The 57,671-nt window shown below is 41.7% G+C and carries 56 protein-coding genes and 1 pseudogene (1 of these 57 running past the window's edge); 33 read left to right on the top strand and 24 right to left on the bottom strand.

Annotated features, from left to right (window positions below):
* Positions 1-2,385 carry the 5' portion of a Fe/S-dependent 2-methylisocitrate dehydratase AcnD gene (gene acnD, locus HYI04_RS10960; RefSeq protein ID WP_010327425.1) on the bottom strand. The gene continues 222 nt to the left of window position 1, outside the view, so only the first 2,385 of its 2,607 coding nucleotides appear in the window; the start codon lies at positions 2,383-2,385; its stop codon lies beyond the left edge, outside the window.
* Positions 2,386-2,646: 261 nt separating this feature from the next.
* On the opposite strand from acnD, the gene HYI04_RS10955 reads away from it, so the two are divergent.
* Positions 2,647-3,369: a folate-binding protein YgfZ gene (locus tag HYI04_RS10955; RefSeq protein WP_178896157.1), complete on the top strand. Its 723-nt coding sequence runs from the start codon at positions 2,647-2,649 to the stop codon at positions 3,367-3,369.
* Between the two features lie 73 nt (positions 3,370-3,442).
* Here the strand turns inward: HYI04_RS10955 and HYI04_RS10950 are convergent.
* Positions 3,443-4,632, bottom strand: a pseudogene (locus HYI04_RS10950) (sorbosone dehydrogenase family protein).
* Between the two features lie 337 nt (positions 4,633-4,969).
* Positions 4,970-5,215, bottom strand: a complete 246-nt coding sequence (locus HYI04_RS10945) for a hypothetical protein (protein ID WP_004695190.1) — start codon at positions 5,213-5,215, stop codon at positions 4,970-4,972.
* Positions 5,216-5,507: 292 nt separating this feature from the next.
* Between HYI04_RS10945 and HYI04_RS10940 the strand changes: the two genes are divergently transcribed.
* Positions 5,508-6,317, top strand: coding sequence for a tetratricopeptide repeat protein (locus tag HYI04_RS10940; protein ID WP_010327429.1), 810 nt, complete (start codon positions 5,508-5,510; stop codon positions 6,315-6,317).
* Positions 6,318-6,357: 40 nt separating this feature from the next.
* Here the strand turns inward: HYI04_RS10940 and HYI04_RS10935 are convergent, their stop codons facing one another.
* From HYI04_RS10935 to HYI04_RS10925, 3 genes are all read right to left on the bottom strand, one after another.
* Positions 6,358-7,281, bottom strand: coding sequence for an AEC family transporter (locus HYI04_RS10935; protein WP_010327430.1), 924 nt, complete (start codon positions 7,279-7,281; stop codon positions 6,358-6,360).
* A gap of 109 nt (positions 7,282-7,390) precedes the next feature.
* Complete coding sequence (locus HYI04_RS10930; RefSeq protein ID WP_010327431.1) at positions 7,391-8,506, bottom strand: NADH:flavin oxidoreductase/NADH oxidase; 1,116 nt, start codon at positions 8,504-8,506, stop codon at positions 7,391-7,393.
* Positions 8,507-8,614: 108 nt separating this feature from the next.
* Complete coding sequence (locus tag HYI04_RS10925) at positions 8,615-9,895, bottom strand: carbohydrate porin (RefSeq protein WP_010327432.1); 1,281 nt, start codon at positions 9,893-9,895, stop codon at positions 8,615-8,617.
* Between the two features lie 353 nt (positions 9,896-10,248).
* Between HYI04_RS10925 and mutM the strand changes: the two genes are divergently transcribed.
* Both mutM and HYI04_RS10915 read left to right on the top strand, forming a co-directional pair.
* Positions 10,249-11,103: a bifunctional DNA-formamidopyrimidine glycosylase/DNA-(apurinic or apyrimidinic site) lyase gene (mutM, locus tag HYI04_RS10920; RefSeq protein ID WP_010327433.1), complete on the top strand. Its 855-nt coding sequence runs from the start codon at positions 10,249-10,251 to the stop codon at positions 11,101-11,103.
* Complete coding sequence (locus tag HYI04_RS10915; RefSeq protein ID WP_004695176.1) at positions 11,100-11,384, top strand: peptidylprolyl isomerase; 285 nt, start codon at positions 11,100-11,102, stop codon at positions 11,382-11,384. The genes mutM and HYI04_RS10915 overlap by 4 nt, the downstream gene beginning before the upstream one ends.
* A gap of 39 nt (positions 11,385-11,423) precedes the next feature.
* Here HYI04_RS10915 and HYI04_RS10910 read toward each other — a convergent pair whose 3' ends face one another.
* From HYI04_RS10910 to typA, 3 genes are all read right to left on the bottom strand, one after another.
* A complete protein-coding gene (locus HYI04_RS10910) occupies positions 11,424-11,768 on the bottom strand; it encodes a gamma-glutamylcyclotransferase family protein (RefSeq protein ID WP_010327434.1) in 345 nt (114 codons plus the stop codon).
* Between the two features lie 126 nt (positions 11,769-11,894).
* Positions 11,895-12,329 carry a large conductance mechanosensitive channel protein MscL gene (mscL, locus tag HYI04_RS10905; RefSeq protein WP_004695171.1) on the bottom strand — a complete coding sequence of 145 codons (435 nt, stop codon included), beginning with the start codon at positions 12,327-12,329 and terminating at the stop codon, positions 11,895-11,897.
* A 201-nt stretch (positions 12,330-12,530) separates the two neighbouring features.
* The gene (gene typA, locus HYI04_RS10900) at positions 12,531-14,369 is read right to left on the bottom strand and encodes a translational GTPase TypA (RefSeq protein WP_010327435.1); all 1,839 of its coding nucleotides are present in this window, start codon (positions 14,367-14,369) and stop codon (positions 12,531-12,533) included.
* Between the two features lie 171 nt (positions 14,370-14,540).
* Here typA and HYI04_RS10895 point away from each other — a divergent pair, with 171 nt between their 5' ends.
* The 3 genes from HYI04_RS10895 (at position 14,541) to HYI04_RS10885 (ending at position 18,477) form a co-directional block, all read left to right on the top strand.
* Positions 14,541-15,911 (top strand): uracil-xanthine permease family protein, encoded by a 1,371-nt coding sequence (locus HYI04_RS10895; RefSeq protein WP_178896156.1) that lies wholly within the window; start codon positions 14,541-14,543, stop codon positions 15,909-15,911.
* 67 nt (positions 15,912-15,978) lie between these two features.
* Positions 15,979-17,004, top strand: a complete 1,026-nt coding sequence (locus HYI04_RS10890) for a class I SAM-dependent methyltransferase (protein ID WP_178896155.1) — start codon at positions 15,979-15,981, stop codon at positions 17,002-17,004.
* Between the two features lie 9 nt (positions 17,005-17,013).
* A complete protein-coding gene (locus HYI04_RS10885) occupies positions 17,014-18,477 on the top strand; it encodes an amino acid permease (protein ID WP_176538222.1) in 1,464 nt (487 codons plus the stop codon).
* 647 nt (positions 18,478-19,124) lie between these two features.
* On the opposite strand, the gene omp38 is transcribed toward HYI04_RS10885, so the two are convergent.
* A complete protein-coding gene (omp38, locus tag HYI04_RS10880) occupies positions 19,125-20,135 on the bottom strand; it encodes an outer membrane protein Omp38 (protein ID WP_178896154.1) in 1,011 nt (336 codons plus the stop codon).
* Between the two features lie 373 nt (positions 20,136-20,508).
* Between omp38 and HYI04_RS10875 the strand changes: the two genes are divergently transcribed.
* The 3 genes from HYI04_RS10875 (at position 20,509) to HYI04_RS10865 (ending at position 22,945) form a co-directional block, all read left to right on the top strand.
* Positions 20,509-21,033, top strand: a complete 525-nt coding sequence (locus HYI04_RS10875; protein WP_178896153.1) for a GspH/FimT family protein — start codon at positions 20,509-20,511, stop codon at positions 21,031-21,033.
* Positions 21,034-21,133: 100 nt separating this feature from the next.
* Positions 21,134-22,309 (top strand): acetyl-CoA C-acyltransferase, encoded by a 1,176-nt coding sequence (locus HYI04_RS10870; RefSeq protein ID WP_004983123.1) that lies wholly within the window; start codon positions 21,134-21,136, stop codon positions 22,307-22,309.
* A 183-nt stretch (positions 22,310-22,492) separates the two neighbouring features.
* The gene (locus tag HYI04_RS10865) at positions 22,493-22,945 is read left to right on the top strand and encodes a VOC family protein (protein ID WP_178896152.1); all 453 of its coding nucleotides are present in this window, start codon (positions 22,493-22,495) and stop codon (positions 22,943-22,945) included.
* Positions 22,946-22,959: 14 nt separating this feature from the next.
* Here the strand turns inward: HYI04_RS10865 and HYI04_RS10860 are convergent, their stop codons facing one another.
* From HYI04_RS10860 to HYI04_RS10835, 6 genes are all read right to left on the bottom strand, one after another.
* Positions 22,960-23,313 carry a multidrug efflux SMR transporter gene (locus HYI04_RS10860; RefSeq protein WP_010327442.1) on the bottom strand — a complete coding sequence of 118 codons (354 nt, stop codon included), beginning with the start codon at positions 23,311-23,313 and terminating at the stop codon, positions 22,960-22,962.
* A gap of 103 nt (positions 23,314-23,416) precedes the next feature.
* Complete coding sequence (locus HYI04_RS10855) at positions 23,417-23,902, bottom strand: DUF934 domain-containing protein (protein WP_010327443.1); 486 nt, start codon at positions 23,900-23,902, stop codon at positions 23,417-23,419.
* A complete protein-coding gene (locus HYI04_RS10850) occupies positions 23,895-25,538 on the bottom strand; it encodes a nitrite/sulfite reductase (protein ID WP_004695142.1) in 1,644 nt (547 codons plus the stop codon). Before HYI04_RS10850 ends, HYI04_RS10855 begins: the two co-directional genes overlap by 8 nt.
* A 380-nt stretch (positions 25,539-25,918) precedes the next feature.
* Positions 25,919-28,321 carry a glucose/quinate/shikimate family membrane-bound PQQ-dependent dehydrogenase gene (locus tag HYI04_RS10845; protein ID WP_010327444.1) on the bottom strand — a complete coding sequence of 801 codons (2,403 nt, stop codon included), beginning with the start codon at positions 28,319-28,321 and terminating at the stop codon, positions 25,919-25,921.
* A gap of 184 nt (positions 28,322-28,505) precedes the next feature.
* Positions 28,506-29,780: a carbohydrate porin gene (locus HYI04_RS10840; RefSeq protein WP_010327445.1), complete on the bottom strand. Its 1,275-nt coding sequence runs from the start codon at positions 29,778-29,780 to the stop codon at positions 28,506-28,508.
* Between the two features lie 119 nt (positions 29,781-29,899).
* On the bottom strand, positions 29,900-31,018 hold the full coding sequence (locus HYI04_RS10835; protein ID WP_010327446.1) for a CaiB/BaiF CoA-transferase family protein: 1,119 nt from the start codon (positions 31,016-31,018) through the stop codon (positions 29,900-29,902).
* A 209-nt stretch (positions 31,019-31,227) separates the two neighbouring features.
* Between HYI04_RS10835 and HYI04_RS10830 the strand changes: the two genes are divergently transcribed.
* The 4 genes from HYI04_RS10830 (at position 31,228) to HYI04_RS10815 (ending at position 36,308) form a co-directional block, all read left to right on the top strand.
* Positions 31,228-32,238 (top strand): AraC family transcriptional regulator, encoded by a 1,011-nt coding sequence (locus HYI04_RS10830; RefSeq protein ID WP_004695134.1) that lies wholly within the window; start codon positions 31,228-31,230, stop codon positions 32,236-32,238.
* A 190-nt stretch (positions 32,239-32,428) separates the two neighbouring features.
* Positions 32,429-33,634, top strand: a complete 1,206-nt coding sequence (locus tag HYI04_RS10825) for an acetyl-CoA C-acetyltransferase (protein WP_010327447.1) — start codon at positions 32,429-32,431, stop codon at positions 33,632-33,634.
* An 11-nt stretch (positions 33,635-33,645) separates the two neighbouring features.
* Positions 33,646-35,778: a 3-hydroxyacyl-CoA dehydrogenase NAD-binding domain-containing protein gene (locus tag HYI04_RS10820; protein WP_010327448.1), complete on the top strand. Its 2,133-nt coding sequence runs from the start codon at positions 33,646-33,648 to the stop codon at positions 35,776-35,778.
* 188 nt (positions 35,779-35,966) lie between these two features.
* Positions 35,967-36,308, top strand: a complete 342-nt coding sequence (locus HYI04_RS10815; protein ID WP_010327449.1) for a hypothetical protein — start codon at positions 35,967-35,969, stop codon at positions 36,306-36,308.
* 32 nt (positions 36,309-36,340) lie between these two features.
* On the opposite strand, the gene HYI04_RS10810 is transcribed toward HYI04_RS10815, so the two are convergent.
* Positions 36,341-36,775, bottom strand: a complete 435-nt coding sequence (locus HYI04_RS10810; protein WP_010327450.1) for a GNAT family N-acetyltransferase — start codon at positions 36,773-36,775, stop codon at positions 36,341-36,343.
* Positions 36,776-36,834: 59 nt separating this feature from the next.
* The gene (locus HYI04_RS10805) at positions 36,835-38,049 is read right to left on the bottom strand and encodes an SAM-dependent methyltransferase (protein ID WP_010327451.1); all 1,215 of its coding nucleotides are present in this window, start codon (positions 38,047-38,049) and stop codon (positions 36,835-36,837) included.
* Between the two features lie 106 nt (positions 38,050-38,155).
* On the opposite strand from HYI04_RS10805, the gene HYI04_RS10800 reads away from it, so the two are divergent.
* The 3 genes from HYI04_RS10800 to HYI04_RS10790 all read left to right on the top strand — a co-directional run bounded on the left by HYI04_RS10800 (position 38,156) and on the right by HYI04_RS10790 (position 40,819).
* Complete coding sequence (locus HYI04_RS10800) at positions 38,156-38,797, top strand: hemolysin III family protein (protein WP_010327452.1); 642 nt, start codon at positions 38,156-38,158, stop codon at positions 38,795-38,797.
* A gap of 143 nt (positions 38,798-38,940) precedes the next feature.
* Positions 38,941-40,254 (top strand): MFS transporter, encoded by a 1,314-nt coding sequence (locus HYI04_RS10795; RefSeq protein ID WP_010327453.1) that lies wholly within the window; start codon positions 38,941-38,943, stop codon positions 40,252-40,254.
* 142 nt (positions 40,255-40,396) lie between these two features.
* A complete protein-coding gene (locus HYI04_RS10790; RefSeq protein ID WP_010327454.1) occupies positions 40,397-40,819 on the top strand; it encodes a hypothetical protein in 423 nt (140 codons plus the stop codon).
* A gap of 7 nt (positions 40,820-40,826) precedes the next feature.
* Here HYI04_RS10790 and HYI04_RS10785 read toward each other — a convergent pair whose 3' ends face one another.
* Positions 40,827-41,837 carry a metallophosphoesterase gene (locus HYI04_RS10785; RefSeq protein ID WP_010327455.1) on the bottom strand — a complete coding sequence of 337 codons (1,011 nt, stop codon included), beginning with the start codon at positions 41,835-41,837 and terminating at the stop codon, positions 40,827-40,829.
* A gap of 101 nt (positions 41,838-41,938) precedes the next feature.
* On the opposite strand from HYI04_RS10785, the gene HYI04_RS10780 reads away from it, so the two are divergent.
* Entirely contained in the window at positions 41,939-43,567 is a 1,629-nt protein-coding gene (locus HYI04_RS10780) for a phospholipase D family protein (RefSeq protein WP_010327456.1), read from the top strand.
* Between the two features lie 4 nt (positions 43,568-43,571).
* On the opposite strand, the gene HYI04_RS10775 is transcribed toward HYI04_RS10780, so the two are convergent.
* Positions 43,572-44,396 (bottom strand): 1-acyl-sn-glycerol-3-phosphate acyltransferase, encoded by an 825-nt coding sequence (locus HYI04_RS10775; RefSeq protein WP_029575103.1) that lies wholly within the window; start codon positions 44,394-44,396, stop codon positions 43,572-43,574.
* Positions 44,397-44,783: 387 nt separating this feature from the next.
* On the opposite strand from HYI04_RS10775, the gene hflX reads away from it, so the two are divergent.
* From hflX to HYI04_RS10750, 5 genes are all read left to right on the top strand, one after another.
* Complete coding sequence (gene hflX, locus HYI04_RS10770; protein WP_058951672.1) at positions 44,784-46,115, top strand: ribosome rescue GTPase HflX; 1,332 nt, start codon at positions 44,784-44,786, stop codon at positions 46,113-46,115.
* Positions 46,116-46,158: 43 nt separating this feature from the next.
* Positions 46,159-46,530 carry a hypothetical protein gene (locus tag HYI04_RS10765; protein ID WP_004695106.1) on the top strand — a complete coding sequence of 124 codons (372 nt, stop codon included), beginning with the start codon at positions 46,159-46,161 and terminating at the stop codon, positions 46,528-46,530.
* 10 nt (positions 46,531-46,540) lie between these two features.
* Complete coding sequence (locus HYI04_RS10760; protein ID WP_004695104.1) at positions 46,541-47,215, top strand: LrgB family protein; 675 nt, start codon at positions 46,541-46,543, stop codon at positions 47,213-47,215.
* A gap of 87 nt (positions 47,216-47,302) precedes the next feature.
* Positions 47,303-47,746 carry a DUF2147 domain-containing protein gene (locus HYI04_RS10755; protein ID WP_010327459.1) on the top strand — a complete coding sequence of 148 codons (444 nt, stop codon included), beginning with the start codon at positions 47,303-47,305 and terminating at the stop codon, positions 47,744-47,746.
* Positions 47,747-48,026: 280 nt separating this feature from the next.
* Complete coding sequence (locus tag HYI04_RS10750) at positions 48,027-48,476, top strand: DUF2147 domain-containing protein (protein ID WP_004695101.1); 450 nt, start codon at positions 48,027-48,029, stop codon at positions 48,474-48,476.
* Between the two features lie 43 nt (positions 48,477-48,519).
* Here HYI04_RS10750 and HYI04_RS10745 read toward each other — a convergent pair whose 3' ends face one another.
* Genes HYI04_RS10745 through pdxA form a run of 3 tightly spaced genes read right to left on the bottom strand, consistent with a single transcriptional unit; the run spans position 48,520 to position 51,183 of the window.
* The gene (locus HYI04_RS10745; RefSeq protein ID WP_004695099.1) at positions 48,520-49,368 is read right to left on the bottom strand and encodes a symmetrical bis(5'-nucleosyl)-tetraphosphatase; all 849 of its coding nucleotides are present in this window, start codon (positions 49,366-49,368) and stop codon (positions 48,520-48,522) included.
* A 1-nt stretch (position 49,369) separates the two neighbouring features.
* Positions 49,370-50,182 (bottom strand): 16S rRNA (adenine(1518)-N(6)/adenine(1519)-N(6))-dimethyltransferase RsmA, encoded by an 813-nt coding sequence (gene rsmA / locus HYI04_RS10740; RefSeq protein ID WP_004695098.1) that lies wholly within the window; start codon positions 50,180-50,182, stop codon positions 49,370-49,372.
* Positions 50,183-50,214: 32 nt separating this feature from the next.
* Entirely contained in the window at positions 50,215-51,183 is a 969-nt protein-coding gene (gene pdxA, locus HYI04_RS10735; protein ID WP_010327460.1) for a 4-hydroxythreonine-4-phosphate dehydrogenase PdxA, read from the bottom strand.
* Positions 51,184-51,675: 492 nt separating this feature from the next.
* Between pdxA and rplM the strand changes: the two genes are divergently transcribed.
* On the top strand, positions 51,676-52,104 hold the full coding sequence (gene rplM, locus HYI04_RS10730; protein ID WP_004695096.1) for a 50S ribosomal protein L13: 429 nt from the start codon (positions 51,676-51,678) through the stop codon (positions 52,102-52,104).
* A 12-nt stretch (positions 52,105-52,116) separates the two neighbouring features.
* On the top strand, positions 52,117-52,503 hold the full coding sequence (gene rpsI, locus HYI04_RS10725) for a 30S ribosomal protein S9 (RefSeq protein WP_004695095.1): 387 nt from the start codon (positions 52,117-52,119) through the stop codon (positions 52,501-52,503).
* 125 nt (positions 52,504-52,628) lie between these two features.
* Here the strand turns inward: rpsI and HYI04_RS17065 are convergent, their stop codons facing one another.
* Positions 52,629-52,958: a hypothetical protein gene (locus tag HYI04_RS17065; protein WP_029575104.1), complete on the bottom strand. Its 330-nt coding sequence runs from the start codon at positions 52,956-52,958 to the stop codon at positions 52,629-52,631.
* Between the two features lie 123 nt (positions 52,959-53,081).
* On the opposite strand from HYI04_RS17065, the gene HYI04_RS10715 reads away from it, so the two are divergent.
* The 8 genes from HYI04_RS10715 to HYI04_RS10685 all read left to right on the top strand — a co-directional run bounded on the left by HYI04_RS10715 (position 53,082) and on the right by HYI04_RS10685 (position 57,438).
* Positions 53,082-53,735, top strand: a complete 654-nt coding sequence (locus tag HYI04_RS10715; RefSeq protein WP_004695093.1) for a glutathione S-transferase N-terminal domain-containing protein — start codon at positions 53,082-53,084, stop codon at positions 53,733-53,735.
* Between the two features lie 8 nt (positions 53,736-53,743).
* Positions 53,744-54,175 (top strand): ClpXP protease specificity-enhancing factor, encoded by a 432-nt coding sequence (locus tag HYI04_RS10710; protein ID WP_010327462.1) that lies wholly within the window; start codon positions 53,744-53,746, stop codon positions 54,173-54,175.
* Between the two features lie 17 nt (positions 54,176-54,192).
* A complete protein-coding gene (locus HYI04_RS10705; protein ID WP_010327463.1) occupies positions 54,193-54,852 on the top strand; it encodes a hypothetical protein in 660 nt (219 codons plus the stop codon).
* A gap of 396 nt (positions 54,853-55,248) precedes the next feature.
* Entirely contained in the window at positions 55,249-55,560 is a 312-nt protein-coding gene (locus tag HYI04_RS10700; RefSeq protein ID WP_010327464.1) for a roadblock/LC7 domain-containing protein, read from the top strand.
* The gene (locus HYI04_RS16960; protein WP_224216478.1) at positions 55,553-55,768 is read left to right on the top strand and encodes a hypothetical protein; all 216 of its coding nucleotides are present in this window, start codon (positions 55,553-55,555) and stop codon (positions 55,766-55,768) included. Before HYI04_RS10700 ends, HYI04_RS16960 begins: the two co-directional genes overlap by 8 nt.
* 191 nt (positions 55,769-55,959) lie before the next feature.
* Positions 55,960-56,517: a hypothetical protein gene (locus HYI04_RS16955; protein ID WP_228127582.1), complete on the top strand. Its 558-nt coding sequence runs from the start codon at positions 55,960-55,962 to the stop codon at positions 56,515-56,517.
* A 9-nt stretch (positions 56,518-56,526) separates the two neighbouring features.
* Complete coding sequence (locus HYI04_RS10690; RefSeq protein WP_004695077.1) at positions 56,527-57,075, top strand: ATP/GTP-binding protein; 549 nt, start codon at positions 56,527-56,529, stop codon at positions 57,073-57,075.
* 18 nt (positions 57,076-57,093) lie between these two features.
* A complete protein-coding gene (locus HYI04_RS10685) occupies positions 57,094-57,438 on the top strand; it encodes a roadblock/LC7 domain-containing protein (RefSeq protein ID WP_010327465.1) in 345 nt (114 codons plus the stop codon).
* Positions 57,439-57,671: the final 233 nt, after the last annotated feature.

The following is a 57,671-nucleotide window of genomic DNA, read 5'->3' as shown; positions in this document are numbered from 1 at the left end:
AGTTTTACGGTCAACACCCGCTTTAAACTCAAGCGGTAACACGCCCATACCGACCAAGTTAGTACGGTGAATACGCTCAAAACCTTCCGCCACAATCGCTTCAACACCAGCAAGGCGTACACCTTTTGCAGCCCAGTCACGGCTAGAACCCTGACCATAGTCCTTACCTGCAATGATGATGAGCGGTTGCTTACGATTCATATAAGTTTCAATCGCTTCCCACATACGCATCACTTCGCCTTGAGGCTCAACACGTGCTTTCGAACCTTGCTTAATGGTGCCATCCGCACGAACCACCATTTCATTAAACAGTTTCGGGTTAGCAAATGTTGCACGTTGCGCAGTCAAGTGGTCACCACGGTGCGTTGCATAGGAGTTAAAGTCTTCCTCAGGTACACCCATTTTGTGTAGGTACTCACCTGCTGCCGAATCCATCATAATTGCATTCGATGGTGACAAATGATCCGTGGTGATGTTGTCAGGCAAGATGGCAAGCGGACGCATATTTGCCAGTGTACGTGGTGCAGCTAATGCCCCTTCCCAATACGGCGGACGGCGGATATAAGTACTTTGCGGACGCCAGTCATACAAAGGACTTGCCGCTTTTTCAGTGACACCCAAATCAAACATTGGAATATACACTTTACGGAACTGTTCAGGCTTCACCGCTTCTTTGACCAGAGCATCAATTTCTTCATCCGAAGGCCAAATGTCTTTCAAATAAATTGGATGACCGTCTTTGTCGTTTCCTAATGCATCTTTTTCGATGTCAAAACGAATGGTTCCTGCAATCGCATACGCTACAACCAGCGGAGGTGATGCCAAGAACGCTTGTTTTGCATAAGGATGGATACGACCATCGAAGTTACGGTTACCCGAAAGTACCGCTGTTGCATACAAGTCACGGTCAATAATTTCTTGTTGTAGTTTAGGATCTAAAGCACCTGACATACCGTTACAGGTGGTACATGCATACGCCACGATACCAAAACCGAGTTTTTCTAAGTCGTCTAATACGCCTGCTTCTTCAAGATAAAGCGCAGCTGCTTTAGAACCCGGTGCAAATGATGATTTCACCCAAGGTTTACGGGTTAAGCCTAATTCATTGGCTTTACGTGCCAATAAACCTGCGGCAACGGTATTACGTGGGTTGGATGTATTGGTACACGAAGTAATTGCAGCGATGATGACAGCACCATCTGGCATTAAACCATCGGTGCGGTTTTCAACCACGCCTGCAATACCTTTTTCTTTTAAATCTGCTGTAGATACACGTGCATGTGGGTTTGATGGGCCTGCAATATTACGTGTTACTGTTGAAAGATCGAAACGAAGGACACGTGGATATTCCGCTTGTTTCATATCCAATGCCCAAAGACCAATTTCTTTGGCATAGTTTTCAACCAGTGCAACTTGCTCAGCTTCACGACCTGTCAGCGTTAAATAATCAATCGTGTTTTGGTCAATATAGAACATTGCCGCAGTTGCACCATATTCAGGGGTCATATTGGAAATCGTGGCACGATCCCCCACTGACATGCTGTCCGCGCCTTCGCCGAAGAACTCAAGGTACGCACCGACAACACGTTCTTTACGCAAGAATTCAGTCAGTGCTAAAACGATATCGGTTGCAGTAATACCCGCTTGACGTTGTCCAACAAATTCCACCCCGATAATGTCTGGAAGACGCATCCACGATGCACGACCGAGCATTACATTTTCAGCTTCGAGTCCACCCACACCAATCGAAATCACACCAAGCGCATCGGTATGTGGCGTGTGTGAGTCTGTACCGACACAAGTATCTGGGAATGCCACACCTTCACGACTTTGCACTACAGGAGACATTTTCTCCAAGTTGATTTGGTGCATGATGCCATTACCCGCAGGAATCACATCGACATTTTCAAAAGCAGTCTTGGTCCATTCAATGAAATGGAATCGGTCTTCATTACGACGGTCTTCAATAGCACGGTTTTTCTCAAAAGCATCTGGGTCAAAACCACCGAATTCCACAGCTAAAGAGTGATCGACAATCAACTGAGTCGGCACCACAGGATTCACTTTCGATGGGTCACCACCTTGGTCTGCAATCGCATCACGCAAACCTGCAAGGTCAACCAATGCCGTTTGTCCAAGAATGTCATGACAGACGACGCGAGCTGGATACCAAGGGAAATCGTGATCTTGTTTTGAGAAAATTAATTCTTTTAGTGACTGCTCCAAAATGGCAGGATCACAACGACGCACTAACTGTTCAGCCAATACTTTTGAGGTGTATGGAAGTTTTGCATAAGCGCCTGGCTGAATCTGTTCAACGGCTTCTCGCACATCAAAGTATTCTAGCTGGGTGCCTTGCAGTGGTTTGCGGTGATTATTGTTCATAGCGTTCCTGCCTTTGGTGTTTCATTTTTCTTCACTGTCTTTACTAGACAATTCATCTTTGTCTGCTAGGCATACTACACTGTCGAAAACCCATTTCCCAAATCGTTTATATTTCATAAACTTAGATATAAAAACAGGGATTTTTGAAATATTTAGTTACATTAACTTTTAAATATTTACTTTAAATATGATTTTTTCTGAAAAATAGCGGAAAATAGCCCTAATTCTTTAGTATTAGATTTTAAGGTAGGCGAGCAATTCATGAGCGATCTAGCTTTCTCCTCTTTCACTTTAATTGGTGTAGATGCACTCAAATTTTTACAAGGCCAAGTGACGGTCAACGTTGAAGCTTTAGCTGAAAATACAACGCAATACACCGCAATTTGTGACTTGAAAGGCCGTATCCACTTTGGTTTGTGGCTGACAAAACGCAACCCTGAGCATTTTGAAATTGTCACCACTCAAGACCAGTCGGAAGAATTTGCTAAGCACATTAAAAAGTTTGGTGCTTTCTCTAAAATGAAACTTGAACCTATGGGTTCAGTTTTCCCAACCTTTACGCAAGACCGCACCACCTTTTCTGCTGAGCCTACCGATATTGCTGCATGGCAAGTGCAAGCCATTACTCATGGTGAAGCGTTTATCGACCAAGCCATTGAGCATGTGTTTCAACCTCAAGAGCTACGTTTACACCAACGTGAAGGCGTGCACTATGACAAAGGCTGTTACTTGGGTCAGGAAGTGATTGCACGTTTATGGTTTAAAGCCAAACCAAAAGCATGGTTGCATTTAATTCAGGGTACAGGCAGTGCACCTGCACAAGCTGAACAGTTGAATAAAGGTATTCAAGTGGTGAATAGCGCTGCGATTGATGGCGGTTATGTCGCGTTAGTGGTGGCACGTCCTAAGTCTTTGAGCGAGCTTGATGTGACAGTTTTAGACTTACCAGAACACTTAAATAGTGATGTGGCACGACCTCAGTAAGACTTTAAATTTTATGCTGTTATGATAAATGAGCCTCTAAAACTTATTCTTGGTTTTGGGGGCTTTTTAAAACTTAGAGCGATGAGGACTCTTTCTTCCTCACAAAATAAACTACACCACTTCGATCATCTGAAAAATAAAAGGAATTTGCATCTATACGGTAAATATCCGCAGGTCGACCATTCACCTTATTCCCTACTAAAAAACCATCCATAAAGGTTTCAAGTTTTTGCCCTTTACGCATAATCACAATTTTATAACCATGACCAATCGTGGCATCCGTAGAACCATGTAAAGCAACTAAAAAAGAATTTTTAATGGTGTCATCCGTATTTGGATGATCAAAATAGTCAAAGCCTAGTGCAGATGAATGCGATGGGAAATAGGCATAAGGAGGCGGTACATTTTTACATCCTGTTGGACGTTTAAATTTTGGGTCTGCTAAAATTTTACCATTCGACGAATAACAAGATGGCCAACCATAATCTGCATCACGCTTGAGTGCATAAAACGTTTCATCAGGCTTATTTTTACCCAGATGGTCTGCACCTTGATTGGTGGCAAATAAAAATTTACCCACCCATTTCAAACCGACAGCATTGCGTAAACCTGTGGCATAAATCTTTTGTTCAGAACCATCGGGGTTCATTTCTAAAACTGTCGCTCTAACTTTCTCTTTCTCGGTACAAGCATTACAACTTGAGCCGACTGAAACATAAATTTTACCGTTCCCACCCACGGCAATGGTTCGTGTTAGATGCCAGCCACCATATTTATAGCTTAAACCATAATCAGGAAAAGTCGCTAAAACTTCGGTTTTGTCCGTGGGTTTAATTTCACCTTGGGTGAATTTTCGTCGGGTGAGCTGATGAGTTTCAGCCAAATATAACCAGTCTTGCCCAGAAGAGTCTGTATAAAACTGGACTGAATTTGGATTTTTCAAACCTGTCATATAAGGAATAATTTTGCCGAATTTTCCTGTCTCAGCATTCCATTCATCCAAAATATAAACGATGCCTTTTTTATTGTCGGTCAAATCGCGCATATCTGTGACAAACATTCTACCGTCAGGTGCTTTGCTAAAAAACGAACACGTTTTAAACCCTCAGCCGCAGGAATGATGTCGTAATTTGCTGGAAGGTTTAGAGAAAAGCGCTTCCCATTTTTCAAGTTGATTTGATGAGGAACAAGATTTGGCTGCCCAGCTAAAACTGCCATTGAACCAACTAAACATATGAATAAGATTGAGAATATTTTTATCATTTTAGAGACGTCTCGATTCATCTTATGAAAAGTAATCTTCTTTTTTATAGGATATAACTTGAATGATGAGTGCATAATCAAACGCTTTTGCTAGAAAAACGTATAGGCTCTTCTATACAAACTATTATTTTATATTATCTTTTAGCCTGACCACTGCAAGTATCTTTACAGTGGGTAAATCCATTCACACTCGTTCTGCGGCTATAAACAGAACATAGAAAATATTGCTTTAACTCTATAGCAAGCATCAGTCCTTGGATAAAAGGCTCATCCAAGGACTTAAACTATTTTTAGAGCCTTATTTAATAGTTCACTCATCTTCAATGAAGATTAAACATCAAAAATCATGAAACAGCTTATTCATGTCTTTGCAGAGATAGTCTTTAAATGAAAAATCTCGCGCATGTTTAGCATCAAATTTTGCAGTCACACCGTCTTTTTCAAAGATATATACACGGTCATCTTTGCTCACTAAAAACTCACCACCCAATTTCATCAATAAGGCATCAATTTTTTCGCCATCTGGAATCGACTCATCGGCCAAAACTTTTAAATAATTTCGCTTAATTGACTTAATAAACATGCTGAACTCGCTACTCATTTTCAGCGCTATTTAAACAGAATCTAAGCCAGAATTCTAATAAAACCCGAAGCCATCAGCTGCAAATACCAATAACCCATTGCACTCCTTTCCACTGTACATCACGCGGTTTGTATTGGAAAAATATATACCGATCAACACAATCAACGGAAATTTGTAAGACCAAGACACAATTCAGATATTTACATTCACACAATTCAACTTATGATGTGAAATGACTAAAAACAAATACACACATAGATGGACTTATGTGTAAGAAAAAGGTTTATAAAACATGAAGAAAATCGTACTTGCAAGCTTAATTGCACTCTCTAGCCAGCTTGCACTTGCAGCCTCCACTCAAGATACCATCAACCCCGAATTTGCCAAGATTGAGGAAATGGTTAAAGCCAACAATATGGCGGGGGCATATCAGGCTTTAGAAAAACTGGCAAAGTCTGGCAACCCACAAGCCATGTATAACTTGGCTTATTTGACTCAGACTGGCCAAGGCACAGCGAAGAATGAGAAGAAAGCCATTCAGCTCTATCAAGATGCTGCAAACAAAGGCTACCCCGTTGCGCATTATGTGCTTGCGAAAAACTATGTCACGGGTACTTTAGGCTTGCCTCAAGACATTAACAAAGCCAAACAACACTTTGAAGCCGCATCTAAACTAGGCTTTGATGATGCAACCGTTGAATATGCCGTGCTGTTATTTTCTGAAAATAAACCAGAGTCTGAAAAGTTAGCCCTTAAGAAACTTGAGCCTTTGGTGAAAAAAGGCAACTATCAAGCCATTCATGCACAAGCCCTGTACGACATCAGCACAGGCTTTAAAAACAAACAAGAAGCACCCATTCAAAAAGGTCTCAACAGCATTCAAGACTTAGCCAAAAAAGGTTACATTCCTGCCCTGATGGCCGTAGGCAATATGTTTGCCAATGGCAATATCATTCCGCAGAACTTGCCTGAAGCGAAGAAAATTTTCACCGCTTTAGCTAAAGAAAATGTACCGCAAGCCAAAGAATCTTTGGCGATGGTTGATAAAATGATTGCCGATCAAGCCAAAGCCCCTGCTGCAACAGCTGCGGTCAAAAAATAAATCTCTTCTTCAAAAAATACTCTCCTCGGAGAGTATTTTTTTACCACCAAATACCAATCAAGACACTGACCACCACAAAACTCAATAGCGTGCTGATCATCAGTGGAGTGAATGCTTTTTCATTCAAACCATACACTTGCCCAAAAATTCCAAACAAAGACGGCATCGGCAAAGCCGCAATCAAGGTCCCTGCATAAATCATCTTTGGGTCCAATTCAGTCAAATAGGTCAGCCCTAAATAAACCAAAAGTGGCATACAAATATTTTTAGACACCACCAGATAAACCGTTTGCAGGTTAAAAGACTGAATAGTGAGACCCACCATTCCCCCACCAATAATAAAGAGCGCTAAAGGTGCAGCGGTCTGACCTAACATCGCAAACACTTGGTCGATTAAATGTGGAATTTGAAGTTCAAAAATCGCACAACTCATGCCAAGCATTACCGATAAGAACAACGGATTTTTAAGTAGCGTAAGAAATGTGGTTTTTAAAATAGAGGCTAAATTGGCTTGTCTTTGTCGCCCTATTTCCGCCAGAGTGAGCATCAGCGGCACAAGAAATACACTTTCAATGATCACCACCAATGAAATATAAATCATCGCTTCACTCCCCATCAGCAGCGTCAAAATTGCTGCTCCCAATAACCCCGTATTGGACATGGATGCACCCAGTGAAAAGACTGCAGCATGGGTAAAGTGATTATTAAACAGCTTTTGACCTAAAATAAAAGCCGTAATAAATAAGCCAAAGGTCACAGCGGCATAAACATAAAAATAAGCGGGATACCAAATTTCATGCAAATCTTTTGAAGCTAAGGCGTGCAACAATAAAGCAGGTAACGCAATTTTGATGACAAAAGCACTGATTGCAGTCATTTGCTCTTTAGCGAGCAACTGGATTTTGACAGAAGCAAAACCGAGGAAGAGCAGGAAAAATACTGGAAAAATTACCGAAAAAATCATTCAAGTTGTTCCTTTTCCAGATGATGTAAGTAAAGACCTATCCTAGGATACACCTTTACTCAGTTGAAATATTTTATAAGACCAATGGCGAAGCAAAACACTTATGAGATTAGAACGCAGAAAACAAATCTTTGATCCCATGTGGCTGACACCGTAAATACTGCGGTGCGATAGAGACTTTCCCACCCAGTTCTGCAGCGGCATGCCACGGCCATCGTGGGTCATACAACATGGCACGCGCCAGACCAATTGCATCGGCTTCTTGCGCTTCTAAAATATGTTCAGCCTGCTTAGCTTCTGTAATCAAGCCCACCGCAATGACTGGAATTTTCACCGCTTGTTTCACTGCATGGGCAAAAGGCACTTGATACTTGGGCTTAATCTGAATGTCTTGTTCCACATGCAAGCCACCACTTGAAACATGAATATAAGCCGCACCGAGTTGCTCTAACGCTTTCGATAGCCCAACCGTTGAATCAATATCCCAACTTTCTGTTGCAGTCGACTCCATCCAATCAGTTGCAGATAAACGTATACCTACGGGATAATTTTCAGGAATAGCTTGTTTAATGGCTTGGAAGACCTCTAAGGTAAATCGAATACGGTTTTCAAAACTTCCACCATATTCATCGGTACGTCGGTTCGACAGCGGTGACATGAACTGATGCAACAAATAGCCATGGGCTGCATGTAGTTCGATCAGCTCAAAACCTGCATCTACTGCGCGTACTGCAGCACTGGCAAAGTCTTCGATGATGTCTTGCATCTCCGTCACACTTAAAGCATGTGGTGCATGCTCTTCGGGCTTAAAGGGGACATCACTGGCAGAAACCGTTTGCCAACCATGCGGTTCATTCGGTTTGATCTGACCTTTTCCTGACCAAGGACGATCGGTCGATGCTTTACGCCCCGCATGTGCCAGTTGAATGGCAAAAGGCATTGGTGAAAGTGTTTTGACTTTTTGAAGCAAGGCCTTCATTTGTGCACGTTGCAAATCATTCCACAGCCCTAAATCCGCAAAACTGATTCGTCCTACAGCTTGTACGGCTGTTGCCTCAACAATACACAAGCCCGCACCTGACAAAGCATAATTGGCCCATTGTTGCTCATGCCAATAGCTCAGCTCACCCGCATCATTGGCTGAGTATTGGCACATCGGCGCAATCACGATTTTATTTGTTAAGTTTAAATCCCCAAATTGAATGGGTTGAAATAATAATGGCATCACAGCTCTCCCTGTACTCACTATGATCTATAACAAATAAAGTGCCTTGCATTCAACGCTAAAAGTGCAAATCTGCTGTCAAACCTTTGCACTTTTATGGCTATCCATTTAGAAAGTAATGCGGCTTCCAAGCCCCAAGACTAATGCATTATCCACCACATGGCTTGAACCTGAGTTGATCACATACTGAATGTTGGGACGTAACATTAACCACGGCGTAGCGTTATAGCTATAGTTCAGTTCAATATTGTATTCTGCGCTCGCATCATACTGTGCTTTACCCGCAGTAAATCGCTCATTCAGATGTACACGATTCACTCCCAAACCTAAAATATCCGTCGGATGCTGCTCAAATACCCCAATATATTTCAGCCCCACTTGCTGTGAGTTGTCTACTTTATTGGTGATGCGGTCATGCCATGTAAAGTTGGCAAAACTATGCAAACCTTGGCGCCCTGCACCCGTTGAAGTCAGTTGCTGTTCGATGGCAATCCATCCTGCAAATGTCCGGTCTTCGCCAACCACACCTTTGCCATAAGCCACATCATATTGGTTATTTGGATCATCTGCGGTGTTATATATCCCACCAACCCGATAGCTCCCCGCCAAACCATTCAATAGTGCTTTCGGTGTCCAAATCACTTCTACTGGAATAGTCACACCGTCGGCATGTTCTGTGTCTAGGCTCCAACCTTGTCCCTCGGCTTTGCCATTGCCATTATCTGGATTGAATTCATAAACACCCACTTGAGTTGTCACTTCAGGGGTCAGTTGATATTTAATGCGACCGCCCCATTGTGAAACCGGCGTATTCATCCAGATATTGCCCTGCCATTTCCCCATTTGTGCGGCACAAAAGGCATTACTAACAAAATCACACGCCATCACATCAAAATCAGAACCTAAACCCAGTCGCCCAACTTTGACACTGAGCCCTTGTTCTTTAAAACGCTTTTCAATCGAAAGCTCTGACAAACGGCTGTCTTGGTTTCCACGGCCATAGGTGGCTTGTACATTGGCTAATTGCGGTGCAGAAGGATCTTGCAAATCTCGAATTGAGGTACTTTGTCCTTGACGCGCAGTCGCAACAAAACGAATGGTGACCCCTTCCCAGCCGGCTAGCTTTTCTAAATCAAATTGTGTGCCTAACCAAAACTGCGAAGCGGTACTTGGGCTTGCACCTGCATTATGCCCGCCATCCGCCAAATAGTTGGTATCTGTTAAAGCATTGGCTTCAAACTTAATGCCTTTTTGCGCCAATTCAGTTCGTTTTCCCTGCCAGTCACCAAACAAATACTGACCCTGTACATCTAACATCTGCTCCGCATGACTCACTGTCGCCCAGGCACACATTGCTGTTGCAAATAAAGAAAAAGAAAACTGTCGCATAAAACCCAAGCCCCAAACTAAAATGAAGAACAATCCATTTCATTTAAATGAAAAATTTAATGAAAAGTACATAATTTTTAAATAAAGATCTCAGCAAAATTTTTATCATTAAGTCAAAAAAAAGTTATCAATATCGCCCACAGCTATAAATAGAAGATTTGATTTGAGTGATTCATGGCAGTTTTCACTCAATTCAAGAGTGTAATTTAAGGAGGATGATTCCTGATCACAGCAGACAATCCCGCACTTTAGCTTTCTAAAAATGTGCTAAAGCCAAGCCTCTCGCTGAAATCACTTGCAATCTCGCGTGTACACCGCAATATTAGCCTCAAGTTTTATCAGCTCATGTTGCCATGCCAGAATTACCCGAAGTTGAAACCACCAAAGCCAGTTTAGCTCCGTTATTAGATCAACAAGTGCTCAGTGTTGAAGTTCGCCAGTCGAGCCTGCGCTGGCCGATTCCCGCCGATCTCAGCAAACTGGTGGGTCAGCGTTTAATTCAACTCAAACGCCGTTCTAAATACATTTTGGCCATTTTTGAACAAGACACGATGCTTTGGCATTTGGGTATGTCTGGTAGTTTCCGTATTTGTGAGGTGGGTGAAACCCTGCGTAAACACGATCATTTGATTATTCGTTTTGAAGATGTCGAGCTACGCTACCATGATCCGCGCCGCTTCGGCTGTATTTTATGGTTGGATGAATATTCGCAAACCAAGTTAATCGATACCCTTGGGCCTGAACCACTGAGTGCTGATTTTAACGCTGAATATTTAAGCCAAAAGTTAAAAAGCAAACAGGTCGGCATAAAAGTTGCAATCATGGATAACCATGTGGTGGTTGGTGTCGGAAATATCTATGCCACAGAGAGTTTGTTTAATTTGAGCATACACCCTGCGCAAGTGGCGTCTAGTTTAACACCCAGCCAAATTGAAAAATTGGTGGTCGAGATTAAACGTATTTTGCAGCAGGCCATCGATTTAGGTGGGTCTACCCTGCGGGACTATTCCAACGCAATGGGTGAAAATGGTTACTTTCAACAAACTTTATTGGCTTATGGTCGAGCAGGTGAAATGTGTGTGAACTGCGAGACTACGCTTGAAAACATCAAACTGGGACAGCGTGCTTCTGTGTTTTGTCCCGAATGCCAACCGCTGAAAAAAGTGCAACCTAAGCCCAAAGCCACAGCTCGAGGAAAAACCAAATGAAAACTGCCATTGTTCGTCATATTTTGGTCAAAGACAAAGACCTCGCTGAACAACTGAAAAAGAAAATCCACGATGGCGCCGATTTCGCCAAAATTGCTAAGCAATACTCCACCTGTAATTCAGCTAAACGCGGTGGTGAACTAGGTGAAGTCAAAAAAGGCCAATTGGTGCCTGTGATTGATAAATTGGTCTTTAGTGCTGCTGAAAAAGTACTACATGGCCCCATCAAGAGCCAATTTGGTTTTCATTTACTAGAAATTAAATTCCGTATGGATTTTTAAATAGTTACCCAGTGTGTGATGTGTTTGAGTATAAGCACATCACGAACACTGTATCTGAGCCTCTTTCATCTCATATGTCCAAGCATCAACGCGTTCGCCAGATTCCAGCGTCCCTTGTACTCTCACCCGTCGATACTGTATCCCTTCAAATTCATCCAATGCATCCCAATGTTCGGCCAATTTTTCACTGCTAAAAAAATATCCTTCAACCGCTGCTGCTTGTGGGTCTAAGACGATGGCGAATAAGCCTTTGTCGGGTCCCCAATCCAAAATATGCACCACGCCATGCACATAGCCTTTTTGCCATGTTCCACCTATGCGCTCTAAAAGATGGGCATTTTCATGATTTGGACGGAGCGTCCCATAGACAAATAATTGGTTCATTTGGCATCACCACAGCTATTCAATCAGCGCGCATCATAAAACCAAAACTGTATAAAAACCAGTCTTTGGATAAGATACAGACATAAAAAACGGCACTTAATGTGCCGTTTTATTTTAACCGTTCGATTACTGACGTTTTTTCAATTCATCACGAATTTCACGTAGTAACTCGATATCTTCTGGCGTTGCTGCTGGTTCTGGCGCTGCTTCTTCTTGTTTACGGCGCATACGATTAATCATTTTCACCATTAAGAACACCACCCATGCCAAAATGATGAAGTTAATTAAAATCGTAAGGAAGTTACCATAAGTCAGGACGTTCACCCCAGCTTTGGTCAACTCATCTAAAGACTGTAAATTATTTGGGTTGTCCCCCAAAACAAAGAATTTCTGTGTGAAATCTACACCACCACCAGTCACAACCGTGATCAATGGCATGATGATGTCTTTCACCAATGAATCGACAATTTTACCAAATGCACCACCGATGATTACACCGACAGCCAAATCAATCATGTTGCCTTTTACCGCAAATTCGCGGAATTCTTGAACAATACTCATCTAAATCTCCAGTTATTTTTTGACTTTAATTTATGTGACGAAGTATACATTAATTTTATAGCTTCATTTCCACGTAATTTACTCGGAAATCATCTGCTTTTATATATTGGTTTGCTAATTTTAAACAAAAAAATGCCATCAATAAATTGATGGCATTTTTAAATGTTGCGGCCCCGCATGGGGCAACATCATTTTTAAAACTTATTTACCAGAACGATTACGTTTACGTTCGTTTTCAGTCAAGTAGCGCTTACGGATACGGATTGACTTAGGTGTTACTTCAACTAATTCATCATCTTCAATGAATTCAAGCGCTTGTTCAAGCGTATATTCAACAGCAGGAACAAGAGTCAACGCATCATCAGTACCAGAAGCACGTACGTTTGTTAACTGTTTTGCTTTAGTTGGGTTAACTGTCATGTCATCTGAACGAGAGTTAATACCAATGATCATACCTTCGTAAACTTCTAACTGAGGTTTAGCAAATAGACGACCACGGTCTTGCAATGTGAACAATGCATAGCCAAGGCAAGTACCTTGAACCATAGAAATCAACACACCGTTTTGACGTTTCGCAACAGTACCTTGTTTCATTGGACCGTAGTGTGAGAAGCTTGAAGTCATGATTCCTGTACCAGAAGTCATGGTCAAGAATTCTGAACGGAAACCAATTAAGCCACGTGAAGGAACAGTTGCTTCAATACGGATACGGCCTTTACCGTCAACTTCCATATTCGTCATTTCGCCTTTACGGTGACCCATTTGTTCCATTACAGAACCTTGGTGCTGTTCTTCAACGTCAAATGTTACGTTTTCGTATGGCTCTTGCTTTTCGCCATCAACTTCTTTCAAGATTACTTGTGGACGTGATACGCCCATCTCGAAGCCTTCACGACGCATGTTTTCAATAAGAACTGAAAGGTGAAGTTCACCACGACCTGATACTTTAAAGCTATCAGGACTATCAGTATCTTCAACACGAAGCGCAACGTTGTGAATTAATTCGCGGTCAAGACGTTCACGGATATTACGTGAAGTAACAAATTTACCTTCTTTACCCGCAAACGGAGAGTTGTTTACTTGGAAAGTCATGGTTACTGTAGGTTCATCTACAGACAATGCTGGTAAAGCTTCAACATTTTTCGGATCACAAATGGTGTCAGAAATATGAAGTTCATCAATACCTGTGATACACACGATATCGCCTGCTTGAGCAGATTCAACATCAACACGCTCTAAACCATGGTAACCCATGATTTTTAAGATACGACCGTTACGTGTCTTACCGTCTTTATCAATCACAGTTACTGGTGTGTTTAATTTTACAGAACCACGTTGAATACGACCAACACCGATAACACCAACGAAGCTGTTATAGTCAAGTGATGAAATCTGCATTTGGAATGGACCATCAACATCGACTGCTGGTGGTTCAACAATGTCTACAATTGTTTGGAACAACGGCGTCATATCTTCCGCTAATTCTTCTGGAGATGGACCAGCAACACCACGAAGACCTGAAGCGTAAACAACTGGGAAGTCTAACTGTTCGTCAGAACCACCAAGGTTATCAAACAAATCAAATACTTGATCAATAACCCAATCTGGACGCGCGCTTGGCTTGTCGACTTTGTTGATAATTACGATTGGCTTCAAACCACGTGCGAACGCTTTTTGCGTTACGAAACGAGTTTGTGGCATTGGGCCTTCTTGAGAGTCGACAAGAAGAAGTACACAGTCAACCATCGACATTACACGTTCAACTTCACCACCGAAGTCTGCGTGTCCTGGGGTGTCGACGATGTTAATACGGTATTCTGTATTGGTACGTGCATCTAACCATTTGATTGCAGTGTTTTTTGCAAGAATGGTAATACCACGTTCACTTTCAATCGCGCCTGAATCCATGACACGCTCAATCTCGCCTGCACGATCGCCAAGTGCACCTGATTGCTGTAAAAGTTTGTCTACTAGAGTGGTTTTACCGTGGTCAACGTGCGCAATGATGGCAATGTTGCGGAGAGTTTTGATATCTGACATGTAAATTCGATACGCCTAAAGTTTGAGGGCAAATTATACAGAAAAATAATAGAATTTAGTAGTGACAGTTTATTGACAGACTCATTTTTTTTGATAAGTGGTGTGTAATTAATTTTGTAAAGCTGTGTAAAGCGATTAGAATAGCGCCACCTTGCTAACACCCTTTGACATATGTCTGATCAAAATCTCTCTCCCAATCAAACAGATCAACTCGATTTGGTCTATGGTTTAAACGACCGCCCTCGCCCAATCATTGCTTTTCTTGCTGCCTTTCAACATCTCCTTGCAATTATTGTCCCAATTGTTACTCCAGGCTTACTCATCTGCCTAGCGCTTGGTGTGTCGAAAGAAGACACTAACATGATTTTATCCATGTCTTTGGTCATCTCAGGGATTGCAACCTTCTTACAATGTAAAAAAGTTGGACCTTTTGGTGCAGGCTTATTGATTGTTCAGGGCACCAGTTTTAACTTTATCGGACCGATTATTGGAATTGGCTCTGCCATGGTTGCTGCTGGTACTCCTGTAGAATCCGTCATGGCTGCAATTTTTGGTGTGGTAATCGCAGGTTCATTTATTGAAATGGGCGTGTCACGTATTCTGCCTTGGGTGAAAATGCTCATTACCCCATTGGTCACAGGCATTGTGGTGTTATTGATTGGTTTGACCCTCATTAAAGAAGGTCTGATCAGCATGGGTGGTGGCTATCAAGCCATGTCAAACAATACCTTTGCCAATACAGACAACTTAATCATGTCGTGTACAGTATTGGCACTGATCATTATATTGAACCGTATTCGTATTACTTGGGTGAAAAGCTCGGCTATTTTAATCGCACTGATTGTCGGTTATGTATTGGCAGGGTTTATGGGGCATCTCGACTTTTCCGGTCTTCAGGATGCACCTCTGGTTCAAATTCCAACCCCAATGCACTTTGGTTTAGACTTCTCTTGGAGTTTGTTTATTCCAATGGCCTTTATTTACCTTGTGACGTCTTTAGAGGCGATTGGTGATATTACTGCGACTTCAAAACTTTCCAACCAGCCCGTGGATGGTGCAACATGGATGGAGCGTATTAAAGGCGGTGTCTTGGTGAATGGTGCAAACTCTTTCCTTGCGGGCATTTTCAACACCTTCCCTAGCTCGGTCTTTGCACAAAACAATGGCGTAATTCAACTCACTGGCGTTGCGAGCCGTTATGTCGGCATCTGGATTGCCGCATTATTAGTGATTCTGGGTTTACTCCCTGCTGTTGCAGGGGTGATTCAGGCAGTCCCTCAAGCTGTTTTAGGTGGTGCTGTGATGGTGATGTTCGGAGCTGTAGCAGCTTCTGGAATTAACATTCTGTCAGGTATTCATCTTGACCGCCGCGCACTACTGATTATTGCCATTTCATTGGCGCTTGGCTTGGGTGTTGCACAAGTTCCACAAATTTTGGAACATTTACCTGAATTATTCCGTAACATCTTTAGCTCGGGTGTTGCGACAGGTGGTATTGCAGCCTTGTTATTAAATATTATTCTTCCTGAAACGAAGAAATAATTGTTCATTTCAGTATGCACTTTGCCCAGCACTGTCTGGGCATCGTTTTTACAATGGAGTATATAAAATGGATCCAAGAAGTGAAGTTGTTCTTCGCCAGCAAGAATTTCTCTCTGGTTCAGTTTTACTGGTCAATGCACCGTGTGACGAATTAAACACACAGCTAATTGGTACTGTAGAACCACATTTTTGGACATGGAATTTTAACGAATTACAATATTTCCAAAACCAACAAAGTGATGTGCATTTTGATACAGATTTACCTGATGTCGCTTTTGATCAAGCCATCGTGTTTGTTCCAAAGTCAAAAGAACTACTCAATTATGTGCTACACCAACTGGTGAGTCGTTTGGCCGTAGGCGCATCGATCTTTTTAGTCGGTGAAAAGAAAGGCGGTGTAGAACGCGCGTCTAAACAGCTGCAACCTTTTGGTAAAACCCTCAAATTAGACAGCGCTCGACATTGTCAAATGTGGCAGTTAGTCACCGAAAAAACCGTAACCGCAAAACCTTTGGCCGATTGGGCACAACTCTATACCGTGCCCACCCCGAAAGGTGAATTACAGATTTGCGCATTACCGGGTGTGTTTAGTCAAAATCGTCTGGACGTGGGTACAGCCGTGTTATTGCCTCACCTTTCACAGGTCACTTCTGGAAAAATTGCAGACTTTGGCTGTGGTGCAGGCGTGATCAGTGCTTATTTGGCCAAGTTAAATCCGAAAAATCGCATTTTTGCACTCGATGTCGATGCCTTTGCATTAGCTTCAACAAAAATGACTTTTGAGAAAAATAACCTTTTACCAGAACAACTTGAGATTAAAGCGGTACACGGAATTGAGGATGCCCCTCTGTTTTTACACGCAATCGTCAGCAATCCCCCATTCCATCAAGGCATTCATACAGATTACAATGCCAGCGAAAATTTATGCAAAACATCCCGTCGCCATCTTAAATCGGATGGCGAGTTGTGGATTGTTGCCAACCGCTTTCTGAATTATCCATTACTCATTGAGCAAAGTTTTGGCCAATGTACAACCAAAGCCGATCAACAAGGCTTTAAAGTGCTGTTTGCTAGCACACAAAAGAAATCTTAAGGAACAATGATGAGCGAAACGACTCAACCAGCTCAACTCAAGCGGAAGCTTGGAGCTCGCCATCTGAATATGATCGCGATTGGTGGTTCAATTGGTACAGGTTTATTCCTTGCCTCAGGTGCGACCATTGCAAATGCTGGTCCTGGCGGGGCGTTATTAGCTTACTGCCTAATTGGTGTGATGATTTACTTTCTCATGACCAGTCTGGGTGAGTTGGCAACACACAACCCAACATCGGGTGCATTTTTCACCTATGGCACCAAGTATGTTGAAGGCGGTTTTGGTTTCGCCCTTGGCTGGAACTATTGGTATAACTGGGCCATTACGGTTGCATTTGAATTGGTTGCAGTCCAATTCATCATGAAATTCTGGTTTCCCGACCTGCCCGGTTTCTACTGGAGTGCTCTCTTCTTAGCTGTTGTCTTTGGGATCAATGCACTGACAGTCAAAGGCTTTGGTGAAAGTGAATTCTTCTTCTCCTTGGTTAAAGTCCTTGCCATCATTGTATTTATCATCATTGGTATTTTCATGATTGGTAAAATCATGATGACGCCTGGTGTCGCAACTTTTGCCAACTGGAGCAAAGGTGAAGCGCCCTTCGTTGGTGGCTTATCTGCACTGATTGGTGTGGCGATGATTGCAGGGTTCTCGTTCCAAGGTACCGAAATGGTCGGTGTTGCTGCAGGTGAATCGAAAGATCCACAAAAGACGATTCCGATTGCCATCAAACAGATTTTTTGGCGTATTCTACTGTTTTATGTGGTGTGTATTTTCATTATCGGCACACTCATTTCATATGATGATCCACTTTTGTTACAAGCGGCTTCATCAGAGAATATTGCACTCTCTCCATTTACCCTCCTGTATGAAAAAGCTGGTTTTGCCTTTGCTGCCAGCGTTATGAATGCCGTGATTTTAACCGCGATTCTATCGGCAGGTAATTCAGGGATGTATTCATCTACGCGTATGCTGTTCAATATGGCCCAAAATGGCAGTGCACCTAAAGTGTTTGCCAAATTAGACCCACGCGGCGTACCCATGAATGCGCTTTATGCGACAACTGCAATTGCTGCACTTTGCTTCTTAACCACCTTCATTGGCGAAGAACAGGTCTTTAATTGGCTGCTCAATATGTCGGGTATGTGTGGCTTTATTGTTTGGTTAGGGATTGCTGTTTCACACTATCGTTTCCGTAAAGGCTATGTTGCCCAAGGTCATAAGGTTGAAGACTTAGCTTATCGTGCGAAATTCTTCCCCTTTGCACCGTGGTTTGCCTTTATTCTGTGTGCGATTGTTGTTTTAGGTCAAAACTACCAAGCGGTACTTGATGGCGAATGGCTCTCGGTTTTATCGACCTATATTGGTATTTTCTTATTCTTGGCGATTTGGCTAGGCTATAAATGGAAATACAAAACCAAACTGGTTTCTTACCAAGAAATGGATGTCAGTCCAATGAATCCTGATCGCGAATAAAATCCTTTCATCACAAAAGACAGCCTTCGGGCTGTTTTTTATTGTCATCATTCATTTACTTAAACCGTAACTTTTCAATCATGCACACATCCATCAATAGCATGGTTCAACTCTTGAAGTTACATAGAGTCGATATCTAGGATTCGGATCTAGCCTAAAATTAGTTAATATTCTTCCATCAATATCAGTTCACTTGCGCGATGAACAATTTACATATTTAGGTAGTAAAAATTTAGCCTCTCAATTCGCACCGCCATAACTAAATGTTACGGTTCATTGAGTACTGATCTCTATCTAATTCCTAGCCCCTAAATATCAAGCCAGAAATATTATCTCGCTGGCAAACAAATCTTTATAAAAATAAATAATTAGAAATATCCATTCATTCTAAAGGCAAAATTATTATCGATGTCGTGAAGCATGAGTGACGAAAATCCACTTTTCATTCTTCTTATATTCATCCTCTAAAATTAAATACTTCTAACTGTATTTAATATCCTATACGTAACTAACCATGACCACCGTAAACCTTAAAGGCTCTTGCATTGAGCTCAAGTTTATTTTGATCAACACGAGTTAACATAAATTTCATTATTTTAGACATAAAAAAACGACTCCGAAGAGTCGTTTTTTAGTTAAAACTCAGATTATTGAGCTTGAACTGTACGGCTGCCAGAAATTGTCGCGAATACACGACGGTTCATAGCACGGCCTTCTTTAGTGTTGTTGTCAGCAATCGGTTGGTCCCAAGCGAAACCTTGAGTAGACAAACGAGCTGGGTCAACGTTGTATTCGTTTACTAGAGACGATTTAACAGAGTTAGCACGAGCTAAAGATAAACGTTCGTTCAATGCACGTGGACCAGTGTTGTCTGTGTGACCTTCGATGCGAGCAGTAGCGTTTGGATATTCAACTAACTTCTCAGCAACTTTAGCGATTTCTGGCTTGTATTGGTCTTTGATGTTTGATTTGTTTGTATCAAAGAACACACGAAGTTCCATGTTAAGGTCTTCAGTTAACTCTTGTGGTTGAACTGGAGCAACTGGCTCAACTGGAGCAACTTCTACTACTGGAGCAGCAGGTTTCAAGTGACCACCAAGAACTACGTTAAGACCAGCAAGTGCTGTATAGTTCCAGAAATCTTCATCGATGTTGTAAGTAGCACGAGCTTCAGTACGTAGAGACAAAGCATCGTTCAAGCGCCAGAAAGCACCGAAACCAGCATTACCTAAAGTACCTTCTTCGTCTTTAGCAATACCATCAATGTCATATTTGTAGTGACCAGCACCTAAAAGTACGTATGGCTTGATTTTGCTGTCGTAGTTTTTAGTGATCAAATCAGAAGTAGCATAGAAGTTACCGTTGATTTGAGTTTGCTTGTATTCAGCGCCAGCAGCAAGACCGTCTACATCACCTTTAACTTGGTTGTATTCAGCTTCGAAACCTAACCAAGGAGTCAATTCAACACCAAGCGCTGCACCAACGAATAAATCGTCTTGTAGCTCAGGACCACCTGTTAAATGATCATCCCAGCTATTATTGTGTTTACTGTCTTGGAAAGTGTAACCAAGCATTAATGGAGTAACAGTTACGCCCGCGTTTGCAGCAGCTAAAGGAGCAGCTACGAGCATTGCTAATGCAATACGACTCATTTTCATGGATTTATCCTCCAGAGATAACAATTGTTTTTCAAGCTAAGCTTAAAATTATTTAACCATTCTGAGATAGGCTTTTTTATACCCCAGTTTTATTTTTAAGCTATTCGCAATGAATCATACAAACACTTTATTTTTTTTCCAAGTGCTTGATAACTTTAATCAAGTAAATTATTGACAAAATTACTTACAAATTCCGTTGTAATTCGGTAATTTTTTACTCAATTTTTACTTGCGAATAGCTTATTTTCACTTGTCTTGCATTTTAACAGTTTTTTAAACAAGTTGAGTACTACTAATTATGTATAAAATTTGTTTGATAAACAAAGCTTTAATAAATTAAAAATAGCCCACAACAATAAAACTGGATAACCATATGTTTTTTATAAATAAAAAAGGGTTCACATTATTTGAACTCATGATCACCATTAGCATTATTCTGATCATTTGTACAATCGCGCTTCCTCACTTTCATCAGTATATGGCCTCACAAGAGCGAAGCAAAACACTGAATACATTACGAAATAGTATTCAGGCAGCCAAAAATATGGCCAACCTGCAACGTCAAAATATCACCATTTGTCCAAGTCAAGACCTCGTTCAATGTCAGAATCACCAATGGAACACAGGCTTTATTGTATTTATCGATAATAATAAAAACCGACAAGTAGATACCAGCGAAACGATCATTCGGACAGAACAACAGCAGCTCAAATATGGCAATCTTGATTGGCGTGGCGCACTCAGTCTTCCATCTTTAAGCTTCAAAGCTGAAAATGGCCTCCCCCTTGGCTCAAATGGAACCTTCTATTACTGCTCTATACAAAGTCAGGATCACTTTAAACTGGTCATGAGCAAAATGGGGCAGATCCGAACTGAACTCATCAATACCTGTAACTAGACCCATGAGTCCATAATCACGTTTTCAGCTTTTCTCGCTAGCAAATTTGCATATACTGCTTAAGTTTCCAACAAAACGTATAAGTGATTCGGAGAAGAAAATGACAGACATCGTAATTGTGAATGGTGCTCGTACGGCAATGGGCGGTTTTCAAGGTAGTTTAGCCAGTGTAACCGCTCCTGAACTCGGTGCTGTGACGATTAAAGAAGCGATTGCTCGTGCTGGCCTACACGCAAACGATGTAGAAGAAGTAATCATGGGCTGTGTTCTACCTGCTGGATTAAAGCAAGGTCCAGCACGTCAAGCTATGCGCCAAGCAGGTTTACCTGATTCAACAGGTGCCGTGACCATCAATAAATTATGTGGTTCTGGCATGAAAGCAGTAATGCAAGCTGCGGATATGATCAAAGCAGGTTCAGCAAATATCGTGGTTGCAGGTGGCATGGAGTCGATGACCAATGCTCCTTATATTTTAACCAAAGCACGCGCAGGCTACCGTATGGGGCATGGCGATGTTAAAGACCACATGTTCCTTGATGGCTTAGAAGATGCTGAAACAGGCCGATTGATGGGTTCTTTTGCACAAGATATGGCCAACACCCGAGGCTATACGCGTGAGCAAATGGATGCATTCGCGATTCGCTCTTTAGAGCGCGCACAAACAGCGGTCAACGAAGGTTACTTTGCCGATGAAATCGTGCCTGTGACAGTTTCATCTCGCAAAGGTGATGTTGTCGTTGATAAAGATGAACAACCGTTCAATGCCAACATTGCAAAAATTCCAAGCCTTCGCCCTGCTTTTGCTAAAGATGGTACCATCACTGCGGCAAATGCAAGCTCAATCTCGGATGGCGCATCTGCACTGGTTTTAACGTCAGCAGAAAATGCATCGAACAAAGGTTTAGCACCATTAGCCAAAATTGTGGCTTATGCATCGAACTCACAGCATCCATCAGAGTTCACCATTGCACCAGTCGGTGCAATTGAAAAAGTACTTAAGAAAACAGGTTGGAATGCACAGGACGTAGACCTTTGGGAAATCAATGAAGCTTTTGCGATGGTAACTATGTGTCCAATCGATGACTTCAAACTTGATCCTGCAAAAGTGAACATCAATGGTGGAGCCTGCGCACTGGGTCACCCTGTCGGCTCAACCGGTTCACGTATTATCCTGACTTTGATTCATGCGCTTAAACGCACAGGTGGTAAAAAAGGGATTGCAGCACTCTGCATCGGTGGTGGTGAAGCGACTGCTGTAGCGATTGAATTACTTTAAGATGCAAGTACCCCTCTTTTATTGACATATTTTATACAATAAAACATTGGATAATTAGCTGATATAAAAGCGACATTTATGAAAATCCCTCGACTGCGAGGGATTTTTTATTACAAGATTGTATTAGGGTCGATCTCAACGACTTGTTAAAATTACGATGAAAAAAACAACAAGGATAAGACAATGCAACTGAATCACTACCTCAACTTTGATGGTCAAACTGAAGCCGCTTTTAATTTTTACAAATCTGTCTTTGGTGGAGAGTTTGCAACGTTTATGCGTTATGGAGACTTACCTTCAGATGAAAGTTCAGTCACCCTTTCCGAAGCTGACCAACAAAAAATCATGCATGTTTCGCTTCCCATCAATGCCAGCACGATTCTGATGGCTTCGGATACCAATGATCAGTTTTGCGCTCAAAGCAATACCGTCTTTACTGTAGGCAACAACCACTATATTTCCATTAACTTAGATGCCCATGAACAAGCCGATGCAAAACGCTTATTTGATGCACTTTCAGTCAATGGAAAAATAGAAATGCCTCTAGAGAAAACGTTTTGGGGCGCACTCTATGGTGCATTTACCGATCAGTTTGGAATTAAATGGATGGTGAATTGCCAATTAGAAGAAGGATAAAAGCTTTTTTCTTTTTAAACATCAATATTTGAAAATTGCGCAATAATAGTGAGCCCCACGGTAATAAAACCTATACCGAGCCATCCAGCCAAATCGATGCTCTGTCCTAAAAATGCTTTAGCAAGAAGTGCTGTGGCAATGACACCAATGCCAGACCACAGCACATATAAAATTCCCGCTTGCATAAATTTTAAAGCATAGGCTGCACACGCAAAAGAAATCATATAAAGCACCAGTGCAATGCCTTGATCCAATTTATTGACCAAGCCATTACCTTTTGCGGAATAAAAAGTCGAAAGCACATCTGTAGCAATAGCAATAAGTAGCCAAATGACACCGGGATTAATTTTTGCAAAAAGTGCCATCATGTCCAATTTACCTGCTTCTTTTTCTTCAATTTATTCATCAAAAATGCTGCGTATAAATACAAAAAAGCTGAACCGAAGTCCAGCTTTTTATTCACTTGAAAATTTAAGCGCCCGTTTGATAACTGGCTTGTGCAACGGCTGTTGATGCTTGATACGGATTTCGAAAATCATTTAAACCCGCAGCAGCTTCAAGAATGTCTTTACCTTCTTTAATAACAAAGGTATCAAAGCCTGAACGTTTCATGTAGTTCAAGACATCTTTAAACACATCACCCGTTGCGCGTAGTTCGCCTTGGAAACCTTGACGGCGTAATAACGCTGCAAATGAATAGCCACGACCATCGTTAAAACCCGCAAAATCAATAAAGATGGCATCTAGCTGATCTAAAGGGAAATCATGCGTTTCAGGAGAGGCATCAACTGTAACAAGGAGTGCTTTTTTACCTGAAACTTCAGCCAATTGATCTAACTGCTCAACCGTTAAAACCACATCACCTTGCGGTAAAACACCATCTTCACCAATCACTTGATAAGTATTGTCTGCAATCGAGCCATCTTTAGAGAGGACTTGTAGTGCTAGATTAAGCATATGCACGCTCCTTAAAGGGTTGAATGCCCACACGGCGATAAGTATCGATGAATTCTTCACCCTCAGCACGAAGGTCAAGATAGGTATTTAAAATCTCTTCAACGATATCTGGCACAACTTCAGCTGCAAATGATGGGCCTAGAATGTCACCAATTGAAGCATCATGATCGGCATTACCACCCAAAGTGATTTGGTAGAACTCAGCGCCTTTTTTGTCCACACCTAAAATACCGATATTCCCCACATGGTGGTGACCACAGGCATTCATACAACCTGAAATATTCAGATCAAGTTTGCCAAGGTTATAAATGGTATCTAAGTCATCAAAACGACGTGAAATCGCTTCTGAAATAGGAATTGATTTCGCATTTGCCAGTGAACAGAAGTCACCGCCTGGGCAGCAAATAATGTCGGTTAAGAAACCAATGTGCGCACGAGCTAAATTGTTTTTCTCAAGAATAGTCCACAATTCAAATAAATCTTTCTGCGGAACATCCACCAAAGAAATATTTTGCTCATGCGTGGTCCGCAGTTCACCAAAGGTGTATTTGTCTGCAAGGTCTGCAATCAAATTCATCTCTTCCGTGGTCACGTCACCCGGTGCAATACCCGTACGTTTCAACGAAATCGTTACAATACGGTAGCCCTTCACTTTGTGAGCATTGGTGTTGATATTGAACCACTGTTTGAATTTTGGATGTGCAGCAAACTGTTCAGAAAAATCTTCGTCTGCATAATCTTGATAATCAAACGGTATAAATTCTTCGTCTAATTTCTGCAAAATTTCAGGCTGAATTTTTAAAGTTTTAATGGTATGCGCAAACTCAGCTTCGACTTTTTCAGCAAAGACTTGAGGCGTCAACGCTTTCACCAAAATCTTAATACGTGCTTTGTATTTATTATCACGGCGACCGTGCAAGTTATAAACACGCAGTACGGCTTCTAAATAGGCAATCAGGTCTTCACGTGGCAAGAAGTCACGAATGAAACTACCAATCACAGGGGTACGACCTAAGCCACCACCGACTTTAATTTTATAGCCGATCTCACCCGCTTCATTTTTAACGATATACACCCCAATATCATGGAATGAGGTCGCTGCACGATCAGTTTCTTCAAGTGCTGATACCGCAATCTTGAACTTACGTGGCAAGAAAGCAAATTCTGGGTGGAAGGTTGACCATTGACGGATCAATTCACACGTTGGACGTGGATCAGCCACTTCACCAGCAACCACACCTGCATATTGGTCTGTAGTCGTGTTACGAATACAGTTACCCGAAGTTTGGATTGCATGCATTTGTACAGAAGCTAGCTCTTGAAGCATGTCTGGAACATTTTCTAGCGCAGGCCAGTTAAACTGAATATTCTGACGGGTTGAAACGTGTGCATAACCACGGTCAAACTCAGTTGCAAGTTCTGCAACTTTGCGCAATTGCGTTGAGTTCATTAAGCCATAAGGCACAGCAATACGTAACATTGGCGCATAGCGTTGTACATAGAGACCGTTTTGAAGACGTAATGGGCGGTACTCATCTTCAGTGAGTTTTCCAGCTAAATAACGTTCCGTTTGGTCACGGAACTGTGCAACACGTTCATTGATCAGTTGCTGATCGAAATCAGTATATAAATACATGGCGTACAGCTAGTAGTTTCATTATAACGGCTGACAGCATAACGAGATTTAAACTATCAACAAAATGCGTTTTTTACATATTTCATAGCTGTTTTATTGATAAGGATAAGTAGATGTACTGTTTGTCCCTAATCCTAAAGGTTTTTTCTGATTAAAGTATTTTTTATTAGATACTTATACATTATTCAGCTAACTCCGTTCAGCCTATCACATACACACTAACCAATGCATTGCTACCGCATAAATTTTAAACCTGGCTTTCTGGGCAGATCTCAATTTTTCTATTGCTTCCTCGTTCTCACTTTACCCTTTTAAACCGATTGCACATAAAAATAGCCTGACGAATCAGGCTATTTGAAAGTTTAAATGACTACAAAAGATTATTTTGCATCGGGTAAGGCATATGCCACCAAAGCATCTCCCATCTTGGTCCCAAATGAACCATGACCACCCGCCATAATGACCACATACTGCTTACCATTGGCTTCATAGGTCATTGGTGTAGCTTGACCGCCCGCTGGTAGACGACCTTTCCAAAGTTCATCACCATTGGTCACATTGATGGCACGGATATAATTATCCTGCGTACCACCGACAAACATCACATTCCCCGCAGTTGAGATTGAACCACCAAGCATAGGCACCCCCATTTTAAATGGTGGTAATTGAATCCCCGGTAAGCTGTCACGGATTGTACCAATACGACGTTTCCATGCAACTTCGTGAGTATTTAAATCCACACCCGCCACAAAGCCCCAAGCAGGCTGTTTACATGGCAAACCAAATGGAGACAAGAACGCACTGATCTCTACACCGTAAGGCACACCATACATCGGTTGTACACCCGCTTCGGTGCCTGCACCTTTGGCTGTTTTCGGACGGTTTGGATCGGCTGGAATGAGTCGAGAAACAAACGGTAAACCGATTGGGTTCATCACCGCGATTTGACGATCAGGGTTAACGGACATACCGCCCCATTCAAATACACCCAAGTTGCCTGGGAAAACTAAAGTTCCATTTTCTGAAGGTGGGGTATAAATACCGTCATAGTTCAGTTTGTGGAAAGACACACGGCACATCAACTGGTCAAACATGGTTGCACCCCACATTTGCTTATCCGTCAGTTTCTCTTTTGGCGCAAGGTCAAAGTCAGAGAAAGGTTGTGTCGCAGAGTAACGCTCACCTTTGGTTTGCGGCCCACGTTTCACTGTTTGTGGTACAGGTTTTTCCGTAATTGGAACAATGGCTGCACCAGTACGACGGTCTAGAACAAAGGCATTGCCCGTTTTCGTTAATACGTAAATGGCAGGAACCATTTTGCCTGACTTATCTTTAATATCCGTCAATGTCGGCTGTGATGGTACATCCATATCCCACAAATCATGATGCGTGGTTTGGAAGTTCCACACCAACTTACCTGTTGAAGCATTCAGTGCCAGCATTGAGTTAGCATAACGCTCATGCAACTCAGTACGGTTACCGCCCCAAATATCTGGCGTACCCACACCCGTTGGAATGTAAACCATATCCAAGGCTGCATCATAGGCTAATGGTGCCCATGCATTCGGTGAGTTTTGAACATACTTTTGACCCGGAGCGGGAATCGCATTTGGATCTTCGGCACCTGTGTCAAAGACCCACAACAATGCGCCGGTATTCACATCATAACCACGAATCACACCTGAAGGTTCTTCAGTTGAATAGTTATCTGTGGTTGAACCCGCAATAATAATCGTCGTGCCTGTGACCACAGGTGGAGAAGTTGGGATATAACCACCCGGATAAGGGAATGGCATATCTTTTTGTAAGTCGACTTCACCATTTTTACCAAAGTCCGTACAACGCTCACCAGTATCAGCATTGATGGCAACCAAACGACCATCATTGACAGGTAAGATTACTTTACGTGGGCACAACTCAGACGATGACTTTTTATGTTGCAAGCTGGCTTCAAAACCAACTGTATTGTTCGCATCATAATAAGACACGCCACGACAGGTTAAATGCTGAAAAGTATTGTCCGATTTCAACTTCGGATCAAAAGTCCATTTCGCCTTACCTGTCGCTGGGTCGAGGGCAACCAGTTTTTGGTGCGTGGTACAGATATACATATTGTCCCCAACTTTAATTGGGGTGACCTGATTGGTGGTTTCACCAGAGTCATTTTCTGTTTTAAAGTCACCTGTGTTATAGGTCCAAGCCACTTTTAAATCTTTAACATTCTCAGAATTAATTTGCGTTAAAGGAGAATAGCGCAAACCAGACTGAGTACGACCATAAGCAGGCCAGTCGCCATCAGCAACACCCGGAATGGACTGTGCGGTTGCAGGTTGCTTGCTGCTCAGTTCACCTCGAATTTCTTGAGGATCATTAAACACAGCAAAAATCATCACGGCAATAGTCACCGCCAGTGAACCTGTTAAAACTAGTTTTGCACTTTTAGCATTGTCAAAACCGCGTGTGACCGCTGGAATGAGTAGCCATAAACCAAATAAACCAAGGATATCTAAGCGTGGCGCCAAGGCAAAGAAGTCTGAACCCACTTCCCATAAGCCCCAAATCACTGTACCCAAGACCAACAACGCATAAACGATTAATGCCGTACTTTTTAATTTTTGCAGTAGAACTGCAGTCGCGATGAAGAGTAAACCTGCAATGATGTAGTACCAAGACCCACCAAGCACTGCAAGATAAATCCCTCCTATCAGCAGGACTAAACCAAAGATCACAGCAATCACAGCTGTAAAAGTTTTAAGTCCTGAACCTGAAGACGGAGTACTCATATTGACCACCTTTTCCTTAGATTCTGTTAAAAGCTCGTATCGTTTTAATATCGATATGAACACCTAGACAGTTTTTAGATTTTAAGTATCTGTCCAAACGACTTATTTCGAACAGTTTTATGCTTTGAACAACCGTTAAAAGTTTTTATCAACCTTGCTGGACAAATACTTATCGATCTAGAAACTAAAATGCGGTCTGGAATTTAATTCCGCCGACCCATGCATTTTCACCATTTTTATATGCGCCTACATGGCGGATATATTGGATATTGGGACGAATGGTTAACCAGTTGGCTGCATGAATACCGTAGTAAATCTCGGCATCATACTCTTCACTTTGTAAACGGGCTTTGACGCTGTTATTGACAATATTCGCGTCATTGACATCATCATTGATATTAATACGGGCTAGGCCAATCGCGATTTCATCTTGAGGGCGGGTATCAAAAGCGCCTTTATAGACCAAACCAATGTTCTGCATGTCACGAACCTTATTGGTATCTGAATCATGTAGCGTGAGATTCACAAAACCTGTTAAACCGCGCGCGGCATTACCATGATGTGCTGTGAATTGTTGCTTGGCAACAACCCAGCCGCCTTGTTTATGTGAGGTTTGCTGTGGGTTTTGAATGTCTGTGGCATCTGCCGAACTGTAGTAATAACCCGCACGATATTCACCAGGTAACTTATTTACACCTACAGCAGGTTGCCACACCACTTCAGCAGGAATAATGGCTCCCTGCGAACCGTCAGTACTTAAGTTCCAGCCTTTGCCACGTTCTAAGTTTTCAGGGTTATATTCATACACCCCGACTTGTGCATACAGGTCTGGCCGAAGGTTATATTTGACTCGTGCAGCCCATTGGCTGACAGGCCAGTTGTACCACTGGTCACCGACCCAGTTACCAACTTGAGAGCCACAGAGCGCAAGGTTTTGGAAATCACAGTCGAAACTGTTGAAATCTTCCCCTTCACCAAAACGACCGACTTTGATGTCTAACTTTTGATCCATGAACTTTTTCTTAATCCACAAATCCGTTAAACGCCACGTCTGTCCACGTCCCCACACTTCTTGAGTGGAACTTAAATGTCCATCTAAAGCATCGGATGTTTGAGAAAGTGAACGCCCATTGCGTTCGGTAATGGTGATTTGAGCCTCAGTATCCTGCCAACCCAAAATCTTGTCTAAATCGAAGTGTGTACCAAATGCAAACTGGTCTGCATATTCGGTACCATGACTTGAAGAATGCGAGGCATCGAGCAACGTTGCCATTTCACCCGTATAACCAAAGCTAAAGTCGTAGCCTTTTTGCTGCAATGCGCTGCGCTGACCATTCCAGTCACCCAGCATCCAAGGGCTTTCTGCCTCAAAGGCATTTGCAGCATACACACTTTGAAAGCAGCAACTGAGCGCTAAGAGACTGAGGTTAAAACACCAACTTCTTTTACATTTATTCATAATTGGTGACCTTTCTTACAAAATTACAACTAATCGATATGATACGCTTTATTTGTATAAAAACCCATTTTATGACGTTTTTTTGTTTTAAATATATTCAAATTATCGCTATATGATATTTATAAAGAATCAAAACCGAGCGGTTTGCCTATAAATTCATATCTTATTTTTGAACGTGAAAACTTAATTGGACAAGCTAATTGTTGTTCGCTTTTTGTACTCCCCTCTTGTAAAGGTACAGAAACCACCCATGCACGATCTTTGGCTAACTGCGAATCGAGTGCTTCATCCAACTTTAATACGGGCTCAACGCAGACATCTTGCTGCTGAAAAATTGCATTCCACGTGGCAAAATCTTGGGTTTTAATTTTGTCTTTTATTGCTTGTTTCACCACCTGACGGTCATCAGTTGCCAATGAGGCTCCTTTTTCAGCCACAATCGGCAATTCTAAAATTTGTGCCAACCCATATAAAAACTGTGGCTCTAAACTCCCAATCGATAAATAACGTCCATCTTGCGTTTCATAATAGTCATAAAAAGTCGCACCATTGAGATAGCTTTGCTCGGGCCCTTGTTTTTCCTGCCCTGCTAAGCTCGCAGCTGCGGCCATGCTGCTGAGCCCTACTACACAGTCGGTCATGGAAATATCAATATACTGCCCCAAACCACTCCGCTGTCTTTCAATTACTGCGGCTAAAATTCCAATCACACTATGCAAAGAGCCACCTGCAATATCCGCAATTTGAATCCCCATTGGTGGTGGTCCACTGTGCTGTCGGCCACTATGTCCCGCGATCCCTGACAAAGCCACATAGTTGATATCGTGTCCTGCTTTATTTTGATACCCTCCTGTTTGCCCATAACCCGTAATGGAACAATAGATCAAGCGCGGATTAATTTCAGATAAGGTCTGATAATCGAGCCCTAATCTTTGCATCACACCTGGACGGAATTGTTCAATCACAATGTCATAGTCTGAAATTTTCGATTTGATCAGTTCAATATTGGCAGGATCTTTCAAATCCAGAGCGACAGCATGCTTATTTCGGTTGAGATAACTATGTGCAGTGGCCTGTCCATTGGCATAAGGTGGCATTAAACGGATCAGATCGGGGCGGGTTGGAGACTCGATGTGGATCACTTCTGCACCTAAGTCTGCTAAGTACATTGTTGCAAAAGGTCCGGGTAAAAGTGTAGAAAAATCGAGAACTTTCAATCCTTTCAATGCCATATCCATGTTTATTTTCTCTTTTTATGTTGATTTTTTAGCTATTTTAGAAATATAAAAGCAACAAAACAATGTCATGTTCAGCCATTTACCTTGATCATTTCGGCAATTTAACATGTAAAAAGGCAAAAAACTTTAGTGTAAATTGCCTAAAATACTTTTTTTAGCGTCATTTAGGTCAAACGCAAGTGAATATAAAAGAGACTGAAGGATTAAATATGAGCCGCGATACCATTAGTATCCATTTCGTCAATGCGGCTTTAACTGGCGTAAAACGTCTCGGCATGGATGTCGAAACATTACTTTCTCACGTAGGGATTGAGGCAGAACTGCTGCGTCAACCTAAAGCCCGTATTTCTCCAGAACAATATACTCGCTTCGTTAAAATGTTATGGATGGTGACCCAAGACGAACATGTTGGCTTCGATAAGCAACCACGTCGTTTAGGTACGTTTGCCATCATGTGTCAGCTGATTATTCATGCCAAAACCTTAGGTGATGCTTTAGAACTGTCTTCACAGTTTTATAAACTGTTTGGCGATGAGTGGTCGGTGACATTAGAGCGCGACAAGCATGAAGCTCGTCTTGTTCCTCAGATTCCGAAATCGATGGACCCAGATCACTTCATTACCGAAAGTATGCTGATGATTTGGCATGGTCTCGCATCTTGGTTGATTGAACGTCGTTTACCGCTAGAACGTGTGCACTTTGGGTATGAACGTCCAACCCATGCAGATGAGTACGATGCTCTGTTCTTCGCACCTGTGATGCAGTTCGACATGCCGCGTACCGAAATCACTTTTGCGGCAGATTATTTGGACTTACCAATTCGTCAAAATGAAGAAACGTTAGAAGAGTTTTTAAAAGCCGCGCCTGCACAGTTGTTGGTGAAATTTAAAAACACCAACTCACTCACTTCACGTATTCGTGATGTATTGAAGAGTCAAATTGGTGAGGAAATGCCAACCCTGAATGATGTGGCTTCTATGCTGTATTTATCTCCACAAACGCTGCGTCGCCGCTTAGCTGCTGAAGGTAAAAGTTACCAAGGTGTGAAAGATGCATTACGTCGTGATGCCGCAATCCACCTACTGTTAAATCCGGGTTTAACTTTAGAAGATGTAGCACAGCAAGTAGGCTTTAGTGAAACCAGTACCTTCCACCGTGCTTTTAAAAAATGGACTGGGGTTACACCCGGTTTATATCGCCAACTACACGGCTATCACTAATTTTTTAGTTTGACGACGGTTCGGCACATTGCTAAACCCAAGATTTCGATCTTGGGTTTTTTTATGCCCAAATCTTCAGTCTATTGGCAAAAAGACTCATCTGACCTGACCCGTTCTAGTCATTGCATCACGGCCATTAATTTGTACACTCAAATGCATAACAACTTAAAAGTCATAAAAAGGAACAGCTATGCGCGAGGCTTATATCATTGACGCCATTCGCACACCACGCGGAAAAGGAAAGAAAGATGGTTCACTGCATGAAGTGAAACCGATTACGCTATTGACCACATTGTTGAATGAATTGAAAGATCGTCATCATTTAGATACTTCTAAAGTAGATGATATTGTATTGGGTTGTGTCACGCCTATTGCAGACCAAGGTGGTGATATTGCTAAAACTGCGGCAATCGCAGCGGGTTGGGATAATGATGTTGCAGGTGTGCAAATTAACCGTTTTTGTGCATCAGGTTTAGAAGCCGTAAACATGGCTGCGCAAAAAGTACGTTCAGGTTGGGAAGACATTGTTGTTGCAGGTGGTGTTGAGTCAATGTCACGTATTGCAATGGGTTCAGATGGTGGCCCGTGGGCATTAGACCCTGAAACCAATTTAAAATCACACTTCGTTCCGCAAGGGATTGGTGCAGATTTAATTGCAACATTGGATGGTTATACACGTTCAGATGTCGACGCATTTGCTGCAAATTCGCAACGTAAAGCGGCAGCAGCACAAGCTGCGGGTTATTTCAATCAATCAGTGGTTGCGATCAAAGACAAAGCAGGCGTGACCATTTTAGATCAAGATGAATTTATTAAACCGTCAACAACAGCAGATGGTTTAGCAAAACTCAATCCAAGTTTTGAAATGATGGGTGCAATGGGTTTTGATGCGATTGCATTACAACAATATCCAGAAGCACAAAAAATTAACCATGTGCATCACGCAGGAAACTCATCGGGTATTGTCGATGGTGCGGCACTTGTATTACTTGCTTCCGAGAAAGCGGTCAAAGAACAAGGTTTAAAACCGCGTGCCAAAGTATTGGCGACTGCATTGGTGGGTTCGGATCCAACCATTATGCTGACAGGGCCTGCACCTGCTGCTCGTAAAGCATTGGCAAAAGCTGGTTTAACGATTGACGATATTGATCTATTTGAAGTCAATGAAGCCTTTGCATCTGTGGTGATGCGTTTTATGACAGAATTAAAAGTGCCTGCTGAAAAAATCAATGTGAATGGTGGTGCAATTGCGATGGGACATCCATTGGGGGCGACGGGCGCAATGATTCTCGGAACATTACTGGATGAATTAGAGCGTCAGGGCAAAAAGCGTGGCTTGGCAACATTATGTGTGGGTGGTGGCATGGGTATTGCGACCATTATTGAGTTGGTATAAGGAGAATAATAATGAGCGCAATTCAATATTTAAAAAATGACGATGGCATTATTATTCTAACTTTGGATTCTCCAAACCAATCTGTAAATACCATGAATGGTGATTTCCGTGTGGCTTTGGAAAATATTGTTTCTAAACTGAAATCTGAAACTTCTATTACGGGAATTATTTTCCGTTCAGCGAAAAAAACTTTTTTTGCAGGCGGTGATTTGGATGAGCTAATCCAAGCACGTTTGGAAGATGCCACACCTTTTTTTGAAATGATTCAGAAAATGAAAGCAGAGTTTCGTTATATCGAAACTTTAGGTGTTCCTGTGGTTGCAGCATTGAATGGTACGGCTTTAGGTGGCGGTTGGGAAATCGCTTTAGGCTGTCATGCACGTATTGCATTGAATGATCCTAAAACTAAATTTGGACTTCCAGAAGTAACTTTAGGTCTGCTGCCGGGTGGTGGTGGTATCGTGCGTATGGTACGCCTTTTAGGTCTACAAAATGCTTTTCCATTCTTAATGGAAGGTAAGCAGTTTGGTATAGATAAAGCAAAATCTCTTGGTTTAATCCAAGACACGGCGGAAACATCTGAAGAGTTGATGGATAAAGCCATCGCTTGGGTAAAAGAACATCCAAAGTCGCAACAACCGTTTGATGTAAAAGGTTATAAAATTCCGGGTGGTGATCCTAAAACACCTGTAGTTGCGCAAATGCTGGCGATTGCTCCTGCAATGCTCCGTGATAAAACCAAAGGTTGTTATCCTGCACCTGAAGCGATCATGGCAGCTGCGGTTGAAGGTACGCAAGTCGATGTGGATACGGCGCTGACTATTGAATCACGTTACTTTACTTATCTTGCCACAGGTCAAGTTTCAAAAAACATGATCGGTACTTTTTGGCATGGAATGAATGCAATTAAGGCAGGTGCGAGTCGTCCTAAAGACGTTGCAAAATGGCAAGCAAGCAAAGTCGGTGTACTTGGTGCAGGTATGATGGGGGCAGGTATTGCTTACTCTACAGCAATCAAAGGGGTTCCCGTTGTACTGAAAGATGTTTCTGTAGAAAATGCAGAAAAAGGTAAAGCCTATAGCCAAAAATTACTGGATAAAAAGGTCTCCCAAGGTCGTATGACCGCTGAAAAACGTGATCAGGTTTTAAGTTTAATTACTGCTACAGCATCTGTGGAAGATTTAAAAGGCTGTGATTTAATTATCGAAGCGGTATTTGAAAATCAAGAACTCAAAGCGAAAGTCACTCAAGAAGCCGAAGCATTCCTTGCAGAGGGCGGTGTGATGGCTTCAAATACTTCGACATTACCAATTACTGGTTTGGCAAATGCATCGAAAGATCAAGCAAACTTTATTGGTCTGCATTTCTTTAGTCCAGTCGATAAAATGCAATTGGTTGAAATCATTAAAGGTAAAAATACCTCTGCTGAAACTTTGGCAAAAGCATATGACTATGTACAGCAAATTGGCAAAATTCCGATTGTTGTGAATGACAGCCGTGGCTTCTTCACAAGTCGCGTATTTGGTACTTTTGTTCAGGAAGGTTTGCGTTTATTACATGAAGGTGTACACCCAGCTCGTATTGAAATGGCAGCACTTAAAGCAGGTATGCCCGTTGGCCCATTAGCCATTCAAGATGAAGTTGCATTAACACTTTCTGAACATGTTGCCAATGAAACCCGTAAGGCGCTTCAAGCTGAAGGTAAAGATTTACCGCGTTCAGGTGCAGATGATGTGATTCAAACCATGATTCATACTTTTGACCGTAAAGGTAAAGCTGCTGGTGCAGGTTTCTATGATTATCCAGAAGGTGGTAAAAAGCATCTTTGGGAAGGTTTGAAGCATTGGAAGCAAGATGTAGATATTTCTGAACAAGAAATGATAGACCGCTTCCTGTTTGTACAATCGCTAGATACCTTACGTTGTTATGAAGAAAATGTCCTTGAGTCTGTCATTGACGCCAATATCGGTTCGATCTTTGGGATTGGTTTTGCACCGTGGACAGGTGGTGCAATTCAGTTTTTAAATCAATATGGTTTAGACCAAGCTGTACAACGTGCCAGTGAACTTGAAGCGAAGTATGGTGAGCGTTTCAAAGCACCGCAACGTCTGGTTGAATCGGTGCCATCGGGTCAGATTCGCTAAAACTTCCACCTTAAAAAAGGGATCAGCAGATCCCTTTTTTGCACTCTCAGCACACAACAAAATTAACCTGCTGATTCAGCATCTAATTTTGACTTATTTTAGTGCATTCTTTTCAAGCCCGACACCGTTTTTTGTGTTATAAAGTTACATAGTTTTAGATTTATTTTTATTCAATTGGGCTGTTGCACATGACTGACAATACTTCTCCTGAAAAATCACCATGGGGTTGGAAAGCACTGATTATTGCTTTCATTTTAAGTGGAATTTTCTTAGGTATCTTCTACCTTGCGATCACCAATGAGCCTGACTATATGCCAAGTCAGCAAACGCAGCAAAACTCTCAGCAACATGCTTTTAAAAACGCGCCTGCAATGTCTGAAGAAGCGATGGCCAAAGCACAAGCGGATAAAGATGCGCGCGAAGCAAGAGCTCAAGCAGCTTCTGAAGATACCACAGAACATGCAACCGCTGATGAGTACGACATGAGTGCCGATGAACATGCGAAAATGTCATCTGAACATGGTCACTAATATGCTGTGACTAATAAAAAAGCCCTGAAAGATCAGGGCTTTTTTATGGATGATAAACGCATATGGATATGCGGAATGCCACAATCTAAATACTCCTCACCCTCTTGCATAAAGCCCAAAGCCTGATAGAACGCTTGCGCATGCACTTGAGAGGACAAGACTAAAAATGGACGCTGTTGCTGTTGGGCATATGCAATCACCGCCTGCATCAGGACTTTGCCCACGCCCAAACCACGATTTGACTTCAAAACTGCAACACGACCAATACTATGATTTTGCAAAAGTCGTGCGGTGGCGATGACTTGATCTTGCTCATAGACCACAAAATGAACTGCGATTTCATCTTGCTCATCCCATTCATATTCAGCAGCAATGTTTTGCTCTTGAATAAAGACCTGCTCACGAATCATTTTCGCAGCCCGTTGCGACTCTTCCCATGTTCCGTGCGTAATTCTCAAGCTTGGCATTTTCATTTCCCTATAAATCATCTCTATATTGGTCATTGCACTAAAAAGTGATGTTCAGATCAGCATTTGCAGCCTACATCTTGCTGATCCCATTGATTATTCAACAGCAATTCCAGTGAATGCTTTTGAATACCATACATCTCTTTCAAGGCTTGAATTTGTGCCAAGACAGCAACATCGGGCGCTTGATAATCCTTACGCTTGGTTGCCAAAATCATTTTATTTTTGCTGGTATGCTCAAGTGCTACAAACTCAAACACTTTGGTTTCATAGCCATAGGCTTTGAGTAACAAGGCACGAATAGTATCGGTCAGCATTTCAGCTTGCTGTCCTGCATGAATGCCAAACTGCAACATGGGTTGCAACACGAGCGGAGCTTTCAGTTGCGGGCGTAATTCTTTATGACAACACGGCGCGCACATGATCATTTCGGCATTTAAACGAATGCCGGTATGAATCGCAAAGTCCGTCGCGACATCACATGCATGCAGCGCAATCATCACATCGAGGCGTTCAGGTTGGTACGTCCGAACATCACCCTGAAAAAAATCAAGTTGCTGAAAATCTGACTTGTCCGCAACCTCCTGACAGAATTCCACCATTTTGCTGTTTAGCTCAACCCCAGTCACAAAAGGGTTCAAATCTTGCTTCAGCAAATAATCATATAAAGCAAAAGTTAAATAGCCTTTTCCTGAGCCAAAATCGACCACGCGCAGTTGTTCAGGCAGCTGAATATGACTTAGTGCCCCTGAGAAAATTTCGACAAACTTATTAATCTGCTTCCACTTACGCGCCATACTGGGAATGATGTGCGCTTTTGCATCGGTAATACCAAGCGGCTGTAAGAAATAACTGTCTTGATCGACAAAACGCTGTTTGACACGGTCATGACCTTTCTGCTCAACAGCTTTGGTTACCGTTTTATTTTTACTTTGCGTCAGTATGGCTTTCTTCTTGTTCTTCTTCAGTTGCCACTCTTGTTCAGTTGTCAGCAGATTGGCTTGTTTACACTGCGCCAAAAGTGCAGTTACCGTATCAAGTGCTGTGTCTAATGAATAATTTTTGGTGACATCTTGGGTTTTATGGCGATATAAACAGCTCAATACAGGCTGTCCTTGCAACATGACGACTCGAAAAGTCATCTTCTCGAGTTGCTCCAGTTCACCCTGATATTGACTCAGAATCATCCGATCAAAACTTTGAGATTCAAGCGCTTGCTGGAAGGCTTGAAGGAATTGCTGCTCTTGTGCAGAGGACGATACCGAAACGGTCATAATAGAAACCAAAAAAAGAATTGCGATTAAATTTTAAAGCGTCTTACGCTAAATGCAAACTTGAATTACGATACAGTTGTATATTTTATAAAAATGCACATGACTTATGAGCGCTCACCCTGTTGTAAACTACGATCCAGTTGAAGAAAGAATCAATTTTATTAGCCATGCTATTGGAGCAGGTCTTGCACTCATAGCCGGTATTTTATTGATTATCAAAGGGTCTTACTTAGAAACAGCACAATGGATCGGGCTGTGGGTCTATGCTTTGAGCCTATTTTTATTGTTCGCCGCATCAAGCTTGTATCATTTTGCGGAATCACCAGAGCTTCGCGGCTGGTATAAAAAATTAGATCACACTGCCATTTATTATCTGATTGCAGGCACCTACACTCCATTTTTGTCTATCGCACTGCCCACGCAAAAAGCCCATTACCTACTCATTGCACTTTGGGTGATTGCACTCATTGGTACACTATTCAAGTTAGTTTTCATTCATCGCTTTGAAAAAATCTCACTGATTGCTTATCTGCTCATGGGTTGGCTGGCTGTGCTGGTAATGGATGATATGCAACGCTTTTTATCTAAACCAGCTTTGACTTTTTTAATCATTGGTGGACTTTCCTATACCATCGGTGCATTGTTTTATGCGCTAAAAAAGGTAAGATATACGCACGCTATCTGGCATATTTTTGTATTGATTGGTGCAGGATCACATTTCCTGTCCATCTATCTTTACGTGATATAACCCGCGCACACTACATTTTTTAGCAACCCTAATTCCGTAGTCTGCCCGAGGAACATTCGTATTTTTTTAAAAAATTACGCCTTTTTTAAAAAGATGACGCTTTTAAAACTCAGTTCGACTATTTTTTAAGTGTAAGGTCTACCATGGCGTCATTAAATACTGCTGTTGCTGAACAGCAGCCTGTAAACTCAAAATTCCGCGTACTTACAGCCAGTCTGGTAGGTACAACTATCGAATTCTTCGATTTTTATATTTATGCCACTGCGGCTGTCATTATTTTTCCGTACCTGTTCTTTCCAGCAAGTACCGATCCAATGACTGCAACCATTCAGTCTTTGGCAACTTTCGCCATTGCCTTTATTGCACGCCCGATTGGCGCTGCACTCTTTGGACATTTAGGTGATCGTATCGGCCGAAAGGCGACCTTGGTTGCAGCTTTGCTGACCATGGGACTTTCAACCGTGTGTATCGGCTTATTACCCACCTATGCACAAATTGGAATTGCCGCACCATTACTGCTTGCGCTGTGTCGTTTAGGTCAAGGACTCGGCTTAGGTGGTGAATGGTCGGGTGCGGTATTGCTTGCCACAGAAAATGCACCTGAAGGTAAACGTGCTTGGTATGGCATGTTCCCCCAACTGGGCGCACCGATTGGCTTTATTTTAGCAACGGGTTCATTCTTGACGCTGGGTCATTTTATGACTGAAGAAGCGTTTATGACATGGGGCTGGCGTATTCCCTTTATCTCGAGTGCATTACTGGTGATTGTAGGCCTATGGATTCGTTTACAACTACATGAAACTCCTGCATTCCAGAAAGTTTTAGACAAGCAAAAAGAAGTTAACATTCCGTTTAAAGAAGTGATCACCAAACACTGGGGCATGTTGATTTTAGGTACCATTGCAGCCATTTGTACCTTTGTGGTGTTCTACCTCACGACGGTATTTGCTTTGCAATGGGGTACCAAACAGCTGGGTTACACCCGCGAACAGTTCTTACAACTTCAACTGGTCGCAACCCTGTGCTTTGCTGCATTCATCCCCTTGTCAGCAGTTTTAGCGGAAAAATTTGGTCGTAAAACCACATCTATTGCTGTCTGTGTTGCTGCGGCGTTATTTGGTTTAGTGTTCTCAAGCATGTTGGAATCAGGCAGTACCCTTGTTGTGTTCTTGTTCCTGTGTATTGGTTTATCCATCATGGGTTTAACCTATGGACCAATTGGTACTGTGCTCTCTGAAATTTTTCCAATATCCGTTCGTTATACAGGTTCAGCACTAACCTTTAACCTTGCGGGGATCTTTGGGGCATCATTTGCACCTCTCATTGCCACCAAGCTTGCAACCACCTACGGTTTACACGCAGTAGGTTACTACCTCACGGCGGCATCACTACTGTCTTTATGTGCGTTCTTAATGATCCGTGAAACCAAAAATGATGATGTAAATAATCAAATTTGACCCTGAATTTGATGTCTAAAAACCAGCACAGTGATGCTGGTTTTTTTATACCAATGCTTTAACAAACGCTACAAAAACCATATTTAAAATCTGTCGTTTTACTTCAAAAATAGAGAGAGATACAGATGAATAGGACCGAAAAATGGATGAAAAAATACAACAACTCACCAATGAACAACTCCTTGATGTCATCGTATTAGTTGAAGAAAATAAAATTATTCAAGCCATTCAATACATCGCCACACATACCGCTTTTCAATACGATGATGCACAAGAGATCGTGACTGAACTCACGAAGCGGCATGATGCTGCACTAAAAAGCATGTATCGCCATAAACGACATCAACAACAACGCATATCAACCGCTGAATTAAGACACCGCAGCTCCCTTGTGTCTGAAGGACAGAGCTTTACACAACAACAGCCACAAAGCCCGCATAGCACAGCAGTGAATAACCTCGATGCAATACAAGACCTACAAGCGCTTCATACAAAAAATCACAACCTTTGGATCGTCTTGGCTGTGGTCATTTTGGTTTTAAGCTTTATTTTTTATTGGTTCTAAACCCAACTTAAATCAGTTCAATAATATCGATCGTCGGTGGTACGCGAAAACGAAACGGCACACCCACCATACCTGTTCCAACCGTGACAAACACATCCGCATGTTCATGTCGGTACAAGCCTTTTTTGTGTCCTAATATAGATACTTTTTTCATTACATAGTCTGTGAGCCATGGCAGTTCAACTTGACCACCATGGGTATGACCCGAAAGCATTAAAGGACGGCTGGGTAAAGCGGGTATCATATCGACCGTGTCTGGATTGTGCGATAAGATGACCCATGGTTTGTCCTGCGGTAAATGCGGCATAAAACGCATATCCGCCTTACCTGCCCACAAATCTCCGACTCCAATCAAACGAAACTCTTCAAATTCAACAATCTGACCTTCAATATCAATCACATTATTCACCTTCAAAGCATGTCTTAACAAATTTTGAATCGGCGGACCAGGATACTGCTCATCATGATTACCATTGACCGAATAGACAGGGGCATTAATTTCTTGTAACACCTCTAATTCTTCTGCCAGTGTATTTTCAGGTTCATACGTCCAGTCCCCTGCAACCACCACCAAATCAGGTTTTTGTTCATTCAGTCGTTTGACGATGGTTTTCAGTTGTCGCTCATGCCCTGAAAATAGACCAATATGTAGATCGGCAATTAAGGCAATACGAACGGGTTTGAGTAATTTATAATCTTCTTGGATTTGATATTGAGTAGTTTTGACATGTACAAAATGCGGTTCAATGAAACGTGCATAACACAGCACACCACTAACCAAAAACACAAAAATAGCTTCATGCCATGAATAATAGCCCTGAAAACCGGCATATAAGCTAAAGAAAAACAAAGGAATGAGTAAATAAGAGAGATAAAAAGCCAACAAATGCACAAAGGCTTTAAACGGATGAATAGTCTCCGTATTGGTTTGACTGATCCATGCCTGATACACCGCCCACCCCGCAAGTAAGGCCATCGCAATATAAAAATAGAACACGACGGAGTGTATATTCATCATAGACTTTTACTCACAAACTGTTCATCAAGAACACATAATCTTCTGTTTATCTTTTCACAGCTCAGAATTATACTCAAACCAAATTTATAGACTTTATGACGATGGAAAAACCTCACGGCTTAGCGAAACAAACTTTATTCCGCTCATCTGCGACTCAGCAAGGTGCCAAACTGTTGTTGCTGAGCTGTATGGTTTTGACTGTCCCAGCGTGTAATACCTTACCCAAACAAATCCCACAGACGCCTGTCTATGCTTTTGATCTACCGACAGATCAAACCAGTTTAGGCAAAATCGTTCTGCCTTTACGTGAACAAAATCCAGGCCTTACAGGTTTCCATGTTCTCTATAATCCACTCGAAGCATTGGCCGCGCGTATCCATCTTATTGATAAGGCAGAAAAAACCTTAGATCTACAATACTATATTTGGGACAACGATCGTATTGGTTCTTTAGCGCTTTATTCTATTTTGAAAGCCGCTGATCGCGGGGTGAAGGTTCGATTACTAATCGATGATAACAATGCCAAGAAAATGGAAGGCATTTATTTGGCGCTCGATCAGCACGCCAATATTGACATCAAACTGTATAACCCCTACCGCTTCCGTCACTATCGTGCGATGGATATGGTCTTAAATCTAAAACGCATCAACCGCCGGATGCACAACAAAAGCTTCATTGCCGATAATCAAATTTCGTTGATTGGTGGGCGTAACATGAGCAATCAATATTATAACGTCAGCGACAGTTATCAGTTTTCAGATGTTGATGTGATGTTGGTCGGCTCTGCCTCAGATGAAATTGTGCATTCCTTCGATGAATACTGGAATGACGATTATGCCTTTCCAGTGCGTCAAATTGTCAACGCTAACCATTACAGCTTGCGTTATGAAGGTTTAAAAACCCAGTTAGAGCAGCACTATCAGGAAGTGACCGTCCAAAATTATTTGGATCTAGCCAATCGTTCGCAAGCCTTTGAACACTGGTTAAATGATAGTATCCAATTCGATTGGGTCAAAGCCGAAGTGGTGAAGGACTCACCGAGTAAAATCAAATCACGGGCAAAAAAAGAAGAACATTTAAACTTCCAGTTGCAAACCCATTTAGAAAAGCCAATGGAAAGCATCGACATTATTTCAGCCTATTTTGTACCTGAGCGTAAAGGCAAAAAACATCTGGCTAACCTAGCACAGAGTGACATTCAAGTCCGCGTATTGACCAACTCATTTAAAGCCAATGATGTACCGTTGGTGCATGCTTTCTATGGAAAATATCGTGAAGACTTGCTGGAAAGTGGTGTTCAACTCTATGAGTTTTTAGCCACGCCTGCGGCCGAAGCCCTAAACGAAAACAATGAAGAAATTTCCAAAAAAGCCAAAGTCAGCATCAAAGGATTAAGCCGCTCGAGTCTGCATGCCAAACTCATGGCCATTGATGAGAAACAGGTTTTTATTGGTTCATTTAATTTTGATCCCCGCTCTGCCAACTTAAATACAGAAATTGGGGTTTTACTGAACAGTCCACCGCTGGCTAAAGCGGTACACTACACCATGGACCAAAACCTCAGTAAATATGCCTATAAGCTGGTCCTAGATGCAAACAAAAACATTAACTGGCAAATCAAACAAGCTGATGGCTCTACCAAAACCTATACTACTGAACCCAAAATGAATTGGTTTAAACGCGCTGGTCTCAAAGTCGTTTCTTGGCTACCGATTGAAGGCTTTATGTAAGCCTTCAAGCTTGTTGCATGTTAGGTTGGGACTTCAAAACTTTGTGATGTAAATCAGCCAAACCTTGCACCATTTTTTGTTGGACCAGTGCCGTTAAACTCTCAACCGTATGTCCTGCTGTACAAATGGCTGGGAGCGCAACTAAATGTGCCGTGACTTGTGGCATTTCTAGTACTTTTTTAACATGCTCGGCAAAACTAATATTACCGATAAACGGAGAGACTTGGTCAAGTCCGCCCTGTTGATTCACATAGCAAATCAAACAAATTTGCACATCACGCTGGGCCTCAATTGCTGCGCCTAATATACGTCCATGAACCTTTTTCACTTTAGAACCATCGGTCGTGGTCGCTTCCGGGAAAAACAACACAGGAATATCTTGTTTTAAAAACGCTGTAATTTGCTCTCGAATTTTGATGGAATCGCCTGAACCACGTTGAATAAACAAAGTTCCACCACTTTTTGCCAGCTTGCCAAACACAGGCCATTTTTCAATTTCAGCCTTGGCCAAAAAGAAAACTCGTGCGCCTGAACCTAAAACCGCGACATCTAACCACGAAATATGATTGCTGACCCAAAGTGCAGGCTTACGTGGAATATCCCCGTGGACATGCACATCAATGTTAAAAACCTTGCACAGTCGACGACAGAAATACTGCACGTAACGGGTATTTTGTGGATTGTTAATGTCTTTATACAAGCCATGTCGATAGACCAAATAAAACCCTTCGGACACGGCGCCAAGCCCTGAAGCCAGCTTTTTACCATACAGAAAAAGCTTAGAGACACCTTTTATTGATGTTGTTTTTATTTCAGTATTCGATTGCATAGACGGTTCACTTGGCACAGCTTCATTCAACATTTAATCATTGATTTCGGCTCATTCTATACTGATCTTGAGCAACTTGCATTGATCATAAAAACCGAAGGCCCAGATGATTATTTTCAATTTTAATCGCTTAAACAAATTAATTAAAATAAATCAATCGAAATACTAAAACATGGTGTGTATATGAACGACCACGTAAATCCTCCAGCTCCGCCGTTAAATCCTGTTCAGGCACTGAAATTTATTATAGGGCTCAGTATTTTATACTTTGGCACCTTACTGCTTTTGGTTCACTTATTTCGCTCAATGTAAGGCAACGGCATAACTATTTCGCTCAATCTCAGCAAATTCATCTACACTAGAGTTTTCAATGTGAGATCGAATTTAGTGGAATATTTTGAGCAGAAGCAAGGTGGCGAAAAAACCATTTTAGTCAGTGTTGCCATCCATATTCTGGAAGACCTTGATGCAGAAGAATTTCGTTTGCTTGCTAAGTCGGCAGGTGCAGAAATTCTGGAGCATGTTCACGCTCAAAGATTCAAACCCGATGCTAAATATTTCATTGGTTCAGGCAAAGCAGAGGAAATTGCTGCTCGCGTTGAGGAGCTTGAAGCCACGCTGGTGATTATTGACCATGCCCTAACACCCAGTCAGGAACGTAACCTGAGTCGTATTATTAAGTGCCGGGTCATTGACCGTACACGCCTTATTTTGGATATCTTTGCACAACGTGCCCGTACCCATGAAGGTAAACTTCAAGTCGAATTGGCTCAATTGGATCACTTGTCTTCTCGACTGGTCGGTACAGGCATTAGCCTCGATAGCCAAAAAGGCGGGATTGGACTCCGTGGTCCAGGTGAAACGCAACTCGAAACTGACCGTCGTTTACTCCGTGTCCGTGTTGGACAACTTAAAGATAAATTAGAAAAAGTCCGTCAGACCCGTATCCAAGGCCGTGCTGCACGTCAAAAAGCCGCGATTCCAACCGTTTCTTTGGTTGGTTATACCAATGCGGGCAAATCGACCCTGTTTAACACCCTAGCCAAATCTGATGTTTATGCCGCAGATCAGTTATTTGCAACCTTAGATCCAACCTTAAGACGTTTGGAATGGGATGGTATTGGCCCACTGGTCCTAGCCGATACGGTTGGTTTTGTGCGGAATCTCGCGCATGCTTTAGTGGAATCGTTTAAAGCGACGCTAGAGGAAACATTAGAAGCCAGTTTGCTGTTGCATGTGATTGACTCGAGCAGTCCAGACCATATGGAACAAATTGAAGCCGTTGAAAAAGTGCTCAAAGAAATTGGCGCAGATATTCCAATCCTACGGGTGTATAACAAGATCGATCAAAGTGGCGAACAAGCCAAAATCATTTACGCTGAACCCAATGTACCTGAGCGTGTCTATGTCTCAGCACATACAGGCGAAGGATTTAATCTACTACGCCAAGCGGTCCAAGAGTGCTTGATGGGCCAAATTCAAAATTTTGACGTCCTACTCAAACCAGCCTATGGCAAATTGCGTAATCAACTGTACGCCCTAAATGTGATTCAATCTGAAAATTATGATGATGAGGGCAACCTACACCTACAAGTGTATATTGCGCCACATAAACTTGAACAATTGATCAAACAAGCACATTTACCGATTGATGAAATTTTAGGTTTGAAAGCAAAACAATTTCATCGTGAACTCGAAGAATTTGAAATCAAAAGCTAAATCGGTTAAAACGTGATAAGTAAAATGTTAATGACAGAACAAAATGGAATGGATAAAAACTGTTGATTGGAAAGCATGGATCGGCACGGTTGCCCTGATCATCATCTTTCGTGAGGCGGCTGTGTGGATCACTGGACGTTTTGGACATCCTGAACTGGGCAATTTAATTGGACTGATTAGTTTATTAATCGTCCTTTTGGGTTGGAGAAAATTTCATAAAATTCCAGCACGTTTGGTGGATACCAACAATAAAATCATGAAAGAAAGTGCCTTTGCTTTTCTACCTATCAGTGCAGGCTCCCTGTTAATGATGACGCATTTAGGCAGTGAAATCCCAATGTTTTTGGTGGTGCTGTTTGTCAGCACACTAATTCCACTGTGGGTTTACGCAAAAATGTCTAAGAAATGGCTTTAGGAGTGTGCACATGATTCCCATTATTTTCGGTTTTTTCCTAACCCTCGTTGCCTACTTACTGGCAAAGCCACTCAACAAAAAACTGCCACAAATTCCAGTGATTGTTTTTGGCATGTGCTTTGTGATTGCCCTGCTGTTGTTGTTAAACATTCCGTATGAGCAATATATGGCACAGGTAAATCCAGTGTTTAACCATCTGCTCGGTTATGTCACAGTCGCATTGGCTATTCCATTGGCTGCCATGCGCTATGACGACCTCCCCCTCAAAGCCGTGGTGGGCATTTTGGTCTTTGCCAGTATCAGTGCGGTCGGACTGCCGATGGGCCTGGCTTATCTATTACATTTGTCTGACCCTACCATTATGGCATTTGCCACACGCGCAGTCACAACGCCTATCGCAATTAACATTGCAACACTGCTACAAGCCCCTGTGAGTCTGGCCATTTTAATCGTGATTTTATCCGGTGTGATTGGTGCTGCATTTTCACCACTGATCCTCAAACACATTAATGACGAACGAGCATCGGGCTTAGCGCTAGGTCTTGCAGCTCATGCCATCGGTACAGCTCAAGCATGGCAACGGGGAAGTATTGCTGGACGTTACGCAGCCTTTGGAATGGCTGTCAATGCGGTATTTACAGCAATCTGGTTACCTTTGTTTATTCTATACTTGCAAAAAATGTGATATGTTCCTCACATAAACAATTGTATTGTTTAAAAAATCGACTTAAGATGAGTTTGTCGTTGATTAAATGATAAAAGGATTTTGTTCATGAGCAAATTGACACTTGCAATCGCATTCGCTACAACCGTTATGGGTAGTACAGCTTTCGCTGAAGATATTAGCGGCACTTGGAAAAATATTGATGACAAAACTGGGTCGTCAAAAGCCATCCTTGATATTCGCCAAGAATCAAATGGGACATATACCGCTAAGATCGTTAAAGTAACGCCTCGTCCGGGTTATACACCAAAAGAAACTTGTATTAATTGCCCTGCGCCGTATACCAATAAGCCTATTTTAGGCATGGATGTGATGAAAGGTTTGAAACACAGCGGTGATACCAATTACACGGGTGGAAAAATCATTGATCCACTGTCTGGTAATATTTATAGTTGTAAAGCAAAACTCAGTTCGAATGGCAAACGCTTAACCTTGCGAGGATACGTGGGCATATCGGCTCTAGGTCGCAGCCAAACTTGGATTCGAGAATAATCTAGGTTCTTATTACTGAACAGGCCTGGTCTACGCAATCACTTGATCGATTCATTTTAGATTTTGTAGACCACTACTGAGTCACTTATACATTGCTCCAAACTTAGTCTGATTGTTTCAAATTCAATGAATAAAAGTGTTTCAGCTAAGCGTGTATGATTTTTCATTTTTTAAAGGCAACTGCCTAATTCATATCTAAACACAAAACAGTTTGCCTTGTGCAAACTGTTTATTTTTCTGTGTCTTGGATATCTTTTTGTGAAACTATAGAGAACCTTATATGAAAAGTAAGTTTTTTATCGCGGGATTAACATTGTCCATGCTTTGCGGGGGAGCATTTGCACAGGACTTAACAGGGACATGGCAACAAATTGATGATAAATCAGGTTCACCAAAAGCCATTATCGAAATTCGTAAAGAATCGAATAATACTTACACTGGAAAAATTGTAAAAATTACACCACGCCCAGGTTATACGCCAAAAGAAACTTGTGTGAATTGCCCTACGCCATATACCAATAAACCAATTTTGGGTATGGACATTATTAAAGGCTTAAAACATGTCGACGGCACCAATAACTATGAAAAAGGTCGTGTGATTGATCCGCTGTCTGGCAAACTTTATGATGCGAAAATGAAACTGAATGCCACAGGAAAGCGTCTTTCGCTACGTGCTTACATCGGTGTTTCTGCTTTAGGTCGTAACCAAACCTGGTTAAGAATCGACTAAGAATAAAAAAGCCACGAAGTTCGTGGCTTTTTTAATGCATGTGCTATTGAACTGGATTATCAACGGCAAATAAGGTCTCATCTTCTAGACGATAAGCCATTAATTGATGTCCCCAAACACAACCGCCATCTACATTTTGAATCGAGTCCGAAATGGTTTTACCTTGTAAAGCTGCCCAGTGACCAAACACAACTTTATGGGTTTGTGCCGCTTGCGAAGCAAATTCAAACCATGGTTTGAAGCCTTCAGGCATCGGGTCGTTGAGCGAGTCTTTAAAACTAAACTCCAAACGCCCAGCACTATCGGTTAAACGCATACGAGTCAAATAATTTACGATACAACGTAAACGCGCATGCCCCGTCAGTTCATCCGACCATAAGGTGGGCTCTTTGCCATACATTTCTTTTAAAAAGGCATCGACAACATCAAAATCATCTGCTGCAATGACCGCCTCAACTTCTGCGGCTAAAGCAGCAGTTTGTTCTGCTGTCCAATTGGTTGGAATGCCTGCATGCGTCAGAACCGTGGTTGCGTTCGGAAACACACACAAGGGTTGTTTCCGTAGCCAATCAATCAAATCATCACTATCAATCGCATCAATCACATCACGAATGTTATCTTTGTCTTTGATTGCTTTAATGCCACGTGCAGCCGCCAGCAAAGTTAAATCATGATTGCCTAAAACTGTTGCAGCCGCATTACGCTCTACTAATTTTTTAATAAAGCGTAAAGCACCCAATGAGTTTTCACCACGGGCAACCAAATCCCCTGCAAACCAAATAAAATCTTGGTCAGGATCAAACTGTATGGTCTTTAACAAAGCTTTTAGTGCTTCAAAACAACCCTGCACATCACCAATGACATAATTGTATCGAATCTCTGCACCTGCCATCTTAAGCCACCATTTGATCTGCTAATGCCACAAATTGAGCCAGTGTTAAAGTCTCTGGACGCGCCATCGGATCAACACCTGCTTGTTCAAAACCATCTTCAACCAACATGCCTTTTAAGCTATTACGCAAAGTTTTACGACGCTGAGTAAAGACATGCGAGACCAAACGTGCCAAGGCTTTTTCATTTTTTGCCACAATCGGCTTAACCGCATACGGCTCTAAACGGAACACCGCAGAAGTCACTTTGGGTGGTGGGTTAAATGAACCCGGTGGCACTTCAAACAAGAACGTCGGTTTACAGAAATACTGAATCATCACCGACAAACGACCATACTCTTTGCTATTTGGAGAAGCCGTAATACGATCAACCACTTCTTTTTGTAGCATAAAGTGCATGTCTTTAACTTTGTCACCAAACTCCAAAAGGTGAAACAAAAGTGGCGTTGAGATGTTATACGGCAAATTACCCACAACCCGTAAAGGACGACCATCTTCAAATAAATTGGTGAAGTCGTACTTCAGTGCATCGGTTTCAATAATGGTTAAACGTTCAGGATGTGGCACACGCCCCGGCAAACCTGCCGCCAAATCACGGTCTAATTCGACCACCGTAAGTGCGTCACACTCACCAATCAACGGAGAAGTTAAGGCTGCCAAACCCGGCCCAATTTCCACAATGTTATCACCTGAACGTGGTGCAACTGAACGTACAATCTTGGCAATCACACGTTGGTCATGTAAGAAGTTTTGCCCAAAACGCTTCCGCGTATGGTGCCCTTCATCTTTAGGGTTTAAGGCATTAATTTGATACATAAAATTTTCCAACGTGAGTTAGTCACTGAACATTAGTGACGAGCTAATTCTAACGCTAAATCAACAGCGACCTGTAAGCTTGAGCTTTTCGCAAGACCTGTGCCTGCGAGGGAGAGAGCTGTGCCATGATCAACTGAGGTACGAATAAACGGTAAGCCCAAAGTAATATTAATGGCTTCACCAAACCCTTGCGATTTTAACACAGGTAAGCCCTGATCGTGATACATCGCCAAAACAGCATCGGCATCTTTTAAGTTTTCTGGGGTGAATAAGGTATCGGCAGGTAGGCTCAGACTCATATTTATGCCTTGAGCACGGTAGCTTTCCAGCACAGGGTTAATCACCTCAATTTCTTCCATGCCCAAATAACCATCCTCCCCAGCATGTGGATTTAGGCCACACACTAAAATGTGGGGATGCTCTTTTTTAAATTTGCTTTTTAAGTCCTGAGTTAAAATATCAATGACTTGATGCAATCGCTCTTTGGTAATCGCATCGGGTACTGCTCTTAATGGCAAATGTGTAGTAGCCAGCGCGACACGCAAGGTCTTGGTTGCGAGCATCATCACCACACATTCAACCCCAGCAAACTCTTGGTAGTATTCGGTATGTCCACTAAAGTGAATCCCAGCATCATTGATGACTGACTTTTGTACAGGAGCAGTTGCAACACCTACACTTTTACCGGACATAGCATAATCGGCCGAACGTCGTAGCTGCTCTAAGACATAAGGCGCATTTTCAGGATTGAGCTCACCCATTACAACAGCTTTGCTTAAAGGCACATGCTCAACATAAAGTTGACCCTGAGTTGATGATGCTTCTTGCCCTGAATATTCAATCAGTTCAATGTCCAATCCCAAACATGCTGCACGTGTACGTAGCAAGTTCATATCACCAAGGACCACGATCGGACGCTCATCTATACGAGCAGCAAGGCTTAAACAAATATCTGGACCAATCCCAGCAGGTTCACCACTGGTGACATATAAAGGCAGCATGATCAACTCAAATAAAATGCGTTTTGACTATTATACAACGTCTCACCCAGTATCTCCGCATTCACCGTACTCAACTTGAACCTATTCTTTTATATTTAAATCCTCACTTATCCTGTTTTCACATTCCATCAACTTTCAAAGAAAAAAATAAAGCCTCAAACACATCAAACATGAGCAAAGAAATTGCGAGTCGTAACTGCTGCACTGTCCGTTAATTTAAAATGGTTCTATGGTGATAATCCTGCATTTCATTCAGTGAAGTCATAAAGTTCAATATCGCTGTTCCCCATTTTTTTAAAGTTTGAACTCTTTTGTGGTTTTTTAAAAAGAATAAACTTTGATCTCTTCCTTTATGTAGGGAAATACCTTAAAATACGGCTCTTGAAATTTTATATTTTCATTTGTGATTCTGAGCAACTTCGTTTAGAATCGCGTCTCCTTTTGTTTGGACAGATTCCATAGTCCAAACCAACTATAATAGGTAGTGGTTTAATGAAAACTCTCAGCGCTAAGCCTGCTGAAGTTCAACACGACTGGTACGTTGTTGATGCTTCTGGCAAAACTTTAGGTCGCCTTGCGACTGAAATCGCTCGTCGTCTACGTGGTAAGCACAAGACTTCTTATACTCCTCACGTTGACACTGGCGATTATATCGTTGTAATCAATGCTGAAGAAATTCAAGTGACTGGTAAAAAAGCGCTTGATAAAAAATACTATCGCCACACTGGCTTCCCTGGTGGTATCCGTGAGACTAACTTTGAAAAGTTAATCGCTCACAAACCTGAAGCAGTTTTAGAAAAAGCTGTTAAAGGTATGTTACCAAAAGGTCCTCTTGGTTATGCAATGATCAAGAAAATGAAAGTGTATGCAGGTACAGAGCATCCACACGCTGCTCAACAGCCACAAGTTTTGGACATCTAAGGGATACAGCACATGGCTACTAATTATGGTACAGGTCGCCGTAAGACCGCAACTGCACGTGTTTTCTTGTCAGCTGGTACAGGCAAGCTCGTAATTAACAACCGTACTCTTGAGCAATACTTCGGTCGTGAAACTGCTCGTATGGTTGTTCGTCAACCTTTAGAGCTTCTTGAAGTTACTGAAAAGTATGACCTTTACATCACTGTTGCTGGTGGTGGTATCGGTGGTCAAGCTGGCGCTATCCGTCACGGTATTACTCGTGCGTTGATCGCTTCTGACGAAACACTTAAACCTGCTCTTCGTCAAGCTGGTTTCGTTACTCGTGATGCTCGTGAAGTTGAACGTAAGAAACTTGGTTTACGTAAAGCTCGTAAACGTCCTCAATTCTCTAAACGTTAATTCGTTTACCGAATCGGACAAAAAAGCCTTGGTTTATCCAAGGCTTTTTTATACGTGATTTTCAAGTTTTAAGTCTATGCTTCTGGCTTTATTCGCACTACATCCCTGTAGTTACATATTCCAGCTTATTTTGAAAATTGATGATCTTTGGGAAGTGGTGCATTACATGGCTCGTCGGTTTTCTCATCGACCATTTTCACAGGCCCATCATTATAAACAGTGACCTTACAGCCTTTTACTGTATATTCTTGCTGAATGCCGCCATACATCTCATCCTCAGATACAGAAGTAGCAACATCACAGGCTTCATCGGCAATACAAGCTGCATATTCAGCAGTCTGCTGCGCTACATCTACCTGTTCGGCTGCATCTTGATTTTGAGCATAACTACTTGAGATGGAAGTCATTAGTATAATAACTGCAATCGATTGGGTGATTCTGAGCCTAAGCTGCATAGTTCTATCCTTATTTTTCATTTATTCCAAGTTGTTCGATTGTATAAGCATATTAAAGTTAAGATGATTTTATTGGCTATTTTTAGTATTCTAACCGATTCACTTCACCTAGTTTCTTGAAATATGTCTGTCGAAACTACTCCGCTTCAAGGAATTACGCTGTATAGCCATGCAGATGATTTTCGCTCCCACTGGATTCGTTATGTACTTGCAGAGAAGCAAATCAAATACCATCTGGTTTTAAGTGATGCAGATGATGAAGATCTCGCCAGCTTAAACCCTTATAATCAACTGCCCATGTTGATTGAAAATGATTTAAAACTATTTAATGCCAATATCATCTCTGAGTATTTAGACGATCGTTATCGTCAAAACAAGCTCTATGCCGACGCGCCTATGCCTCGCGCGGAACAGCGTCAGTACATTTGGCGCTTTGAACAAGATTGGTTAAAACTTGCCGATATGATGTTACGCCATCCGGATACACTTGATGAACAAGCAAAACTGAAAGCACAAAAAAAACTGAAAGATACACTCATTTCCTTAACACCATTGTTCCAGCATTTCCCCTATTTCATGTCGGAAAGCTTTAGTATTTTAGATTGCATGCTTGCGCCTATCTTTCTACGCTTAAACAGCATGGGCGTGCATTTACCGAAACAGCAATGCCGCCCAATCTATTTATATTGTCAACGTATTTTTAGTCGTCCTGCATTTTTAAAGTCTTTAACTTTGCAGGAGAAAAACCATTATCAATCTGAATTTAAACAGCCGTAGAGAACATTATGTCTGATCAAGAATTAAACCTTACGCCGACTCGTCCATATTTAGCTCGCGCCATTTATGAATGGATTTGTGATAACCAACTGACACCGCATTTATTGGTCGATGCAACCCAGCCCAATACTCTCGTTCCTGAACAGTTTATTCAAGATGGCCAAATTGTCTTAAACATCGTCCCTCATGCCGTACATGCGCTACATATGAGCAACGATGCGATTACCTTCTCTGCACGTTTTGGTGGCGTATCTCGTGATATTTATGTCCCATTTAATGCTGTGATAGGCATTTATGCCCGTGAAAATGGACAGGGCTTGTTCTTCGATCCAAGTGAGTATGACAATCATACCCAAAGTGAGCAAAATGCTTTAAAATCAGACAATGAAGAAAAAACTGAACCCGCTAAGAAAAAACCAAGTTTAAGGTTATTAGATTAATAAAATGGAGTAATTATATGGCTTTTGATTTAGTACAATATTTTGCAGAGCAGATTAAAATTCAAAAGCCTGAGCTTCTGAGTCAATATTCAGATGAGGAGCGACTTCAATATCTGTCTGAGGCCAACACCCTCTCCCTTGGAAAACTCATCACTTTGATGCGTCAAGATGGCACCAAGCTCTATCAAGAGATTCAAACTCAGGATCATCTCTATATTCAAGAACTTGCAAGGCATCTCACCACGTCTCCGCAAAATGAATCACAGTTAGCGAAGGCAGACTTAGAACATAGCTTGACTACAATGTTGGGTCTTCAGTTTGCTGAACTCAAACAACTTGATGTCACGGGAAACTTTGGCGAACATGGAATTCGTGAGCTGCTTGTCGGTCAAATCGAGCACCTCTCTGGTCTGGCTGATGACTGGGTTTGGACAACAAGTGAGCTAACAGAACTGATTGGCTCTAAACCAAAGCCTGAAGAAGAGCTATCATTAGAAGAGACGATGAAGGAGTTTAATCAAATGGTAAATCAACACGCAACTGACCACTCAGATCAGCTACACACACAGGTAGTAGAGCAAAATCCAACGCCAACATGGGCAAAACTGATTGAGCCTGCTGTGGCTATTGTTATTTTATGGGGACTTTATTGCGCAGCAAGTCAAATGTTTGTCTAATTCCCAAGGGATGCACTCATTTTGCGCATCCCTTTATTTTTTAATGAAAAATAATTATATATCTCATCTTTAAAAATCAAAAAAATCGATTTCTTTTTTTGCTTTTATTTGTCCAAATGATAAAATTTACATTTTGTTGCAATAGCAAATAAATTAAACACTTTTTCAAATAACAATAAGCTTTCTCACACTCCTTTTCTAAATACGCAAACTTAATCACAGAATCTATAGCAAAAACTGACTAAAAGCCTCGGGTTTAATCGTACATTTATTCATCTTTTTTTTGTTACATTTATTTATATTAATAATTTTTTCACGCCGTCCATATAATTAAATCGAATTGTGAAACAACAAGTTAAAAGGATTTCAAAACTCATAAAATTAAAGAGAAAAACTATGGCTAAAGTGTCATTGGAAGCATTAGCAAATATCGATGGATTCTATGCAGCAGCATTGGTCGATGGGGAAAGCGGTTTGGCCCTAGCAACTCAAGGCGGTGGAAGCATCGATTTAGAACTCGCGGCTGCAGGTAATACTGAAGTCGTTCGCTCAAAACGACGTGTTGCACAAGCATTGAACTTGAATGACACCATCGAAGATATTTTAATTACACTAGGTAAGCAGTATCACCTTATTCGTCCTTTTGGGAAAGGGGTTGTATGCGTTGTCCTCTTCAACCTAATTAAATTAAAGAAACACTATGAATAAGCAATATATTAATATTGCGATTACTGGCCTGAGTTCAAACCATTCTGACGAACTTAAAACACAGCTACGTAATCTCATTCCTCAAGAGTATCAAATTAACTGGAGCTCCGCTGCTGACCCAACTATTGATCGTTTATTTATCCATGAAAGTTTTTATGAAACCGAAGGATCCAAAAGATCATTCGAAGTCGTCAGTTCCCATGGCTAAAAATTTCTAAGCAAACCCATAACGAAAACCGACTCCACGAAAACACAATTTCTTTACCAATTACACATCTTGAAAGCTTCTCGAATTGGATTATTCAACATCTACTGCCCCCCTCTTTTGACAATCAACAAATCCTTCCTATCGAAACTCAGAATAAAAAAACACACTACAAATTAGAATATTTCAGCAAAATGCTGGATACCGAACGCAACTCAAAGCTACATCTTTTTGATACTTTGGGCACCATTGCCATTATTGATATTCAGAAAAATATCGCTTGGCTCAATACAGAACGAGAACAAGCCTTTACAGATTCTGGTTTTGATTATGACATTGCCAGCACCAGCAACTTCATGAAAGTCTCACGCAAGCAACCCCATATACTTAGCGACTGGTTATGGCAGTTTTTTTGGGATTCACCCATATTTTTGAAAAAAATTGCACCTGAAGATGGACATTTTAAGATCCATATGTGGCCTAAGCCAGCAAGTAATGTGGACAGGAAAACCATTTTTCAACTTTCCAGCTGCTTTATTCAAGGTGGTAAAATTTCAAAAATTGCAACGCAGTTGAATCTCCCTATTGAAACTGTGCAGCGCTTTATTGCAGCCAATATCGCGACCCATAATCTCTCAAAAATCAATATTTGGGATAAACACTTTAACCCACCAGAAATGCCTCAAGTTACAGAAGAAGCAGGATTAATTAAAAGCTTTTTTGGAAAACTAAGAAAAAAACTAGGCATATAGGATAATAATATGATTTTACAACGCTTTAAAATTGTTTTTGCTGGTGGTATGGGCGCGGGTAAGACAGAGGCGATTCGATCACTCTCAGAGATTCCTGTACTGCAAACGGAGGCTTTCAACACAGATGCACAGCGCCATACCAAATTGGAAACTACAGTTGGTATTGATTATGGTGAAATCACGCTTGATGAAAACCTGACCATTGGGCTATATGGTACACCTGGGCAAAGCCGCTTCGACTTTATTTGGTCTGCCATTACTAAAGGTGCTATTGGTGCTGTAATTTTGATTGACCATCATTCAGATAACCCTATTCAAGAATTAGAAAGTTATCTGGAAACCTTTCAAAACTTTACCGACAATATTGCGATCGGCATTACACATACCGATCTTCTTTCTGAGTCAACCAAATCAACCACTATCTATAAAGACTGGTTATTACAAAATGATCTCTTTTCTCCACTCTTCTTTATCGATGCAAGGAAGAAAGATGACGTTTTGTTATTATTAGAAGCGCTCATTACATCCATTGAGATCAACTCAAATATTGCCAATTAACCCTTAACGAGGTTCTATATGTTTACTTTAGCGCAAAGCCGCTCAGCACCAAAAGAGTTAATTGATTTTGCTAAGAATGAAATTCAAGATGTTCTCATGAATGTCCGCAGCGTCAATTATGTCATGCTGTGTAGCACAGATGGCTTCGATTTAGCACATGTTTATAAAAGAGATGGTTATAACAGTACTAAACTTGCGGCAGTTAGTAGCTCGATTTTAGCTATGGTTGCTGCTTTTATGAATGAAATTCATCTCGAAGGTTGTCAGTCGATTACTTTGGATGCGGACAATGGTAAAGCCATTTTAACCTCGATTCCTTTGTATACCCTAAAAAATGCAAGTAACAAAATTATGCAATACTGATATTTCTGATAAATGGTAGATATTTCACATAATTTTAATTTATATAAATGCATTTTTTTATAATTTAACACGCATTCTCCGCTCTATTCTTTTTATTTTTAATCTTTTCAGCATAAAAAAATCCCCCTCAGCGCTTAGCGGAGGGGGATTTAGAATTAATGAGCTGGCGATGACTTACTCTCACATGGATAACTCCACACTACCATCAGCGCTAAGAGGTTTCACTTCTGAGT

It is taken from the genome of Acinetobacter sp. SwsAc2 (assembly GCF_013391465.1).
In the GTDB taxonomy this organism is placed as follows: domain Bacteria; phylum Pseudomonadota; class Gammaproteobacteria; order Pseudomonadales; family Moraxellaceae; genus Acinetobacter; species Acinetobacter johnsonii.
This window is presented reverse-complemented; position numbering and strand designations above follow the sequence as displayed.

Coding starts and splice junctions, on each gene's coding strand:
- HYI04_RS10855 (WP_010327443.1), bottom strand. CDS start 23,902: ATGCTTAATCTAGCACTACAAGTCCTCTCTAAAGATGGCTCGATTGCA.
- HYI04_RS10715 (WP_004695093.1), top strand. CDS start 53,082: ATGTCTGTCGAAACTACTCCGCTTCAAGGAATTACGCTGTATAGCCAT.
- HYI04_RS10870 (WP_004983123.1), top strand. CDS start 21,134: ATGACAGACATCGTAATTGTGAATGGTGCTCGTACGGCAATGGGCGGT.
- HYI04_RS10805 (WP_010327451.1), bottom strand. CDS start 38,049: ATGACCGTTTCGGTATCGTCCTCTGCACAAGAGCAGCAATTCCTTCAA.
- mscL (WP_004695171.1), bottom strand. CDS start 12,329: ATGAGTATTGTTCAAGAATTCCGCGAATTTGCGGTAAAAGGCAACATG.
- omp38 (WP_178896154.1), bottom strand. CDS start 20,135: ATGAAAATGAGTCGTATTGCATTAGCAATGCTCGTAGCTGCTCCTTTA.
- HYI04_RS10845 (WP_010327444.1), bottom strand. CDS start 28,321: ATGAGTACTCCGTCTTCAGGTTCAGGACTTAAAACTTTTACAGCTGTG.
- HYI04_RS10830 (WP_004695134.1), top strand. CDS start 31,228: ATGAGCCGCGATACCATTAGTATCCATTTCGTCAATGCGGCTTTAACT.
- HYI04_RS10765 (WP_004695106.1), top strand. CDS start 46,159: ATGGAATGGATAAAAACTGTTGATTGGAAAGCATGGATCGGCACGGTT.
- HYI04_RS10930 (WP_010327431.1), bottom strand. CDS start 8,506: ATGCCATTATTATTTCAACCCATTCAATTTGGGGATTTAAACTTAACA.
- rpsI (WP_004695095.1), top strand. CDS start 52,117: ATGGCTACTAATTATGGTACAGGTCGCCGTAAGACCGCAACTGCACGT.
- HYI04_RS10820 (WP_010327448.1), top strand. CDS start 33,646: ATGAGCGCAATTCAATATTTAAAAAATGACGATGGCATTATTATTCTA.
- rsmA (WP_004695098.1), bottom strand. CDS start 50,182: ATGTATCAAATTAATGCCTTAAACCCTAAAGATGAAGGGCACCATACG.
- HYI04_RS10800 (WP_010327452.1), top strand. CDS start 38,156: ATGAGCGCTCACCCTGTTGTAAACTACGATCCAGTTGAAGAAAGAATC.
- HYI04_RS10810 (WP_010327450.1), bottom strand. CDS start 36,775: ATGCCAAGCTTGAGAATTACGCACGGAACATGGGAAGAGTCGCAACGG.
- HYI04_RS10945 (WP_004695190.1), bottom strand. CDS start 5,215: ATGTTTATTAAGTCAATTAAGCGAAATTATTTAAAAGTTTTGGCCGAT.
- HYI04_RS10860 (WP_010327442.1), bottom strand. CDS start 23,313: ATGATGGCACTTTTTGCAAAAATTAATCCCGGTGTCATTTGGCTACTT.
- HYI04_RS10850 (WP_004695142.1), bottom strand. CDS start 25,538: ATGTATTTATATACTGATTTCGATCAGCAACTGATCAATGAACGTGTT.
- HYI04_RS10915 (WP_004695176.1), top strand. CDS start 11,100: ATGAAAACTGCCATTGTTCGTCATATTTTGGTCAAAGACAAAGACCTC.
- HYI04_RS10700 (WP_010327464.1), top strand. CDS start 55,249: ATGGCTAAAGTGTCATTGGAAGCATTAGCAAATATCGATGGATTCTAT.
- HYI04_RS10955 (WP_178896157.1), top strand. CDS start 2,647: ATGAGCGATCTAGCTTTCTCCTCTTTCACTTTAATTGGTGTAGATGCA.
- HYI04_RS10685 (WP_010327465.1), top strand. CDS start 57,094: ATGTTTACTTTAGCGCAAAGCCGCTCAGCACCAAAAGAGTTAATTGAT.
- HYI04_RS10890 (WP_178896155.1), top strand. CDS start 15,979: ATGGATCCAAGAAGTGAAGTTGTTCTTCGCCAGCAAGAATTTCTCTCT.
- rplM (WP_004695096.1), top strand. CDS start 51,676: ATGAAAACTCTCAGCGCTAAGCCTGCTGAAGTTCAACACGACTGGTAC.
- HYI04_RS17065 (WP_029575104.1), bottom strand. CDS start 52,958: ATGCAGCTTAGGCTCAGAATCACCCAATCGATTGCAGTTATTATACTA.
- HYI04_RS10790 (WP_010327454.1), top strand. CDS start 40,397: ATGGATGAAAAAATACAACAACTCACCAATGAACAACTCCTTGATGTC.
- HYI04_RS10780 (WP_010327456.1), top strand. CDS start 41,939: ATGGAAAAACCTCACGGCTTAGCGAAACAAACTTTATTCCGCTCATCT.
- HYI04_RS10795 (WP_010327453.1), top strand. CDS start 38,941: ATGGCGTCATTAAATACTGCTGTTGCTGAACAGCAGCCTGTAAACTCA.
- HYI04_RS10840 (WP_010327445.1), bottom strand. CDS start 29,780: ATGAATAAATGTAAAAGAAGTTGGTGTTTTAACCTCAGTCTCTTAGCG.
- typA (WP_010327435.1), bottom strand. CDS start 14,369: ATGTCAGATATCAAAACTCTCCGCAACATTGCCATCATTGCGCACGTT.
- HYI04_RS10910 (WP_010327434.1), bottom strand. CDS start 11,768: ATGAACCAATTATTTGTCTATGGGACGCTCCGTCCAAATCATGAAAAT.
- HYI04_RS10940 (WP_010327429.1), top strand. CDS start 5,508: ATGAAGAAAATCGTACTTGCAAGCTTAATTGCACTCTCTAGCCAGCTT.
- HYI04_RS10745 (WP_004695099.1), bottom strand. CDS start 49,368: ATGGCAGGTGCAGAGATTCGATACAATTATGTCATTGGTGATGTGCAG.
- HYI04_RS16955 (WP_228127582.1), top strand. CDS start 55,960: ATGCTGGATACCGAACGCAACTCAAAGCTACATCTTTTTGATACTTTG.
- HYI04_RS16960 (WP_224216478.1), top strand. CDS start 55,553: ATGAATAAGCAATATATTAATATTGCGATTACTGGCCTGAGTTCAAAC.
- HYI04_RS10755 (WP_010327459.1), top strand. CDS start 47,303: ATGAGCAAATTGACACTTGCAATCGCATTCGCTACAACCGTTATGGGT.
- HYI04_RS10935 (WP_010327430.1), bottom strand. CDS start 7,281: ATGATTTTTTCGGTAATTTTTCCAGTATTTTTCCTGCTCTTCCTCGGT.
- HYI04_RS10760 (WP_004695104.1), top strand. CDS start 46,541: ATGATTCCCATTATTTTCGGTTTTTTCCTAACCCTCGTTGCCTACTTA.
- HYI04_RS10925 (WP_010327432.1), bottom strand. CDS start 9,895: ATGCGACAGTTTTCTTTTTCTTTATTTGCAACAGCAATGTGTGCCTGG.
- HYI04_RS10865 (WP_178896152.1), top strand. CDS start 22,493: ATGCAACTGAATCACTACCTCAACTTTGATGGTCAAACTGAAGCCGCT.
- HYI04_RS10835 (WP_010327446.1), bottom strand. CDS start 31,018: ATGGATATGGCATTGAAAGGATTGAAAGTTCTCGATTTTTCTACACTT.
- HYI04_RS10775 (WP_029575103.1), bottom strand. CDS start 44,396: ATGCAATCGAATACTGAAATAAAAACAACATCAATAAAAGGTGTCTCT.
- HYI04_RS10875 (WP_178896153.1), top strand. CDS start 20,509: ATGTTTTTTATAAATAAAAAAGGGTTCACATTATTTGAACTCATGATC.
- HYI04_RS10705 (WP_010327463.1), top strand. CDS start 54,193: ATGGCTTTTGATTTAGTACAATATTTTGCAGAGCAGATTAAAATTCAA.
- HYI04_RS10895 (WP_178896156.1), top strand. CDS start 14,541: ATGTCTGATCAAAATCTCTCTCCCAATCAAACAGATCAACTCGATTTG.
- HYI04_RS10885 (WP_176538222.1), top strand. CDS start 17,014: ATGAGCGAAACGACTCAACCAGCTCAACTCAAGCGGAAGCTTGGAGCT.
- HYI04_RS10825 (WP_010327447.1), top strand. CDS start 32,429: ATGCGCGAGGCTTATATCATTGACGCCATTCGCACACCACGCGGAAAA.
- HYI04_RS10690 (WP_004695077.1), top strand. CDS start 56,527: ATGATTTTACAACGCTTTAAAATTGTTTTTGCTGGTGGTATGGGCGCG.
- HYI04_RS10750 (WP_004695101.1), top strand. CDS start 48,027: ATGAAAAGTAAGTTTTTTATCGCGGGATTAACATTGTCCATGCTTTGC.
- HYI04_RS10710 (WP_010327462.1), top strand. CDS start 53,744: ATGTCTGATCAAGAATTAAACCTTACGCCGACTCGTCCATATTTAGCT.
- pdxA (WP_010327460.1), bottom strand. CDS start 51,183: ATGCTGCCTTTATATGTCACCAGTGGTGAACCTGCTGGGATTGGTCCA.
- mutM (WP_010327433.1), top strand. CDS start 10,249: ATGCCAGAATTACCCGAAGTTGAAACCACCAAAGCCAGTTTAGCTCCG.
- HYI04_RS10815 (WP_010327449.1), top strand. CDS start 35,967: ATGACTGACAATACTTCTCCTGAAAAATCACCATGGGGTTGGAAAGCA.
- HYI04_RS10785 (WP_010327455.1), bottom strand. CDS start 41,837: ATGATGAATATACACTCCGTCGTGTTCTATTTTTATATTGCGATGGCC.